At 44.1% G+C, this 57,671-nt stretch carries 46 protein-coding genes (1 of these 46 cut by a window edge); 19 read left to right on the forward strand and 27 right to left on the reverse strand.

Annotated elements, in window-relative coordinates; genetic code table 11:
* Positions 1 to 85: 85 nt before the first annotated feature.
* Together HYN46_RS08525 and HYN46_RS08530 are read right to left on the reverse strand one after the other, a co-directional pair.
* Complete coding sequence (locus HYN46_RS08525; protein WP_114898987.1) at positions 86 to 2,554, reverse strand: ABC transporter permease; 2,469 nt, start codon at positions 2,552 to 2,554, stop codon at positions 86 to 88.
* The gene (locus HYN46_RS08530) at positions 2,551 to 3,393 is read right to left on the reverse strand and encodes an ABC transporter ATP-binding protein (RefSeq protein ID WP_114898988.1); all 843 of its coding nucleotides are present in this window, start codon (positions 3,391 to 3,393) and stop codon (positions 2,551 to 2,553) included. Before HYN46_RS08530 ends, HYN46_RS08525 begins: the two co-directional genes overlap by 4 nt.
* 130 nt (positions 3,394 to 3,523) lie before the next feature.
* Here HYN46_RS08530 and HYN46_RS08535 point away from each other — a divergent pair, with 130 nt between their 5' ends.
* Entirely contained in the window at positions 3,524 to 4,111 is a 588-nt protein-coding gene (locus HYN46_RS08535) for an arylesterase (protein WP_228254779.1), read from the forward strand.
* A 31-nt stretch (positions 4,112 to 4,142) separates the two neighbouring features.
* On the opposite strand, the gene HYN46_RS08540 is transcribed toward HYN46_RS08535, so the two are convergent.
* From HYN46_RS08540 to serC, 3 genes are read right to left on the reverse strand one after another with little or no spacing between them, the layout of a single operon-like run.
* Complete coding sequence (locus HYN46_RS08540) at positions 4,143 to 4,547, reverse strand: GFA family protein (RefSeq protein WP_114898990.1); 405 nt, start codon at positions 4,545 to 4,547, stop codon at positions 4,143 to 4,145.
* 41 nt (positions 4,548 to 4,588) lie between these two features.
* Positions 4,589 to 5,119, reverse strand: a complete 531-nt coding sequence (locus HYN46_RS08545; protein ID WP_210009107.1) for a M15 family metallopeptidase — start codon at positions 5,117 to 5,119, stop codon at positions 4,589 to 4,591.
* Positions 5,120 to 5,131: 12 nt separating this feature from the next.
* Positions 5,132 to 6,208 (reverse strand): 3-phosphoserine/phosphohydroxythreonine transaminase, encoded by a 1,077-nt coding sequence (serC, locus tag HYN46_RS08550; RefSeq protein ID WP_114898991.1) that lies wholly within the window; start codon positions 6,206 to 6,208, stop codon positions 5,132 to 5,134.
* Between the two features lie 361 nt (positions 6,209 to 6,569).
* Between serC and HYN46_RS08555 the strand changes: the two genes are divergently transcribed.
* The 3 genes from HYN46_RS08555 (at position 6,570) to HYN46_RS08565 (ending at position 14,572) form a co-directional block, all read left to right on the forward strand.
* Positions 6,570 to 11,309, forward strand: coding sequence for a beta strand repeat-containing protein (locus HYN46_RS08555; RefSeq protein ID WP_114898992.1), 4,740 nt, complete (start codon positions 6,570 to 6,572; stop codon positions 11,307 to 11,309).
* 77 nt (positions 11,310 to 11,386) lie between these two features.
* Complete coding sequence (locus HYN46_RS08560) at positions 11,387 to 13,066, forward strand: ShlB/FhaC/HecB family hemolysin secretion/activation protein (RefSeq protein ID WP_114898993.1); 1,680 nt, start codon at positions 11,387 to 11,389, stop codon at positions 13,064 to 13,066.
* 339 nt (positions 13,067 to 13,405) lie between these two features.
* Entirely contained in the window at positions 13,406 to 14,572 is a 1,167-nt protein-coding gene (locus HYN46_RS08565) for a GGDEF domain-containing protein (RefSeq protein WP_114898994.1), read from the forward strand.
* Between the two features lie 64 nt (positions 14,573 to 14,636).
* On the opposite strand, the gene gyrA is transcribed toward HYN46_RS08565, so the two are convergent.
* The 9 genes from gyrA to ccmA all read right to left on the reverse strand — a co-directional run bounded on the left by gyrA (position 14,637) and on the right by ccmA (position 22,781).
* Positions 14,637 to 17,297: a DNA gyrase subunit A gene (gyrA, locus tag HYN46_RS08570; protein WP_114898995.1), complete on the reverse strand. Its 2,661-nt coding sequence runs from the start codon at positions 17,295 to 17,297 to the stop codon at positions 14,637 to 14,639.
* A 347-nt stretch (positions 17,298 to 17,644) separates the two neighbouring features.
* Positions 17,645 to 18,136, reverse strand: a complete 492-nt coding sequence (locus HYN46_RS08575; protein ID WP_114898996.1) for a peroxiredoxin — start codon at positions 18,134 to 18,136, stop codon at positions 17,645 to 17,647.
* 166 nt (positions 18,137 to 18,302) lie between these two features.
* Positions 18,303 to 18,707: a hypothetical protein gene (locus HYN46_RS08580; protein WP_114898997.1), complete on the reverse strand. Its 405-nt coding sequence runs from the start codon at positions 18,705 to 18,707 to the stop codon at positions 18,303 to 18,305.
* Between the two features lie 120 nt (positions 18,708 to 18,827).
* The gene (gene queC, locus HYN46_RS08585; protein ID WP_114898998.1) at positions 18,828 to 19,508 is read right to left on the reverse strand and encodes a 7-cyano-7-deazaguanine synthase QueC; all 681 of its coding nucleotides are present in this window, start codon (positions 19,506 to 19,508) and stop codon (positions 18,828 to 18,830) included.
* Between the two features lie 248 nt (positions 19,509 to 19,756).
* A complete protein-coding gene (gene ccmE, locus HYN46_RS08590) occupies positions 19,757 to 20,218 on the reverse strand; it encodes a cytochrome c maturation protein CcmE (protein ID WP_114898999.1) in 462 nt (153 codons plus the stop codon).
* Positions 20,219 to 20,222: 4 nt separating this feature from the next.
* A complete protein-coding gene (ccmD, locus tag HYN46_RS08595; RefSeq protein ID WP_114899000.1) occupies positions 20,223 to 20,450 on the reverse strand; it encodes a heme exporter protein CcmD in 228 nt (75 codons plus the stop codon).
* 10 nt (positions 20,451 to 20,460) lie between these two features.
* On the reverse strand, positions 20,461 to 21,288 hold the full coding sequence (ccmC, locus tag HYN46_RS08600) for a heme ABC transporter permease CcmC (RefSeq protein WP_114899001.1): 828 nt from the start codon (positions 21,286 to 21,288) through the stop codon (positions 20,461 to 20,463).
* Positions 21,289 to 21,363: 75 nt separating this feature from the next.
* On the reverse strand, positions 21,364 to 22,059 hold the full coding sequence (ccmB, locus tag HYN46_RS08605; RefSeq protein WP_114899002.1) for a heme exporter protein CcmB: 696 nt from the start codon (positions 22,057 to 22,059) through the stop codon (positions 21,364 to 21,366).
* Positions 22,059 to 22,781 carry a cytochrome c biogenesis heme-transporting ATPase CcmA gene (gene ccmA / locus HYN46_RS08610; protein ID WP_210009109.1) on the reverse strand — a complete coding sequence of 241 codons (723 nt, stop codon included), beginning with the start codon at positions 22,779 to 22,781 and terminating at the stop codon, positions 22,059 to 22,061. Before ccmA ends, ccmB begins: the two co-directional genes overlap by 1 nt.
* 227 nt (positions 22,782 to 23,008) lie before the next feature.
* Here ccmA and HYN46_RS08615 point away from each other — a divergent pair, with 227 nt between their 5' ends.
* From HYN46_RS08615 to HYN46_RS08630, 4 genes are all read left to right on the forward strand, one after another.
* Positions 23,009 to 23,647: a DedA family protein gene (locus tag HYN46_RS08615; RefSeq protein ID WP_114899003.1), complete on the forward strand. Its 639-nt coding sequence runs from the start codon at positions 23,009 to 23,011 to the stop codon at positions 23,645 to 23,647.
* Between the two features lie 289 nt (positions 23,648 to 23,936).
* A complete protein-coding gene (locus HYN46_RS08620; protein WP_114899004.1) occupies positions 23,937 to 24,950 on the forward strand; it encodes an alpha/beta fold hydrolase in 1,014 nt (337 codons plus the stop codon).
* Positions 24,951 to 25,069: 119 nt separating this feature from the next.
* Positions 25,070 to 26,080 (forward strand): hypothetical protein, encoded by a 1,011-nt coding sequence (locus HYN46_RS08625; RefSeq protein WP_114899005.1) that lies wholly within the window; start codon positions 25,070 to 25,072, stop codon positions 26,078 to 26,080.
* A 191-nt stretch (positions 26,081 to 26,271) separates the two neighbouring features.
* Complete coding sequence (locus HYN46_RS08630; protein ID WP_114899006.1) at positions 26,272 to 26,805, forward strand: YbjN domain-containing protein; 534 nt, start codon at positions 26,272 to 26,274, stop codon at positions 26,803 to 26,805.
* Positions 26,806 to 26,862: 57 nt separating this feature from the next.
* Here the strand turns inward: HYN46_RS08630 and HYN46_RS08635 are convergent, their stop codons facing one another.
* Together HYN46_RS08635 and HYN46_RS08640 are read right to left on the reverse strand one after the other, a co-directional pair.
* Positions 26,863 to 27,603, reverse strand: coding sequence for a UDP-2,3-diacylglucosamine diphosphatase (locus HYN46_RS08635; protein ID WP_114899007.1), 741 nt, complete (start codon positions 27,601 to 27,603; stop codon positions 26,863 to 26,865).
* Positions 27,604 to 27,744: 141 nt separating this feature from the next.
* Positions 27,745 to 28,254 (reverse strand): peptidylprolyl isomerase, encoded by a 510-nt coding sequence (locus tag HYN46_RS08640; RefSeq protein WP_114899008.1) that lies wholly within the window; start codon positions 28,252 to 28,254, stop codon positions 27,745 to 27,747.
* Positions 28,255 to 28,580: 326 nt separating this feature from the next.
* On the opposite strand from HYN46_RS08640, the gene HYN46_RS08645 reads away from it, so the two are divergent.
* On the forward strand, positions 28,581 to 30,335 hold the full coding sequence (locus HYN46_RS08645; protein ID WP_114899009.1) for a glutamine--tRNA ligase/YqeY domain fusion protein: 1,755 nt from the start codon (positions 28,581 to 28,583) through the stop codon (positions 30,333 to 30,335).
* An 83-nt stretch (positions 30,336 to 30,418) separates the two neighbouring features.
* Here the strand turns inward: HYN46_RS08645 and HYN46_RS08650 are convergent, their stop codons facing one another.
* The gene (locus tag HYN46_RS08650) at positions 30,419 to 31,549 is read right to left on the reverse strand and encodes a CaiB/BaiF CoA transferase family protein (RefSeq protein WP_114899010.1); all 1,131 of its coding nucleotides are present in this window, start codon (positions 31,547 to 31,549) and stop codon (positions 30,419 to 30,421) included.
* Positions 31,550 to 31,816: 267 nt separating this feature from the next.
* Between HYN46_RS08650 and HYN46_RS08655 the strand changes: the two genes are divergently transcribed.
* A complete protein-coding gene (locus HYN46_RS08655; RefSeq protein WP_114899011.1) occupies positions 31,817 to 32,824 on the forward strand; it encodes an AraC family transcriptional regulator in 1,008 nt (335 codons plus the stop codon).
* Between the two features lie 104 nt (positions 32,825 to 32,928).
* On the opposite strand, the gene HYN46_RS08660 is transcribed toward HYN46_RS08655, so the two are convergent.
* Entirely contained in the window at positions 32,929 to 33,372 is a 444-nt protein-coding gene (locus HYN46_RS08660; RefSeq protein ID WP_162818132.1) for a glycine-rich domain-containing protein, read from the reverse strand.
* 563 nt (positions 33,373 to 33,935) lie between these two features.
* Here HYN46_RS08660 and HYN46_RS08665 point away from each other — a divergent pair.
* Entirely contained in the window at positions 33,936 to 35,141 is a 1,206-nt protein-coding gene (locus HYN46_RS08665) for an acetyl-CoA C-acetyltransferase (RefSeq protein WP_114899013.1), read from the forward strand.
* A 13-nt stretch (positions 35,142 to 35,154) separates the two neighbouring features.
* Positions 35,155 to 37,293 (forward strand): 3-hydroxyacyl-CoA dehydrogenase NAD-binding domain-containing protein, encoded by a 2,139-nt coding sequence (locus tag HYN46_RS08670; protein ID WP_114899014.1) that lies wholly within the window; start codon positions 35,155 to 35,157, stop codon positions 37,291 to 37,293.
* A gap of 99 nt (positions 37,294 to 37,392) precedes the next feature.
* Here the strand turns inward: HYN46_RS08670 and HYN46_RS08675 are convergent, their stop codons facing one another.
* The 4 genes from HYN46_RS08675 to HYN46_RS08690 all read right to left on the reverse strand — a co-directional run bounded on the left by HYN46_RS08675 (position 37,393) and on the right by HYN46_RS08690 (position 40,508).
* Complete coding sequence (locus tag HYN46_RS08675; RefSeq protein WP_162818133.1) at positions 37,393 to 37,818, reverse strand: hypothetical protein; 426 nt, start codon at positions 37,816 to 37,818, stop codon at positions 37,393 to 37,395.
* A 122-nt stretch (positions 37,819 to 37,940) separates the two neighbouring features.
* Positions 37,941 to 38,543: a LysE/ArgO family amino acid transporter gene (locus tag HYN46_RS08680; RefSeq protein ID WP_114899016.1), complete on the reverse strand. Its 603-nt coding sequence runs from the start codon at positions 38,541 to 38,543 to the stop codon at positions 37,941 to 37,943.
* A gap of 42 nt (positions 38,544 to 38,585) precedes the next feature.
* Positions 38,586 to 39,035 (reverse strand): VOC family protein, encoded by a 450-nt coding sequence (locus tag HYN46_RS08685; protein WP_114899017.1) that lies wholly within the window; start codon positions 39,033 to 39,035, stop codon positions 38,586 to 38,588.
* Positions 39,036 to 39,068: 33 nt separating this feature from the next.
* Positions 39,069 to 40,508: an aldehyde dehydrogenase family protein gene (locus HYN46_RS08690; protein ID WP_114899018.1), complete on the reverse strand. Its 1,440-nt coding sequence runs from the start codon at positions 40,506 to 40,508 to the stop codon at positions 39,069 to 39,071.
* 216 nt (positions 40,509 to 40,724) lie between these two features.
* Here HYN46_RS08690 and HYN46_RS08695 point away from each other — a divergent pair, with 216 nt between their 5' ends.
* Both HYN46_RS08695 and HYN46_RS08700 read left to right on the forward strand, forming a co-directional pair.
* Positions 40,725 to 42,416: an arylsulfatase gene (locus HYN46_RS08695; protein ID WP_114899019.1), complete on the forward strand. Its 1,692-nt coding sequence runs from the start codon at positions 40,725 to 40,727 to the stop codon at positions 42,414 to 42,416.
* A gap of 3 nt (positions 42,417 to 42,419) precedes the next feature.
* Positions 42,420 to 43,484 (forward strand): formylglycine-generating enzyme family protein, encoded by a 1,065-nt coding sequence (locus HYN46_RS08700; RefSeq protein WP_228254781.1) that lies wholly within the window; start codon positions 42,420 to 42,422, stop codon positions 43,482 to 43,484.
* 76 nt (positions 43,485 to 43,560) lie between these two features.
* Here the strand turns inward: HYN46_RS08700 and HYN46_RS08705 are convergent, their stop codons facing one another.
* Positions 43,561 to 44,796: a spinster family MFS transporter gene (locus tag HYN46_RS08705; protein ID WP_114899020.1), complete on the reverse strand. Its 1,236-nt coding sequence runs from the start codon at positions 44,794 to 44,796 to the stop codon at positions 43,561 to 43,563.
* 232 nt (positions 44,797 to 45,028) lie between these two features.
* Between HYN46_RS08705 and HYN46_RS08710 the strand changes: the two genes are divergently transcribed.
* From HYN46_RS08710 to HYN46_RS08730, 5 genes are all read left to right on the forward strand, one after another.
* The gene (locus HYN46_RS08710) at positions 45,029 to 45,886 is read left to right on the forward strand and encodes a GNAT family N-acetyltransferase (RefSeq protein WP_114899021.1); all 858 of its coding nucleotides are present in this window, start codon (positions 45,029 to 45,031) and stop codon (positions 45,884 to 45,886) included.
* Positions 45,887 to 46,106: 220 nt separating this feature from the next.
* Positions 46,107 to 47,933, forward strand: coding sequence for a nitrite/sulfite reductase (locus tag HYN46_RS08715; RefSeq protein ID WP_114899022.1), 1,827 nt, complete (start codon positions 46,107 to 46,109; stop codon positions 47,931 to 47,933).
* Complete coding sequence (locus tag HYN46_RS08720; RefSeq protein WP_114899023.1) at positions 47,923 to 48,414, forward strand: DUF934 domain-containing protein; 492 nt, start codon at positions 47,923 to 47,925, stop codon at positions 48,412 to 48,414. Before HYN46_RS08715 ends, HYN46_RS08720 begins: the two co-directional genes overlap by 11 nt.
* Before the next feature lie 223 nt (positions 48,415 to 48,637).
* Positions 48,638 to 49,891, forward strand: coding sequence for a putative solute-binding protein (locus tag HYN46_RS08725; RefSeq protein WP_228254782.1), 1,254 nt, complete (start codon positions 48,638 to 48,640; stop codon positions 49,889 to 49,891).
* Positions 49,892 to 50,190: 299 nt separating this feature from the next.
* Positions 50,191 to 51,519: a putative solute-binding protein gene (locus tag HYN46_RS08730; RefSeq protein WP_114899025.1), complete on the forward strand. Its 1,329-nt coding sequence runs from the start codon at positions 50,191 to 50,193 to the stop codon at positions 51,517 to 51,519.
* A 63-nt stretch (positions 51,520 to 51,582) separates the two neighbouring features.
* On the opposite strand, the gene HYN46_RS08735 is transcribed toward HYN46_RS08730, so the two are convergent.
* From HYN46_RS08735 to nirB, 4 genes are all read right to left on the reverse strand, one after another.
* Complete coding sequence (locus tag HYN46_RS08735; RefSeq protein WP_114899026.1) at positions 51,583 to 53,337, reverse strand: bifunctional protein-serine/threonine kinase/phosphatase; 1,755 nt, start codon at positions 53,335 to 53,337, stop codon at positions 51,583 to 51,585.
* A gap of 147 nt (positions 53,338 to 53,484) precedes the next feature.
* Complete coding sequence (locus HYN46_RS08740) at positions 53,485 to 54,957, reverse strand: MFS transporter (RefSeq protein ID WP_114899027.1); 1,473 nt, start codon at positions 54,955 to 54,957, stop codon at positions 53,485 to 53,487.
* 105 nt (positions 54,958 to 55,062) lie between these two features.
* Positions 55,063 to 55,383: a nitrite reductase small subunit NirD gene (gene nirD, locus HYN46_RS08745; protein WP_114899028.1), complete on the reverse strand. Its 321-nt coding sequence runs from the start codon at positions 55,381 to 55,383 to the stop codon at positions 55,063 to 55,065.
* Between the two features lie 89 nt (positions 55,384 to 55,472).
* Positions 55,473 to 57,671: the 3' portion of a nitrite reductase large subunit NirB gene (gene nirB / locus HYN46_RS08750; protein ID WP_114899029.1), read on the reverse strand. 357 nt of this gene lie beyond the right edge of the window; only the last 2,199 of its 2,556 coding nucleotides appear in the window; the start codon falls outside the window, past its right edge; its stop codon occupies positions 55,473 to 55,475.

Genomic DNA, 57,671 nt, shown 5'->3' on the forward strand with positions numbered 1-57,671 from the left:
AATAGTTATTGCATTTTTATAGTTAATAAGCCTAATAAACTGGATTGTACAGAGAATTATGCTTTTTTCTAGTGTATTCATCAGACTAAACCCCTAGTTCGCGCAATATTAATGCAGGAGAGGTATTCCAGAGAGAACGTACTCGGCTTAATCCAACCACAACTGTTATTATCATCATGAATAGCGGTGCGACAACCCACCATGCGCCATGCAAACCTACCGCTAAATCAAATCGCCACGCCAAAACCAAACCGACCACTTCAGCAATCACTACTGCAAGCAATCCAGCAGAAAATCCTAAACTGGCAAGCTCTAGCATCAAACGTAAGCGCAATTGCGACTTTGAAGCACCTAAGGTTCGCAGTAAGGCGGCTTCGCGCTTCCGCTCATCCATCGTGGAGTGGATACTTGCAAGCAACACCAGAAGGCCAGATAAACCAACCAGGCTTGCAAGCAGAGTTAATGCTTGTCCTAGCATATCAAGCAAATGACGGATTTCTTGCAAAATCGCATCGATATCAATCAGCATCGTTGTTGGGAATTGTTGAATCACCGTGGCTAATTTTCGATGATCGCTTTCGGGTAAATAAAAACTACCGAGATAGCTTCCTGCATTGACATCCAAGGACCCTTTTGAATACATAAAAAAGAAATTGGGCTTAAAACTATCCCAGTCAACTGATCGTAAACTGACAACAGTGGCAACAAGCCGCCCTTCAGGCAAGCTCATTTCAATACGGTCCCCCAAATGAATTCCAAGTTTACCTGCCAATTTCGTCTCGACTGAAACTTGCATTGGAGCAGTAAATGGATGTCCAGCAACCAAAGCATTATCAGATGGAATTTGATCAGTCATCGTCAGATTGAGTTCACGTTCAAGTCTATTCTCTCGTCGAAGCTGACTACCCAATTCATGATCATTAATGCTTTTTAATCTCCCTTTAACACTGGGGTAAAGTGGCGTACTCACCCAATGATACTGAGCAATTGCTGCTGTAAATGCATCTTTTTGATCAGGAGGAAGCCCGTATACAAACTGATTCGGAGTACCTAGTGGCAGGCTGGTTTGCCAGCGGTTAAGCAAATCGCCGCGCAATAACAAGACAACGCCGATCAGGCCCAGCCCCATGGCTAAAGAAACAATTTGCAATGCAGTCGTTGCAGGTTGGCGTAATAAAGCCGACTCCACACGTCCACTGCGTTTCACAGCGATAATGACCAACCAAGCTATGGCAAAAATGACTAAGAAAACAACACTGATAGCGACAAGGATTATTAAACTAAACCATAGTTTTCCAGTTTGCAAAACCACAAAGCCCAGTAATGCAGCCCAAGCTAATCCAAAAATAAACAATGAAGACCAGACCCGTGAATGAACACCTAATACCGAAAACACACTTGTTCCCAAGTCTGTACGCAAAACTTTTAACGGTGAAACTCGGAGCATTTGTAATAACGCAGGCAAAGCAAAACCCAAAAGCGTCACTGTCGCCGTGAGCATCCCTGTAAGCAATGGTGCTTTGATAAACAGTAAAGGTTGAAAGTTAATTTCCAGTGACGGTAAGGTATCTCGCAACATTATTAACAAACCTTCTGCAAAAAATGCTCCAAGACCCAAACCCATCAGTACTGCAATCCCCCAAACCACCCAGAGCACGCCTAAATACGCAAACCAGATCTGTAGCCGTGTGGCACCGAGACAGCGAATTAAGGCGAGACCATCTATCTGCTTTGCTGCAAAACGTCTAGCTGACAACGCCACCGCAATACCGCATAAGACAACGGTCAGTAGTCCTGCGACTTGTGCGTAATCACTTAATAAACGAATCGGCTGATTTAATCGATTATTGTTCTGCACCGCTGTCCTTAATCGTTCCGCACTGGTTAATAGTCTTTGATTTTCCTTAATAAAACTACTCACCACATCAGGTGAACCTGCGAGTAACAATCGATACTCTAATCGACTCCCGGGTTGTATGATCTGCGCTTGAGCAATGTCATCCATACTCATGATAATAGACGGTGAAAAGCCAGTCATACCGAGCTCACGATTCGCATCTCGACGAATCACTCCAGCAATCCTTAGATTAGCCTCACCAATGCGGATAGACTGTCCTATCGCAACCTGTAATACATCCAATAACCGTGGTTCGACCCAAACTGTCCCTTTTAAAGGCGCATGACTCTGTCGTACCTCTCCACTCTGAAACTCTATCGATAAATCACCGCGTAGCGGAAAGTTGGCTTCTACGGCCTTTACGCTGGACAGGGCGAACTGTTCACCTGCTTGTGCCATCGAACTAAACGCCAAAACGTGGCTTTGTTTCAATGCAAAAGCACGTGTGTTCCAAGCAGATTGAATGGGTGACGTGCTGGTAACCGCAATATCCGCAGCCAATAACTGTCCTGCTTGCTGTTGTACCGCACTTAATAACGTACGGGTTGTAAACTGCAACATCGTCGTTGCTGTTACAGCTAAAATTAATGCCGTAATCAACAGCCCCAATGTACGACTACCTATACTTTGCCTGAGAAGCACGCTAAAAACACTCATGATCCCAAACCTACCCTCTCATCCAATACAGAAGCCAGAGATGGAATATTATGAGGTTGCTCATCAGCGTCCAAATAACCTGCAACCAAATGAAGCTGTCGATTACAACGACGAGCCAAGGTAAGATCGTGCGTTACGACAACCAATGTAGTCCCCTGCTCGCGATTTAGCTCAAATAATAAATCTTCGATATCATTTGCCGTTTGGCCATCTAAATTTCCAGTCGGCTCATCCGCAAAAATAATTTTTGGCTCATGGACCAATGCTCGGGCGATTGCAACGCGTTGTTGCTCGCCGCCGGATAACACTCTGGGGTGCTGAAGCTTTCTAGCTGAAAGTCCTACGCGATCCAGCATATTCCCGGCAAACTCACGGGCTTGTTTTGCCGGAATACGTCGAGCGAGTGTTAAGGGTAAAGCCACATTCTCTAGGGCACTTAAATGCGGCAATAACTGAAATGATTGAAAAACAAACCCGATATAATCTAAACGAATTCGAGCACGTTGATCTTCGTTTAAATCTTGCAGTGGCTCATCAAAGATACGGATTTTTCCTGAAGCAGCGGTATCTAGCCCCGCAAGCAAACCCAGCAATGTTGACTTTCCTGAACCAGATCGCCCCGTAATCGCAACTTGTTCGCCTTGACAAATCTGAAAAGAAATATCATTTAAGACCGTTAACAAACCCGCTTCAGTCTTGACGATTTGAGTGACATGTTCTACTTGAATCGCGACAAGCTTTTCTGGATGATGTTTTACGTCAGAGTTTAAACGTGGATCAATAATGCTTCTATTCTGCGCGGAGGTCTCTGACGGCTCCCCAACCAACAAATCCGACATAAAAGTACCCTTAAAGATTGATATCGCTTGAAACGAGAATGACATGCAAGATTTAAAACATTACAGATTACTATCAGCTTTATCTGACACGATAACTCGAAAACTGAAGACACCCAGTTGGATTTTGTTAATGGGAATGAGTGTTTTAGTCACTGCTGGTGCACATGCTAAGAGCGTGTTGATTGTTGGTGATAGTTTGAGTGCAGGTTACGGGATTGATCCCCAAAACGGCTGGGTCAACAAATTGCAAACGACCTTAGATCTTAAGAGAAAAGGACAGCATCAAATCATCAATGCCAGTGTCAGCGGCGAGACATCCAGCGGCGGACTCACTCGACTGCCAAAACTTCTAAAGACCTATAAGCCCGATATCGTCATTTTAGAACTTGGCGGCAATGATGGTTTACGAGGTCAGCCCCCAGCGATCCTACAAAGTAATTTGACGCATATGATCAAACTGAGTCAAGCCAATCATGCGAAGGTGATATTACTGGGAATGAGAATACCACCCAGCTATGGTAGCGCTTATACGACAGCCTTTAGCGATACATTTAAAACTGTTGCTAAAACCGAGAAAGTGACGTTTATTCCCTTCTTTTTAGAAGGCGTGGCAGGACATCCTGAATTAATACAAGCGGATGGTATCCACCCTAGAACGGAAGCCCAGACACGGTTACTGCAGAATGTATTGCCAACTATCGAGAAAATATTAAAATAATTTTTATTGTAATAAGATGCCACACATGTGATTAAGGCGTCACAATTCCCTCAGGATGTTTTGGCAAATCATCCTGAATATCCCACCAGCTAGACTTTGATGCCACATACGCATGTACAGATGGTCGTACCGTCAGTGGCTCATCCAGTAAGCCAGCACGAATACGCATTACACCCGGCAAATTTGAACGCGCACTATAGATGGGTGATCCACATCGGGAGCAAAAGAAACGTTTCTTTCCTGGTGATGATTCATACTGCGTTAATAATTCCAAACCAGTAATGAGTTCAAAATTTGACGTTAAGACTGGGGTGTTCGTTGCAAAAGGGCCACCTTGGGCTCTACGACACTGAGCACAATGACACACTTGGATGGGTTCTAGCGCTGCGTCGATTTTAAATTTAACCCCACCACAGAGACAGCTGCCAGTTATCATCAAAAAATCCTTCTAAGATCATGTCATAGTTATGCTAAATATTAACCTTGATAGTACCAGTGCCAAGGTTCGTATTGGTATCCGTAAATATTATTTCGTGGGAAAGACATGATAAAACCAAATTGCTTTGCATATTGAACTAACCATTGAAAACTCTCGGTCTGTTCAAATGCCTCTTCTAGCAATGCACAATTCTCAGTACCGATATCAATCGCACGCCCAGTATGGTGTTCGCTATATCCGGGAATTGCGCTGACAGCCAAAATTTGCTCAAGGGGCAAACCACTGAGTTTTTTCCGTTGTATGATTTCTACCTGACGATCGACACTGCGAAACGCTGAGACAACAAAAAAATCAATACCTTGTGCCTTTGCAGTCTCATGCATTTTAAACCATGCACCCGCGGCATGTGGCTCAAGATGATATTCACGGCCATCCTCATCCGCAGCAATCAAGACGAGATCTTTGGCCTCAGGCTGTAAAACTAACCCTCGCTCCAGAACGATCTCAGATGGAATCCCAAGCTCATGCAATATCGAAGCGATACGTTGACGATATCTTAAAGATTCCACCCGTTCTCTACCTTAGCCGTTACGCTTAGCAAAGTCTTGCATAAATGCAACCAAAGCCTGTACGGCTTCTAAAGGAACCGCATTATAAAGACTCGCACGCATTCCTCCGACAGAGCGGTGTCCGGCTAAATTCAATAGGCCCGCAGCAGTACTTTCAGCAAGGAAAGCTTTTTCAAGCGATGAGTCTGCCAAGGTAAAAGGCACATTCATTTTGGAGCGATTTGCAGGATTGATTGGATTGGCATAAAAACCACTTCGATCAATATAATCGTATAGTAATGTTGCTTTCTCTTGATTGAGTTTCTGCATGGCTGTTAATCCACCCTGCTCGATCAACCACTCAAATACCAATCCAGCCAAATACCAACCAAACGTTGGTGGTGTATTGATCATCGAACCACTGTTAGCCTGTTTAGCGTAGTCTAATAGACTTGGGATAGTGGATTGTGCTTTCCCAATCAAGTCCTCTCGGACAATAACCAAAGTCAGTCCTGCTGGACCAATATTTTTTTGTGCGCCCGCATAAATCAAACCAAATTTAGAAACATCAAGTGGTTCTGACAGGATTGAAGATGAAAAGTCTGCAACCAGTGGGGCTTCAACCTCAGGAATGAAATCATATTGCAATCCACCTATGGTTTCATTCGGTGTGTAATGTACATAGGCAGCATCAGGGGTCAAATTCCATGTCGACTGCGCTGGAACATGGTGATAATGATCAGCGCCACTTGTCGCTGCAATATTCACATTTCCGTAGCGCTGCGCCTCTTTGATTGCACCTTGAGCCCAAATACCAGTATCAATATAGTCGGCTGTTTGGCCTGCGCCAAGCAAGTTTAATGGCACAGCCGAAAATTGCAGCGTGGCGCCACCTTGCAAAAATAATACTTTGTAATTCGAAGGAATACCTAAAAGTGAGCGTAAATCGGCTTCCGCTTTGTCTGCTGCGCCAACGAAATCTTTACTGCGATGGCTCATTTCCATGATGGACATGCCTGTACTATGCCAGTCAGGAAGCTCAGATTGAGCACGATTGAGTACGGCAGTAGGCAGTGCGGCAGGACCTGCACAGAAGTTAAAAGCACGCATGAAAATATGTCCTTGCGAAGTAAAATAACAATGGAAAAAACAGTTCTAATTTAAGGCACATATTTAACCATATTTTTGAACCTGATAACGACGAGATTCATCTCGTTTATTCTTATGCCCCAGACAAACACATTTGTTGTGTAAATTAATTCATGCTATCGATTTGAAAAAAACTGCTAAATTTAGATTTAGTACTACTTGCGTATCTGTTTTACGTGTGTTTTGATATCTCCACTAATTATAGAGTGTTACTTTTTCCATTAAGTCTGTTGCCAAGGTCGGCACAGAGTTTTCTATCAATAAACAAAGGACTGTCATTGCGGTTTGCCCGTCAAAGACTCCAAAAAATGAGGGTTTTTATATGCGGGCATCGCTAAATCATGTCTATCGCCTTGTCTGGGATTTGACGCGTCAACTCTGGATACCAGTCGCTGAAACAAGCTCCTCTCATGGTAAATCAAGTCGATCAAGCAAAGCGGGTACTGTTGCTTTATTGAGTATCGGCGTACTTGGGCTAATCGGCAATCACGCCTCTGCCCTCCCAACTAACGCTCAAATCACATCGGGAAACGGCACCTTCAGTCAAAGTGGCACTGCGCTCACAATCACTCAACAAACTCAAAATCTGGCAACCAATTGGCAAAGCTTTGATATCGGTGCCAATGAAAAAGTCAACTTCATTCAACCCAATAGCAGTTCAATTGCCCTAAACCGAGTTTCCGGACAAAACGCTAGCCAAATTCTGGGGAGTTTAACAGCCAATGGACAAGTCTTTTTACTGAACCCAAATGGCATACTTTTCGGAGCTAATGCACAAGTCAATGTCGGCGGTCTAGTTGCCAGTACCTTGAACTTAAGTGATCAAGACTTCCTTCAAGGAAATTTTAAATTTAGTGGATCAAGCAATGCAGGCATAACGAATGCAGGCAGTATTAACACAACAGCAGGCGGATATATCGCACTCCTTGGTGCAAATATCAGTAATACTGGTAATTTAATTGCCTCTAAAGGCAACGTGTCTCTTGCTGCTGGTCAGCAAGTGACGCTCCAACTTGCTAATGGCAGCTTATTAGGACTCACTGTCGATCAAGGTGCCATCAATGCATTGGTTGAAAACAAAGGTGTGATTCAAGCTAATGGTGGGCAAATCTTTTTGAACGCACAAGCAGCTGATGCACTTACAAAAACAGTCGTGAACAATACCGGTATCATTGAAGCCAATAGCATCAGTGATATCGGGGGGATAGTACGTTTGGTCAGTGATGGCGGAGAAATTTCCAGCACGAATAGCATCACCGCAAGTACTCTAACAGCCCGCTCAACAAATGACACCATACTGAATGCAGGTAATGCAATTGCAACACTTGGAAAGACTGATGTTGGCGGCAACTTCGTTTTAAATAACACGCGCGCAATTACTCAATCTGATGCTTTAACCGTCGGAGGTACGTCCATGTTTAACGCGGGTGCTCATCAAATCACACTGGTCCACTCAGACAATAATTTGTCTGGAGCGGTTACGCTGAATAACAGCGGGACCAACGATGCCAGCATCAATAATGGCAAAAATACATTAACTCTTGCCGCCTCTAATATTGGTGGCAATCTCAATATTATTGGAAACAATCAACTTGTATTGAGTGGAAATATTACCACTGGGGGCACGCAGACTTACAATAATCCGATCACGTTAGCGAATGACATCACCATAACCAGCGATACGGGTAATGTCACTTTTGTTGGCAGCATCGATAATGCAACATTATTAGCTGCCAAAAGCTTAACTATTAATTCGCCAAAGGGTGCAGTGACTTTCGTCTCGCCTGTAGGCGGTCTTAACAATGCGATTCATAGCCTAAACATTAATAGTCTCACATTCAGTGCAGGCGGCTCGACCAACTCAAATATCCTTAATATTGGCCAAGGTGGGCTCCAAATATCTACAACAGCTGGGGGTATAGCACAAGGAGGAACGTTCACAGTAGCCGGAACATCAAGCTTTAGCGCGGGTGATGGTAATGCTATTTTACTGACGAATACAGGTAATCATTTTACTGGGGCTGTAACGGCTATTGGTTCGGGGATTACCATCAGTGATGCAGGTAATCTTAATATCGCATCACTGAAAAATAGTCCGAATCAGGCTGTTCGCTTAACCGCTGGCGGGACATTAAATCTTGCGGCGGGAGATATTAATACTGGCAGCGCGGACTTGACCCTCCAAGCCAATGGTGGAACCTTAGATATCAGTGCGAACTTAGGTGGTGCCAATATTTCCGTAGCAGGATCTCAGGGCATAACGATCAATAAGCACATCCATGCAACAAATAGCCTTACTCTCAATAGTGATAAGGGCTCAATCAATGAAGGCGTATCTGGTGTTATTACGACACCAATGCTCAATAGCTCATCAACTGGCGATACGTCCCTTAATCAAAAAAATAGTATTGAAACCCTGTATACAGCAACTGCTAAAAATTTCAGTTTGCTAAACGATATTAACTTAAGTATTGGTCATTCAATTGATGCTGAAACGGTGACTGTTCAAACATCGGCGAAGAAAAACTTGACGTTGAATGGGCAAATCACAACATCCAGTAGCGCGAGTAATGCGCTTGTCTTAGCAGTAGGGGGTGCCTTTACAAATAATACGCTTCAGGATGCATTAGTTACAAACAACGGCGGACACTGGCTAATCTGGTCACAAAGTCCAAGTTTTAATCATAGTGAAGGTCTCGGTAAACCTGAAGACTTTCTACAATATAATGCTGTTTATGGTCAGACGCCCATTCAAGGGACAGGTAATGGGCTTCTTTACACTCTTGCGCCCATTGCAGGTGCTGTTTTAATTGGTGAAACTGTCAAAAACTATGATGGCAATACAACGGCTCACTTATCTCCTTTAAATTACGTTGTTGAAGGTACAGTAAATGGTGATCTAATTACCTTAAGTACGCCAAATATTGGCACTTATGACAGCAAGAACGTCGGTGAAAAAATTAATGTCCGTGTTTCTGGGGTAGATATTGTCAGTGCAAAACATGGCGCAGCAATCGTATATGGCTATCAAGTCCGTACAAACGCAAATGGTTACATCGGCAAGATCAAACCAGCACCAGTTTCAATTACGGGCTTAAGCGGAACTGATCGTGTGTATAACGGCAGTGCACTGAACAACCTGAAAGGGACAGCAACCATTGTTGGATTAGTGGGTACAGAAACGCTTACGTTAAAAAACGCTACAACAGGAACGCTGGCAAGTCCAAATGCGGGTAGCCAAGCCATTTCCACTGAAATATCGTTGGAAGATGGGAGTGGGCTTGCCAGTAATTACATCCTAACCCAGCCTATCCTCCCCAATGTCAACATCAGTCCTGCCGCACTGACCGTGACAGGATTAAGTGGGACGGATAGAACCTATAACGGCAGTACGCTTAATGTCTTAAACGGAACTGGGGTTTTACATGGTTTAGTCGGAACTGAAACCTTACTTCTCAATAATACAACCACGGGTACGTTAAGTAGTGCCAATGTCGGCAGTCAGGAAATCAGCACTAACTTCACGCTGAGTAATGATACTGGCTTAGCCAGTAATTACTACGTGATTCAGCCAAGCTTGCCTAATGTCAACATCACACCTGCTCGTGTAATCGTAATAGGCTTAGGCGGGACAAATCGTGTTTATAACGGGACGTCCCAAATCAACCTGACTGGATCAGCCTCGCTCTTTGGTTTAATCGATGGAGAAACTTTAACACTCAATAACACTACCACTGGGATTTTAAACAATCCTAATGCTGGAAACCAAACTGCCTTGAGTACCGTAACACTCAGCAATGGCACCGGATTGGCAAGTAACTACACATTAACTCAAGCCACAATACAGAACATCATCATCAGTCCTGCCCCTTTAACAATATCGGGCTTAACGGGAACAAACCGTTCTTACAATGGTAGCGTCATAGACAACCTAACAGGTACAGCGACACTCAATGGATTAGTGGGTAATGAAACCCTGACCTTGAATAATACTGAGACAGGTATTTTGACCAGCGCCAATGCAGGAAACCAAGGGGTAACTACTATAGCAACGCTTGCAAATGGTTCTGGGCTTGCAAGCAATTATACCTTAACTCAAGCGACACTCCCCTCTGTCACGATTAGTCCTGCGCTATTGACTGTCAGTGGTCTAAGCGGAACAGACCGTCCCTATAACGGAAGTACACTTAATATCTTAAGTGGTACAGGCATCTTAAATGGTTTGGTAAACGGTGAGTCACTGGTTTTGAATAACACGACTACGGGTACATTAAGTAGCCCGAATGTCGGTAGTAGAACAATTACTACAACACTTAATCTGAGTAATGGTGCTGGAGGACTCGCAAGCAACTACACCTTGGTACAGCCGACATTGCCGAACGTAAATATTACGCCAGCGCCGCTTATTGTTACGGGTCTGGGTGGCACAGATCGCATTTACAATGGAACGACTATTGACCCCCTAAAAGGTACCGCCACCTTGTTTGGTTTAGTCAATGGTGAAACCCTAACCATGAATAATACATCGACCGGAACACTAGCAAGTGCAAATGTGGGTAGTCAGGGCGTCACCACAGCAATTACTTTAGGCAATGGCACAGGTCTGGCCAGTAATTATCAGTTGACTCAAGCGATATTACCGAATGTCACCATTAGTCCTGCACCTCTGACCATTACTGCGAATAATCTGCAGAAAAACGAAGGAACGCCTAACCCACCATTGACCACTACTGTACACGGGCTCGTTGATGGTGAGACATTGAACAACTTAAGTGGAACTTTACAGTTGAGCACGGATGCAACGCAAACATCTGGGCCTGGCAATTATGGCATTATCCCAGCAGGATTAACTTCAACGAATTATACCATTCAGTATGTTAATGGCACCTTAAGCATTGTCTCTAGTAATCATAGCCCTGGTTATGAGGGAACATTAGCTTCTTTGCTATTACCTCTACCCGAAGTCAATTTAAAAACACCGCCCGTAGTCATTCCAGGATTGGATCTACTACGCGTACAGGGAACAGGCATTAGCTTGCCTGACGGCGCACAGGATTTCTAACTTTATTTAACTCATTCAATAACGCCTCGTACAGTGCAATCGGATGTGCCTGTACGAATCGTACGAGAACCTAATCCATGTATTTTTCATCACCTAAACTTCGCTTTTTAACCGCCAGCCTGGGTCTAATTACAGGTAGTGCTTTTGCTCTGACTCCTCCAGATGCTGGGCAAACGCTCCAGCAGCTACAAGCACCACCTCCGCCAACCGCACAGACGAAATCAGCACCCGTCTTAACTAGCAACACAAAATTAAATGAGAACATAACTGGCGCAGAGAATCCAACTATACCCTTCTCGCGTTTACGCTATAGCGGTAATACACGCTATGATCAAGTCGTTCTCGACAAAATTGTAGGGCCATTGACTGGACCTCTTCGACTCAGTGACTTACGCAGTGCAGCTCAGCGTATTACGCTTCATTATCGCCAGCATGGATACCTCTTAGCCAGGGCTTATTTGCCGCCACAAGATATTACAAAGGGCGTAATCACGATTGCCATTTTGGAAGGCCGTTTAGATCATATCAACCTGACAAACTCCAGCCATTTATCGACGAAGCAAATCCAGTCACTCTTAGACAACCAGCAGCCGAGTAATCAACCTGTCCGTACAGATGATGCAAATCGCGCACTATTATTGACTCAAGCAATCCCAGGGGTTGGTACAGTACAAGGGAGCTTAAGACCGAGTGCAACTATTGGCAGCACGGAGTTAGATGTCACGGTGACTGAGGGTCCACAGGTAACCGGATATGTAGGATTGGATAACAGCGGTAATCGATATACAGGTGCTGAACGCTTAACAGGCGGGGTTTATTTCAACAATCTGACTAGTTTTGGTGATCAACTTAATCTCCAAGGTGTAGTCACCAATCAAGATCGCATGGATTATGGACGGATCGCATGGGATGCCCCTGTAGGGAGCAGCGGATTACGTTTAGGGGCTGCTTTTAGTAATTTACGCTATAGTCTTGGTGAGAGTTTTAAGATTTTAGACGCCCATGGCATTGCTCGCACCAAAGCGATCTATGGCAGCTTTCCAATATTGGCAACACCGACAAGTCATATCAATGCCAATCTCTCACTAGAACGTCGTGATCTCACCGATATTACAGGATTGGTAAATCTGGATAACAGAAGATCACTAGATACCGCAATCCTTACTTTGAGTGGTGACTTTAGAGATACGTTATTACTCACACCCGCAGTTAATGCATGGCGCGTAACTACGGCTGCAGGTAAGTTAGATCTCAAAACACAAAGTGTCTCCATCATTGATGACAAAACTGCCCAAACCGCAGGTCATTATGACAAAGTCACGGTTAGTTTTACTCGAGAGCAATTACTCCCCGCGAGTTTCAGTCTCTATCTGTCAGGTCTGGCTCAGCGCAGTAACAAAAATTTAGACTCTTCAGAACAGATTACTTTAGGGGGAGGAAATGGTATTCGAGCCTATCCTGAAGGTGAAGCTCCGGGAGACCAAGGTTGGATTGGTACAGCAGAGTTACGTTATCGTCTAAACTCAGAGCTTCAACTGACCAGTTTTTATGATGCTGGAACTATACAAGCGAACCACTTCCCCTATATCAATCAAAACAACAATCGACATCTTTCCGGATTCGGAGTCGGAGCGAATAGTAATTGGGGGCCTTTTAATCTCAAAGCCAATTTAGCTTGGCGAGGAAACAGCAGTACACCAACCAGCGATACCGATCGTAGTCCGCGTATATGGGTTCAAGGCAGTTACTTTTTTTAACCCCCAAAATAATCTTTCATGAAAGCTACTCGGTATATCATGACTGAGTAGTTCTATTTTTTTATAATATCTTATTACGCCATTTTAAATGGATAATGACTCCGAATCTCTGCATATTATTTATAATATATTATAGACTTTTCAATCATAATTTTTTATATCACCATTAAAAAGACCTCTTATCGCTATTTTTTACCTATAGTCTGATTTAACTAGAGAGATAACGAGTTTTCATCCCTAATTAGGCAGATTAGGACATTTCTAAAAATCGTTCATTTAGATGTATTATTACGTAACCCATGGTCGATCTAGAATTCTGTGATTAGATTACTCAATATATTGAAACATAAAGCATTACTTATCTTTCTATTGGTCATTACCGTCGTTTTCGGTATTTTTTTGACCGTAAAAGTCACTGAATATGCTAACGCTCAAGCGTATGACTTCTTTTTAACACAAGCTAAACTCGTCGCAGCCGCAGCAGACCCTGATGATATTCGTAGCTTTAGTGGAGACTCTTCAGAGTTAACTACACCCGCCTATAATCTGACTTTAGAACGTCTTACGCGAATTAAACAGAGCATGAAAGATGCTCGATTTGTTTATTTAATGCGTTTAGATCACAACCAAGTGCATTTCATATTTGACACGGAAGATACCCACTCCAAGGATTACTCGCCTCCAGGTGAGGTATTTAATAATCCATCCAAAGAGCTTAGAGATATATTCATAACAGGTCAGCCCTTTGTAGAAGGCCCCTTCCATGACCAGTGGGGAGATTGGGTTTCTGCACATGCACCTATTTACGACCCTCGTAGCGGAAAAATTATTGCAATATCGGGGATAGATATTAATGCTGCGACGTGGTCTAAACATGTAAAATTTTACAAATATGCCAGTGCTTTAATTTCTGCCCTTTTAGTCAGCTTTATGTTCGGCTGTATTTTTTTACATAATGCCGTTAAGCATTGGCAAGAAGCTGAAGACCAAGTCAACAAAATGGCACGCTTTGATGCCTTAACCGGTCTTCCCAATCGTTACTTAATCAATGAAATCCTCGAACGCGTCATTCTTGACGCCGAAAAAAATGAAAAGAAATTTGCCCTTTTATTTATGGATATCAATAATTTTAAGTGGGTTAACGATACCCTTGGGTACTCGACAGGTGATAAGTTATTACAAATCATCGCAAGCCGACTAAGGCAAGTTTTGCGCAGAGCGGATATCTTTGGACGCATTGGTGGCGATGAATTTGTTTTTATTCTTGAAAACTTAGTGGACACCCATGAAAACGCATTAACTATCGCTGAAAAAATTCAAAATACGCTCTCCATGCCTATAACAACTCATGGATTAGAAAATTTTTCCATACTTGCAAGTGTTGGTATAGCCATTTACCCCAAGCATGGCGAAACTGCTGAAAGATTAATGTCCAATGCAGACTATGCAATGTATCAAGCCAAGAAAAATCCATTTTCCCAGATTGTATTTTTTACACATGAATAAATCTTTGCACGATAAAAAGGACGCCAATGGCGTCCTTTTGTTTATCATGAATTAATTAAGAGGATTAATCTGCATCATTCGCAGTTGATGTGTCCTCTTGGGCTTCGGAAGTTTCAGTAGACGTATCAACAATCTCTTGATCATCACTACCTTCTGTTACCTCACCCTCAATCACATCATCATCAGCACAGACGCCATCCAAACAAACCACGCCGACCAATGTTTCACTATCGCCTAAACGAATCAGCATCACGCCTTGCGCGTTTCGACCCACAGAACGAATTTCGGCAACACGGGTACGAACTAACGTTCCGCCATCTGAAATCAGAAGAAGTTCATTACTGTCATTCACGGCGGTTGCTCGAACGAGCTCACCATTACGCTCACTCGTTTGCACCGCGATAACGCCTTGACCACCACGATGGCGAACAGGGAATGCATCAACCGTAGTACGCTTACCAAAGCCGTTCGCACATGCAGTCAGAACTTCACCCGACTCTGGTGCCACGACAAGTGAAACAATACGTGAAGCATCATCGATACGCATACCACGTACACCCATGGCTGTACGTCCCACAACGCGCACTTCATTTTCATCAAAACGAATTGCTTTACCTTCATTGCTAAATAGCATGATTTGTTGTGTACCATCCGTAATGGCAACACCAATCAAGGTATCATTTTCAGACAACTCAATAGCACGTAAACCGACACTGCGAGGACGACTAAACTGCTCTAATTCAACGCGTTTTACGGTACCGTCTGCAGTTGCCATAAACACATAATGTGACTCAGGGAAATCCATCAAAGGCAGAATTGCAGTGACGCTCTCACCGTCTTCTAGCGGCAATAAATTGACTATTGGGCGCCCTTTAGACCCACGACTTGCTTGCGGTACATCATACACTTTGAGCCAATAAACCTTGCCACTGCAGGTAAAGCACAATACAGTCGCATGATTTGAAGCAACAACTAAATGCTCAATATAATCATCTTCTTTCATGCTCGTCGCAGACTTACCACGACCACCACGACGCTGTGCAGCATAGTCATCCAGCGGTTGAGTTTTCGCATAACCTGATTTTGAAACAGTCAGTACAACTTGCTCTTCAGGAATCAAATCTGCACGTGAGAAATCGATACGTGATTCAACGATCGCAGTACGACGCGCATCACCATACTGTGCAAGAACTTGACGCAACTCACCACGGATAATTTCCATCAACTTGGTAAAGCTATCAAGAATAGATTGTAATTCAGCAATTTCACCCAAAATTTCAGTGTATTCAGCAAGTAACTTGTCTTGCTCCAAACCTGTCAAACGATGTAAACGAAGCTCTAGAATTGCACCGACTTGCGCAGGTGACATGCGGTATTGATCACCAGTCAAGCCAAAAGGACTCGCCGGATCTTCACCTTCGATATAGTCTGGACGAATGGAGCGATGACCTGATTTTTCAAGCAGTGCTAATACGCCACCCGCCTGCCATTGACCTTCAAGCAAACGTACGCGGGCTTCGCTGGGGTTAGCTGAAGTTTTGATGGTCTCAATAATGCCATCAATATTGGCCAAAGCAACGGCCAAACCTTCTAATAAATGTCCGCGTTCGCGTGCTTTGCGTAATTCAAATAAAGTACGGCGCGTTACAACTTCCTGACGATGGCGAATAAACGCAGCAATCAGATCTTTAAGGTTTTTAAGACCAGGCTGCCCATTCTCCAAAGCGACCATGTTGATGCTATACGATGTTTCAAGTGGCGTATTAATAAATAAATTATTAATAATGACCTCAGCATTTTCATTACGCTTGAGGTCAACAACGATCCGCATGCCGTCCTTATCAGACTCATCGCGCAATTCGCTAATGCCTTCCAGTTTCTTTTCTTTAACCAGCTCAGCGATGCGTTCAATCAGCTTTGCTTTATTGACCTGATAAGGAATTTCGGTATAAACAATACTGACCCGATTGGTTTTTTCATCTTCCTCAAGATGATATTTTCCACGGATATGTAGTCGTCCCTTACCTGTACGGTAGGCATCAACAATACCGCTTTTACCATAGATAATACCGCCCGTTGGAAAGTCTGGGCCAGAGATATGCTCCATCAAGCCTTCAACGGTAATATCACTATCATCGACATATGCCAAACAGGCGTTGAGTACTTCAGTAATATTGTGCGGCGCCATATTGGTCGCCATACCCACCGCAATCCCTGCCGATCCATTGATCAGCAGATTTGGGATGCGGGTTGGCATAACCTTGGGAATGCGTTCAGAACCATCATAGTTGTCTTCCCAATCGACGGTATCTTTTTCCAAATCGACAATGATGTCGTGAGCCAACTTGGTCATCCGGATCTCGGTATAACGCATCGCTGCTGGTTCATCCCCATCAACCGAACCGAAATTGCCCTGACCATCCACCAAAAGGTAACGCAAGCTAAATGGCTGTGCCATACGAACCAAAGTATGGTAAACCGCTGTATCACCGTGTGGGTGATACTTACCGATCACGTCGCCGACTACACGGGCTGATTTTTTGTAAGGCTTGTTATAATCATTCCCCAGTTCACGCATCGCGAAAAGTGCGCGACGATGAACAGGCTTAAATCCATCACGGACATCAGGCAACGCCCGTGACACGATGACGCTCATGGCGTAGTCCAGATACGACTGTTTGAGTTCATCCTCAATGGCAATCGGCAGGATTTCTGAATCGCTCATGTATGCTCCTTTGGGCGTAGAATCTGGCGTATTGCTGAATTTTTATTGATGTGAATTGCAAGCTTTAAAACGAATTAAATAAAACTACAAACGCGATCAAACCAGCACAACGACTTACAGAACAAAATCATCTAAAACAATAGGTTAAAAATAAATAAAACAATCCATTTTTCAAGGATTGTTTTATTTAAAGAGGAGCTGGAGTTTAACATAAATCGCGTGATTTTGGGAGTCAAAATACCCTTTTAGGGCAATGACTAGGCCTCTGATCGGTAAGTAACGATTTCATCCTAAAATTGAATTGATCAAGAGTAAAAATCCACTGTCCAGATCGGTCAGAAAACAACCTAAGCCAACAACTTTACTTTTCCAAGAAGCATTTCAGCATGCCCAGGAGGGCTAACCTTGCGCCAGCTTTCCACTAACTTTCCGTGCTTATCATATAAAAAAGTACTGCGTTGAATCCCGAGTACAACTTTGCCATACATATTTTTTTCTTTTATCACATCGTAGTAACGACACAGTATTTCATCTGGATCACTAATCAAAGGAAAAGGCAGACACTCATTCGCCGTAAATTTTTCATGAGCCTTCAAGGTATCACGAGAGATTCCAATAATACGCACGCCTAGTGCTGCAAATTCAGGCATTAAGTCACGAAAGTCTCGTGCTTGAGTCGTACACCCAGGCGTCGCGTCTTTTGGATAAAAATATAAAATTACCGGCTTTCCAATCAGCGTTGCCAAATTAACTTCCCCCTGTGTGGTGATCACACTGAGATTAGGCAAAGTAGAAAGGTCATGCTTGATTACAGCATCCGCAACAGGTTCTATCGTCATTCTACTGACTCCTTGTAGGTTATATTTTCTTTATAAAATAATCTGTATCACTGACAAAATCATCATACGATGCAATTGCAAAAAAAAGCAGACCTCGCTACACGAAAGTCTGCTTTTTTAAATGAATTTCACAAATGACCCACATAACGAAGTGAGTCAGTCGAATTTAAGGCTTTGCTGGAGCAGGTGCTGCATCTGCGGCAGGTGCTGTTGGTGTATTGAAGGTCACACCTTCACGGCATTTATCCAATTGCGGTTGAATACGTTGCAGTGCAGGTAGACTGCGTGGGTCTTTACCGCTCATCGCCAAACTTTGAATCGCCCAGAACTCACCAAGTTTCAAATTATTAGCCTGCACGCCAATGGTACATGAACATACTTTTTGGGCACTCTTCGCATCAGTAATTTTTGCTGAAGTTGCTTCACTGGTACAACGTTGGATCATGACAGTTTGAATATCTACAGGTCCAGCATCTTTAGCACCTGCATCTTTCTTAGGGGCAGCTTGTGCAGCAGTCATCAACAAACCCGACATTGCTGCAGCCATTGCAATCTTTGTAGTAGCAAGCATTACGTTTTTCATAGAGAAAGTATTCATAGTAAACCTAATAATTGATTGATTTTAAGCGATAGAGCGATAAAACTTCATAACAAAGCAAAACAAAACAAAACAGACTTGATCATGGAACAATCAAGACTGGTAGTGTGTTGGATCTGCAACTCCCGCATCGTCAAACCCCTGACGACGCAACCGACAACTATCGCATCGGCCACAAGCACGACCTTGTAAATCTGCTTGATAGCATGAAACCGTCAACGAGTAGTCTATGCCAAGTTCAGTACCTAAGCGTATGATATTCGCTTTGGATAAGTGTAATAGTGGCGTATCTATTGTAAGTGGATTACCTTCAACTCCCGCTTTGGTTGCCAGAGCCGCCATTCGTGCAAAGGCATCAATATACTCAGACCGACAATCAGGATACCCTGAATAATCCACGGCATTTACACCAATCACGATCGCCTGACTTTGTGTCACTTCAGCAACAGCCAGCGCGTAGGATAAGAAGATGGTATTGCGCGCAGGTACATAGGTAACAGGAATACCGCCGGGTTCATTCTCGGGTACATCAATTGAATCATCCGTTAATGCCGAGCCACCTAGGCTGCGTAGATCAATATTAATAATACGATGAGGTACACCCGCCTGTGCAGCTAATTTTTTAGCGGCGTCAAGTTCACTAGAATGACGTTGACCATAAGCAAAGCTCAGAGCTTCACATTGATAACGCTGCATAGCCCACGCCAAACATGTTGCCGAATCTAAACCGCCTGATAGCAGCACAATAGCGCGAGGAGAATGAGTAAAAGCCATCGTCAAACCAATCCTAAAACCAATCTACAAACCATACTACAAAATAAATTTGTACCGTTAAAAAAATAAAGCATCAAAACCAATTTGGGTACGGGTTTTAATAGAAAAATGGGAGCTTTCCAACTAAGAAAACAGCGGCGGATTATGCTGGAATTTTTAGTGACAAGCTACCAGATTCTCGTAGAGAAACAGTGACTGACACAGTAAAAATCAATGAATAAGTACTCATAGCACTTTTCAAATACTGCTTATTTATTTTGAGGTGTTGCTAGCTCGCCGTTGGACATTCGCCCTTGAGCTTTTAAAGCTGCAGTCACATCAGGCGGCATGTAATTTTCATCGTGCTTCGCTAAAATTTCGTCAGCAAAAAAGACGCCATCATGCATCTCTCCGGTTCCAACCACACCCGATCCCTCTTTAAACAAATCGGGTAAAATCCCTGTATACCGCACATCCACTGTCGACTTGAAGTCTGTGATTTGAAAACTCACGCTCAATGAATCGATTTGTTTTTTTAAACTGCCTTTAACAACCATGCCCCCGGCTTTAATTCGCTTGTTACTGGGAGCAGCACCACTTGCAATTTGGGCAGGTGTATAAAAATAATCGGTTTGTGCTCTTAGTGCATAGAGAATGAGCGCTATCGCGACGCAGAGACCAAACAAGGCAAAAATAACTATCATCAATCGTCGTTTACGTACTATGTTCATCGAATCACTCACTACGCTCGGATGGGTTTCGTTTGGAATTAACCAGCGAGGATTGGGGAATACCACGACGTAATCGAGCCTGTTCACGTTGATAAAAGCGCTGACGCGCAATTTTAGAGTAGAAAATCAGGAGTACTATCGAGACTATGCTAATCAGCCATGCACTCCATACATAGACACCATGGTGTCCCATCCAAATAAAATCATGAATATTTTCAAATGCGAAATTCATTCAACACCCCTCAAGATTTTGATGCGTTGAATGTAACGCGCTGCTCAATGTGTTGCCTCACCCATTTCTTTTGTCGCTCACGCTGTAAAATTAACGTACAGCTTCGATAAATGACTAACGCTGCAACGAAAAAATAAAAACCAACAAACATGAATAACAACGGTAAATACATCGACGCAGCCATTTTAGGTGCAGCCGTTAAGGTAAACGTAGAACCTTGATGTAAAGTATTCCACCATACGACCGAGTATTTAATGATCGGAATATTCACAGCACCTACGATCGATAGTATTGCGGCCGCCTTACCTTGATTTTCGGTGTGATCAAATGCATCAAACAATGCGACTACGCCTACATACAAAAATGCGAGCACCAGCATGCTTGTTAAACGTCCATCCCACACCCAGTAAGTTCCCCAAGTGGGTTTGCCCCAGATTGCACCGGTCACCAATGCGAGCACACATAAAACCAGTCCAACTGGCGCAGCTGCTTGAGCAACAATTGCGGCTGTCTTAATCTTCCAGACCAGATGAATCACACCCAAAACCGCAAGTCCGAAATATATGGACAATGCCAGACTTGCTACAGGAACATGAATAAAAATAATGCGATAGCTGTTGCCTTGCAAATAATCAGGGGGTGCTAAAGCAAGTCCCCAAACAGACCCAAGCAGAATGAGAATGGCTGCAACATAACTGAGCCACGGCACCCAGCGACTGAAGGTTTGGTAGAAATACTGAGTTCCTACTGTCTGCAAAAAACCACTCCATAAACGACCAAGAAAATGTGGCTGCTTACGAATAGCATCTACTTTGGGTGTCAAATCTGGATCTGGCATATAGGCTCGAACTTCCGATTATATCAAACAACAGTTTTGTTCATGTCTCTTGATCTTACAGACATCTGGTGACAGCTAAACAGATAATCTTAATGCACTCGCTATTGCAAACGGTAGAAATAGAACCGCTAAAATAAGTCCTGCGGCAAGCAGCGCTAAAATAGGAAGTACATCTCCCCCCGCGCGCAACACATCAACAGCACCCGTTGCAAAGATCAATATCGGTAACTGTAGAGGTAAGGAAATCAACGGTACAAGGATACTATTCGTACGTAACAATACTGTCAAAGCTGCTGCAACGCCTGCAAGCAAAGTTAAAACGGGTGTACCCAAAAATAGCGTTATTGCCAAAACGCTCGCCTCAGCCCCACTAAAGTCAAACAGGGGTATAGATAGCACGGATAAGATCACCAGTAAAAAGCCACCTGTTAACCAATGCACTATAACTTTGAATAGCACCCACAATGTCAATGAATGTCTGGCAATCACTATTTGTTCTAATGTGCCATCTTCGACATCATTGCGAAATAAGCTATCTACCCCAAGCAGCACAGACAAAAGTGCCGCAATCCATATTGCCGCGGCACCAATTTGATGAAGCAACTTTAAGCCTGCACCTGCAGCCAAAGGAAATAAAACCAAAACCATGATAAAAAAAACAATCGCATGCAACCAGACACTTGGATTTCTAAACCGAAGTATCAATTCACGATAAAATATTGCACGAACAAAACGTAGTGTGAGGGTCGGTAAAGGGTGCATAGAGGACATTAAATACGATCCTCATTCGATAAAAGCGAATCATCCTCTATGAATGCTGACGCAGAATATTCTGCTAAGTTCAGTATCTGACACGGTATCGTTAACGACTGGTGACTCGTCAAAATCACACGTCCACCTCTTTTTGTATGTGCTTGTAGCTGCTGGCATAGACGCTCGACCATCACTTGATCTAAAGCAGTCAACGGTTCATCTAGCAGCCACAGCTCACTTGAGAGAGATGTCAACCAAAGTCTGGCCAATGCAACCCTGCGTTTCTGACCTGATGACAACTGTGCTACAGGGGTATCTTCATAACCAACCAAACCAACCGCTTCAAGTGCACTAGGCAATTGAATCAACGTTTCTGAATTCAATGCATGTAAAAATTCTAAATTCTGTCGTACAGATAACGTACTATTGATTCCCATCCTATGCCCTATATAAAGCACGGGCCACGCACTGGGTTTTGCATCTGCCCACAATAAAGTTGATCCGCCTACCACAGGCAGTAAACCCGCGAGCATCATCAACAACGTTGTTTTCCCAGCACCGTTATGTCCTTGAACATGAAGAATCTGCCCAGATTCGACAGTAAAGTCTAACGGATCAGACAATAAGAGATCCCCCCTCACGATCTGCAAGTTTTTGGCGATCAGAGAATCAGATCGCCATGAATGATGAGGTTGCAGTTCAGAGGGTGAAAATTCAGTTGAAGAGATTAGATCTGTCAAAAAACACCATAATCAAGAATGAATGAAATATCAGCATATTGTCCTAATTATAGCCTAAGCCCTTTATGATAAAGTACAAGAAAGAAAGTGTGAAAAGATGATCTGTAATCTACAATACTTTTTTTACGCAGAACTCGTTTTTTTAGATTTTTATATTCTAATCAGAAACATTTAATCGTAAGACAGAGATATATCCGCTTATTTTTTCTTTTTGAGTAATTGCATTTATGCCCCTTATCGATTTTATCCTGCACATTGACCAGCATCTCAAAGAGTTTATCAATCAATACGGCACATGGGTTTATGCCGCTATTTTTTTGATTATTTTTTGCGAAACTGGGCTTGTCTTTATGCCCTTCTTGCCCGGCGATAACTTACTTTTTGCTGCGGGTGCTTTAGCTGCGATCGGTCAACTGGATCCTTGGCTCATTAGCGGTGTTTTAGGATCCGCAGCGATTATTGGAGACAGCACCAACTATTGGATCGGTCGTAAGTATGGGACACGTTTATTTAGTGAAACACGTAGATTCCCCAGTCGTAAACACCTCGCAACCGCTGAGGCCTTCTTCCAGAAGCATGGTGGAAAATCTGTTTTAATAGGTCGCTTTATGCCTTTTATTAGAACTTTTACGCCTTTTGTAGCAGGTATGAGTACCATGCCCTACCTGCGCTTTCTCGCATTTAGCGTTTCGGGCACTATTCTTTGGGTAGGAACTTTGGTTCCAGCAGGTTATTTTCTAGGACAACTCCCCTTTGTTAAAGAGAATTTAACATTAATTGTGTTGATTATTATTGGTTTATCCTTGCTTCCCCTGTTTATTCAAGGTGCTCGACATTATTTGGCAAAACGTCGCTCAAATACTTAAGTTCAACGCTCCATCTCACGCTACACCCTCTAAGGCAGGATGTAGCGTGTAAGAATAATAATCTATAGTCCTCGATTTCAGTAAAAACCTATTGCTGTAACCTATCCGCGCCCCTCTCAATTGACTCAGTTCGCAAGAAAAGCATTTCTACAGCCAATGAAAATGAATTGTTCTATGCTAATCTCCATCTATTAAGACTGAACAAGGATTGAGAATTCAGCTACTACAAATCTGATCCTCAAACCCATGTACTTATTTTCAATAATGATGACTAACGCGCTGATTCAGGATGAACTTCATGGCTCTTTCACTACGTAAACTTGCAATCTCAATCGCTTTTATCATTCCCGTCATGACGGCGACTCTCCCTGTCGTTCATGCAGCAACTGACTTTCAAAGTATCCTCAACGAAGAACGTGCTTGGGCAGGTTTCACATCAAAACGTGTTACTGCTGGAGATGTGGACTGGGCTTATTCTGAAGGCGGTGACCCTAGCAAACCTACGATCTTGTTGGTACATGGCTTGGGTGGTAGTCGTGATAACTGGAACCGGGTCGCCCATCATTTAACACCGTATTATCATGTGGTTGCCGTAGATCTCCCTGCGAGTGGCGAAACCAAAATTGCGGCGACTTATGACCTCCAGCCTGCGACGATGACAGAATCACTACGTCGTTTTGTCGAGACCATTCATATTGAGAAGAACCTTAATATCGCAGGTCACTCCATGGGCGGTTCCATCGCAGGTCTATACGCCAGCCTCTACTTTAGCGACACACAAAGCCTACTGTTAGTTGATACTGCCGGTGTGTATGCCACAACTAAAAGTCCATATTTGAAAGATCCATCCCTGCTGCGTAACTTTGTCGTTCGTAAGCCCGGCGATCTTAAAAACGTACTCAAAATAGCAATGCAAGATGCGCCATTCATTCCGAAAGATATTTTTGATGGTCAAGAAAAAGTTATGATTGGTCAGGCAGCGACGATGTCGATCCTTGTCGATAAACTAATTGAACTCAATAAATCCTATACACCTGACTCCTTTGCAACTGTAGTGAAGTCGATTGAAGCACCGACACTGGTCATTTGGGGCAAACAAGATCAGATCGTTGATGTTGGTGTCGTCCCTGAACTGATGAGCTCACTAAAAGACAAACGTCCCCCAGTGATTCTCGATAATGTTGGACACACGCCAATCTTGGAAGCAGAACAACTTGTGGTTCAAGCCTATCTGCCCTTTTTGGCCAAAGCCATTGCAACACCAAACAAATTTGCCGCTGCACCCGCACCAGCAGCAAAATAAGGTTGCGATCGAATCTATTCAAAGGCAGCCTTTCATAAGGCTGCCTTTGCGTTAGTATTCATGATTTGTTACTGTCAACCTCACCTATAATTTATAAATTTATCCAAGGAAAACATGCCATGACATCATCAAAGTTAAGTCCAAAAGCAGAAGCTCTTCTCAATGCACATGTGGAACATACGATTGCACAACTACAAAACTTTGATGTCATCCGTGCAGAAGTTGCCGCCCTCTTTGAGCAATTACTTGAAACTCCGCTTTCAACACTGGTCCCTTTAGACATTATTCAACGTATCGCTAAAGAGCGCGTACTTGATATTGCTCCCAGTAATCAACTCCGCACTGAAATCGCTAATATTGTTAAAGACGCCCTAAAAAATCCTGAAGGCAAAAATACACTAATCTCTGATTTGGTTCCTGATGCTACAGCTGAAGTCGTAATCAATCTGATTGCCAATGAAACAGACAAACGTAATCAACTGATTCATCAAATTTTTAGTAATCCTGCAACTGGCGAAATTTTATCAACGACGATTAGTCATGCGATTAAAGACTATATGGAGAACAACGTCGTCACAAAAAAAATACCGGGTGCATCCTCGCTGATGAAATTAGGCAAAGGGGTATTAGAAAGAGCGACTGATAGCAATCTGGATGACGCTCTGCAAAACTATCTTTCTCGTAACATTCGTAACATCATGAACATCAGTGAGAAAAAAACCAAGGAACAGCTAGGCAGTAAGCAAGTGCATCGTATCGCCGCGGAAGTCTGGTCAACCATTAAAAAGAAACCCGCTTCTATTGCGGGAAAATTTGTTGATGATCCAACCGTCGACGCAGCATCGCATTTGATTGTTGTCATCTGGAATCATATTCGCACCGGTAAATATGTACAATCCATCGTTGCTGAAGGCACTGCTGGCTGGTATGCACGTAATAGCAACCGCAGTATCGTTGAACTCTTATCCGATGTGAATGTCACACCAGACTTTATTGTTGCTGAACTTGAACCGTCTCTTAAAACAACCATCAAACACCTTGCCGATAATGGGTATCTGAAAACGCGCATTGAACCTTTATTACGCCTGTTTTATACCTCAACAGAAGCCCATGCCATTCTAAAAGACTAAGTCTTTATTGGTAGCCATCTCTGCCAAAGACTTTTATGACATCGAGTAGCCTAGTGTTACTCGATGTTTTATTTTGCATTTTGATTGTATTCTCCGCGTATAGACACAACATATCTCTCAGACTGGTTCATTTCACTTTATAATCGAAGCGAAATACACTGCCAATTTCAAACACTTCATGGAGTAGTTTTATGTCGTCTCTGGTTAATCAAGTTCGCGACTTACTCGCCGTTGAAAAACTTAATTTTGACGAACCAGATCTGCCAACACATCCTGATAGTGAACCCATTGCGACATTTCGTATGCCTGTCCGCGGTCTGCATGGTGAATGGATTTGTATTGTTCGTGTCTTTCCTGAAAGTCAGCGTTTATTAGTCTACAGCATACTGCCCGAAAGCGTTCCGCTTGAACAACGCCCTCGCCTTGCTGAACTGTTTGTGCGTATCAACTACGGCTTGGTTTTAGGTAACTTTGAAATGGACTGGGAAGATGGCGAAGTCCGCTATAAAACCAGCATGGATGTTGAAGGTCTGGAACCCACGCCAACTCTATTACGCAATCTTATTTTTAGTAACTTCTTTAGTACGGATCGTTATTTCGATGTGATTGGAGAATCAATCCATACCGACTTGAACTTAGCTGAATTACTTGCGGCAGCAGAAGATTCTGATGAGATTGAAGATGTCAGACGTGGTTTTGATTTGGTCGATGATTCCGTGCATTGAGAAATACTGTGTATGATTTTAATGTGGGCACACCCAACCACATTAAAATCATATGAATTAGAACTTAAACTCTTCTAACCTTAAACCGGCATCATCCAGCCAGCCAATCACGGCCACACCAGCTTGTGTCGTACTATTGACTCGCCAATCCCCCAACACATAACGACGCTTCGTCTGGCCATCCTCACCGACTAACTCATGTACCTCAGGGCGGTGGGTATGACCATGAATCATCCCATCTGCATCGCCAATAACACGGACCACTTCATTGGGTTCAACATCCACGATATTACTGGGATTATTGGCATGACTCATCTGGCTTCGCATACGAATCATCGCTGCCAATTGACGACGTGTATCAAGCGGCTGAGTGAGCATGCCTCTGAGCCAATCAGGATTACGACTCATCACTCGGAACTGCTGGTAAGCTACGTCGGTTGTGCAAAGCGCGTCGCCATGCTCGATACGCAGTGTTAAACCATGTTCAACGATAGTAATCCGTTCAGGTAATAACTGACCACCAAAACGATTTAAGAAATCCTGCCCTAACGCAAAATCTCGATTGCCATGCTGTACCCAAATCTGTACGCCGCGTGCAGTCAGAGGCTTTAGTGGTTCTGTAATTTGATTTAGCCAAGGATCATCATCATCATCACCGACCCATGATTCGAACCAATCACCCAAAATATATAACGCATCAATCTCTTGACCAAAACGAGCAATGAGCGCTAAAAAACCTTCGGTCAAACGAGGCTCGTCATTGGATAAATGCAGATCGGCGATAAACAGGGTCTTCATAGATTAAGTTTCATAAAAGAGAAAACGTTATAGCGATTTCTAGAGAAAGCGCCACATAAAACAAAGCAGCCCGAAGGCTGCCGTATTTTAGACTAACATACACATCAATAGTGCATATTGTTCAAGCAAATCGTTAAACGATTACGCTGGCAATACCGTTGCAGTTTTAATCACAACGTTTGTCAGTGGCACATCACCATGACCACCTTTATTACCGGTTTTAACCCCTTCGATCTGTTTGACGATATCCAGACCTGAAGTGACTTTACCAAATACGGCATAGCCCCAACCTTGTGAAGTTTTGCTTGAATGGTTCAAGAATGCATTATTTTTTGCATTGATAAAGAATTGTGCACTTGCTGAGTGTGGGTCGCTAGTACGCGCCATCGCAATTGTGCCTTCTTCATTTTTCAAACCATTGTCAGCTTCGTTATCAACAAGATGTGGCGCTGGTTTTTGGCTGAAGTTTTCATCAAAACCACCCCCCTGGATCATGAAGTCACGAATAACACGATGGAAAATAGTGCCATTATAATGACCATTGTTTACATATTTCAGGAAGTTAGCAACCGTATTCGGTGCCTTTTCTTGATTAAGTTCAACAACAATCTTACCAGCGGTTGTATCAAATTCGACTTGTGGGTTTGCCATGCTTTATTACTCCAAAAAGCAGTAGGGAAATTGGTTGAGGCTAGGGTAATCAAACGGTAGACTATGCAGCAAGCTAAACTTGCAATTATTTACAGCTATTTTATAGGTATTTTGCAGTTTTAGTGGGAGTTCACAGGATATAAGTATCGATTGACGATAAACTATACGTTTTATGTCATTGTTTGATTTATGCTGTTTTGCTCGCTGATCCTGATCGCCTCCTATCGACATCACCGAGCTTGAACTCCTATAGACCCACCCACATTATTTCCAAGAGAAGTTTGTGGATGGTTGTTTTTCTTTTTTAACCTTAAGTAATGAGTATTATGAATCCTTCTGATCTAGCTACACCCCGCGCACATGCCACTCCGTCTACACACTCGACTAATGCGAGCCAACAGACTCAAGTACAGCATGCCGGCGAGCAGCATGGAAAAGAAGGTAACAAAGAAGTGGGCTTAGATTTCATTCGCGCCATTGTTGCTGATGACCTTGCAACAGGTAAGCATGCTCAAATTGTGACCCGCTTCCCCCCTGAACCCAATGGATATTTACACTTGGGTCATGTGAAATCTATTTGTCTGAATTTTGGTATTGCTGCAGAAACCAACGGTTTATGTAACCTCCGTTTTGACGATACTAATCCCGCAGCAGAACTCCAAGAGTACATTGATAACATTGAAAAAGATGTGAAATGGCTTGGCTTCGACTGGAATGGGGATGTCCGTCATGCGTCAAGCTATTTCGGTCAACTCTACGACTGGGCGATCCAACTGATCAAGCAAGGCGATGCCTATGTCGATCTACAAAGCGTTGAAGAAATCCGCCTAAATCGCGGTGACTTCAACCAAGCGGGTACGGACTCTCCATTTCGCAATCATACCGTGGAAGAGAATCTCGCTTTATTTGCCAAAATGAAAAATGGTGAATTTGAAGCGGGTTCCGCAGTACTTCGTGCAAAAATTGACATGGCAAGTCCTAATGTTCACATGCGTGATCCCGTGTTGTATCGCATTCTGAACGTTGAACATCATCAAACCGGTGATGAATGGGTCATCTACCCAATGTATGACTATGCGCACCCTTTAGGTGATGCCATTGAAGAAATTACTCACTCCTTGTGCACCCTTGAGTTTGAAGATCATCGTCCGTTCTATGACTGGGTGATTGCCAAGGTGAATACACCCGCTAAACCACGTCAGATTGAGTTTTCACGCCTCAACGTGGACTACACGCTGACCAGTAAACGTAAGCTAAAAAAACTGGTTGATGACGGTGTCGTGAATGGTTGGGATGATCCCCGTATGCCAACCGTTGCAGGTATGCGCCGTCGTGGCTTTACACCCGAAGGTCTCCGTGATTTCTGTCATCGTGTTGGTGTGAGTAAAAACGATGGAATCGTCGATGTCGGATTACTTGAGTTCTGTATTCGCCAATCGATTGAAAATGTTGCACCGCGTGGCATGGCTGTTTTACGCCCATTGAAAGTCACCTTAACCAACCTTCCTCAAGCGATGACGCTCAAGCATGCACGTCATCCAAATGTGGATTTGGGTGAACGTGAAATTCCGCTAACGCAGGAAATTTACATCGATCGTGCAGACTTTGAAGAAGTTCCACCTAAAGGCTTTAAACGTCTCGTGCCAGAGGGTGAAGTTCGTCTGCGTCATGCTTATGTGATTCGCTGTGATGAAGTGATTAAGGATACTGCTGGAAACGTTATCGAACTGCAATGCTCTATTGACCCTGATACATTGGGCAAAAATCCCGAAGGTCGCAAGGTTAAAGGGGTGATTCAGTGGGTTTCAGCCAGTGCTGGAGTCCCTGCAGAAGTCCGAATCTATGATCGCTTATTTAATAATGCTGATCCTGAAGAGGGTGATGACTTTATGCAAAACGTCAACCCAAACTCACGGACCATTTTGCAGGCCATCATTGAGCCCTCCCTTGCAGAAGCACAGCCGGGTGATCGTTTCCAATTCGAGCGTGAAGGTTACTTCATCGCCGATGAAAAAGATCATACAACCGCTAAACCCGTGTTCAATCGAATCTTGGATTTGAAAGACAGCTGGAAAGGCTAAGCCTCTCAAATAAAAAACCCGACCTCTTGTCATTTGCAGAAGGTCGGGATTTTTTATGCTCTAAAGATAAAAAGTAAACAGGCCTAAACTTCATCCGCCCCAACTGCTCTACCCATGAAGCGATAAACAGGCTGACTACGCGAATACTTAATCGGATGCGCAAGCTGTTTTTGGGTCTGCGGCTGATCAGCGACTAGAGGTACATCAACCAACCATCCGCGTTCTGTCGCAAGTTGAGAATTCACTGCTTCCGCTAAACTTAAAACAGGCTCCACACAGACATCCAGCGCTGCGAAAAGTTGATTCCAATATTCAAAACTGTGCTCTGCAATGGCCTTTTGAATCATGGCACGAACACTTGCACGATCCTCTGGCTGTAATGACGATCCTAAGCTAAGGATCTCCGGCAATGCCAAAGCCTGTGCGAGCCCCATAAGAAATTGCGGCTCAAGCGAGCCAATAGAGATATGACGTCCATCCTGAGTTTGATAATAATCATAGAATGTTGCGCCATTCAGCATCCCTTGTTCGGGTCCCTGCTGCTCACCGCCCGCAACCTGCGCAGCCCCAGCCATAGTATTCAGGCTAAAAGCACAATCCGTCATCGAAATATCGACATGCTGCCCCTGTCCACTCGTTTGACGCTCAATCACCGCAGCCAAAATCCCAATTACTGCATGCAGTGATCCTCCAGCGACGTCTGCAATCTGGATGCCCATCGCAGGAGGGCGCTCATTAATACGTCCACTATGACCCGCAATGCCGGATAACGAAATATAATTAATATCATGTCCTGCACGATCTTTATAGCTGCCCGTCTGGCCATAGCCCGTGATTGAACAATAGATCAAACGCGGATTAATTTGACTTAGTGCCTCATAGTCCAGCCCTAAGCGAGCCATAACGTTAGGCCTGAACTGTTCAACAATGATGTCGTATTCAGACACAAGCTCTTTAATCTTTTGAATATTAGCAGGATCTTTAAGATCCATCGCAACAGATCGTTTGTTTCGATTCAAATAAGCATGTGCAGTCGCTTGTCCATCCGCATAGGGCGGCATGATACGGACAAGATCCATTCGGGATGGAGACTCTACATGAATCACATCTGCCCCCAGATCTGCAAGCATCAATGTCGCGAAAGGACCAGGTAATAGTGTGGAAAAATCAAGGATTTTTAACCCAGAAAGAGGTGGAAAAGACTGATTGACCATGTACTTATTTCCAGACTTAGTTTTGATGCGAGATGCTTTGCTTGCGAAGATAAAGCCAATATTGACTTTTATTATTGTCAGTACTGTTGTGCTTTGCACAAAAACTATAGACTATTACAATCACAAATACAGTCACAATGACCCTAAGCATCAGTGAAGCTGGCATAATTTAACAGGCCGACGTGTCAAATGTTCGATTATGGCTATGCAAAACCTGAATAGGTTTATAGACTTATTAATTTTCTTTTCTCTTGATCAGAGTAATATATGAATCGTGAGACCATTTCTATTCATTTTGTGAATGCCGCCCTGACGGGTGCGAAACGCCTCAATATGGATATTGAAAGTCTGGTCAGTCGTGCTGGAATTGACCCCTCACTTCTTCTGCAACCCAAGGCTCGTGTCTCACCAGAACAATACACTCGATTCGCACAAACGTTGTGGCTCGCCACTCAGGATGAGCATCTTGGTTTTGATAGCACGCCGCGCAGATTAGGTACTTTTGCAACCATGTGCCAGTTGATCATTCATGCTGGTACGCTAGGTCGTGCGCTTGAACGTGGTCAGCAGTTCTATAGTCTATTCGGCTCAGACTGGTCAATGAGCATCAGCCATGATTTGCATGAAGCACGTTTGCGCGTAAATATTCCTCGTGAGCGTGATGTCGATCATTTCATAACTGAAAGTATGCTGATGATTTGGCATGGTTTAGCCAGTTGGTTGATTGAACGTCGAATTCCTTTAGAACGCGTAAAATTCGGTTACCCCAAGCCAAAGCATGTTGAAGAATACGATGCACTGTTCTTTGCACCGACGATGATCTTTGATACGACGTATACAGAAATTAGTTTTGCTGCTGATTATTTAGCACTCCCTATTCGTCAGACGGAAGCAACACTCAATGAATTTTTAAAAACGGCACCCGCTAAACTGCTGATTAAATTTAAAAATACTAACTCTCTAACGTCTCGTATTCGCGAGCTCCTCAAAACGCATATCGGCACGGATATGCCGACACTTAACGACATAGCCGCTCAGCTTTATCTCTCTCCGCAAACACTTCGCCGACGACTAGCGACTGAAGGAAAAAGTTATCAAGGCGTGAAAGACGATCTACGACGAGATGCTGCAATTCACTTACTGGGTATGCCCCATCTGACGTTAGACGAGGTCGCAGAGCAAGTTGGTTTTAGTGAGACTAGTACTTTTCACCGTGCATTCAAGAAATGGACGGGGGTCACACCAGGACTGTATCGACAGATTCATGCGGAGTAGTCTCTAAATTGATATTTTTTAATACATCGCCTGAATTCCTATCACAAGGGGCAGTACTTTCTACTGCTCTTTTGGTTGTTACAAATGATAAGGGCAATCATCATCTAATCCCCACCACCCCCACATCCTCCACTACAGCCATCACTACCACTGCATCCGCTATCCGAATCTGAACTGGAACTACAAGAAGTCCCACAAGAACTATTTGCAAAATCACCCCCACAATAAATCCCAACGGTATTATTTGCCTGTGCCAAAGGGCGTTTACAATCAGGCACATAATGAAAACCGTTGGCAATATTAAGCTGTGCATCCAAGGCAAAGATCAGAGGCAACTTCAAAGCTGCATTTGGTGCAATATTCTCATCACGACAAGCATAGAACCATGCGCGTTTAAGGCCGGCATTACTCTTTTTTTGACTTGGGGTCATGACCACAGCTGGTGTATGGTGCAAGAATTGCCCAAATGCCTTATGGCAAAACGTCTGATAAGCTTTGGTATAGAGAATGAACTCATGCCATAAATCATCAACAACTTGAGAAGGCATAGAAATGCTCTTTCGCCCGCTTTTAAGATAAATAACAAAGAACTGACGTAAGCCATCAACAACTAACTGAAATTGTTCAGGAGTCAAATGAGGATGATGTTTACTTAATCGGCGATTTAGTCCCTGAGGGAATTTATAATGGCGTATATAAGATTCACGATTTCTGACGCGAAAGAACAAAAAGAAAAAAAGCCCAATGACCAAAACAATCAATATTGGAACCATATGTAATAAACTCATTATTATTCAAGCTTATTCCGAGCATATTTTTTTATCAGATGAATAGCAAGTGTTTAGAGCAATGCCTCCGCTTTTCAGAAAAAGTATCTTTCCTTAAAGTGATTAATTTGATGATCTGCGTCATGTTTTGCCATGTGATGATCAACTTCTTTAGCAATTCCCTCCAAATTCACTGACCATTCTCACCATTGTTCCCATAAAAATTAACGTTACACTCTTGTGCATCAAATGATTCACCCAACTAGTCCGTTAAGTTATTTCATTTAATTTTTAAGCTAGAAAAACCTCCAACACCTTTAACCGTTTCAGAAGGAGCCTGTCCCATGAGCGAAGCCTATATCTTTGATGCAGTCCGCACCCCACGCGGCAAAGGAAAAAAAGACGGAAGCCTCTACGAAGTTAAACCTATTTCACTCCTTGTGAATCTCATGCATGCACTTGAAGCACGCAATAACCTCGATACCAGCTTGGTTGAAGATGTCATCTTGGGTTGTGTCACGCCAATCGCCGATCAAGGTGGAGATATCGCTAAAGCCGCAGCACAAGCAGCGGGCTGGAGCGAAAATGTGTCTGGAGTACAAATCAACCGCTTCTGCGCATCAGGTCTTGAGGCTGTGAACCTTGCAGCACAAAAAGTACGCTCAGGCTGGGAAGATCTCATCGTGGCAGGTGGTGTGGAGTCTATGTCACGCATTGCCATGGGTTCTGATGGTGGTCCTTGGGCCCTTGATCCAGAAACCAATTTGAAATCAGGTTTTATACCACAAGGTGTTGGGGCTGACTTGATCGCGACATTAGATGGCTATAGCCGTACAGATGTCGACAACTTCGCGGCTCAATCGCAAGCAAAGGCTGCAGCGGCTCAAGCAGCTGGAAATTTTGATAAATCGATCATTGCCGTAAAAGACAATGCGGGTGTGACCATATTAGATAAAGATGAATTTATCCGTGCTGGCACGACTGCTGAAAAACTGGCAGGGCTATCACCCAGTTTTGAAATGATGGGCAATATGGGCTTTGATGCGGTCGCACTGCAAAAATATCCTGAAGCCGAAAAAATCAATCACGTCCATCACGCTGGTAACTCATCAGGTATCGTCGATGGTGCTGCGCTTGTCCTCATTGGTTCTGAAAGTGCCGGTAAAAAACTCGGCATCAAACCTCGTGCAAAAATCATCGCAACTGCTCTCGTTGGTACAGACCCGACCATCATGCTGACAGGTCCTGCACCTGCTGCACGCAAAGCACTGGAGAAAGCGGGACTGACGATCGACGATATCGATCTCTTCGAAGTCAACGAAGCTTTTGCTGCGGTGGTGATGCGTTTCATCTCTGAGCTTAAAGTGCCTGCGGAAAAAGTGAACGTCAATGGTGGTGCGATTGCAATGGGTCATCCACTCGGTGCAACGGGTGCAATGATCATCGGCACCCTACTGGATGAGTTAGAGCGACAAGGTAAAAAACGCGGTCTGGCGACTTTATGCGTTGGCGGCGGCATGGGCATCGCTACGATCATTGAAGTCGTTTAAGGAGAAAATACACATGAGCGCAATTAAGTACAATAAAGACCAAGATAACATCGTCACACTGACTCTAGATTCTACAGGTCAATCCGCAAACACCATGAATGCTGAGTTTCGCGTCAGCCTGCATGAAGTCGCTACAAAACTCAAAGCTGAAACTGACCTCGCTGGTGTCATCATTACTTCTGCGAAAAAAACCTTTTTTGCTGGCGGTGACTTGGATGAACTCATTCTGGTTAAACGTTCAGATGCGACTGAATTCTTTAAGATGATCGAATCGCTTAAAGCGGATATGCGTGCTATTGAGACTTTGGGCAAACCTGTAGTTGCGGCACTCAACGGCACAGCACTCGGCGGTGGCTGGGAAATAGCTTTGGCAACCCATCATCGTATCGCCCTGAATGATCCTAAAACCAAATTTGGTTTACCTGAAGTTACTTTGGGCTTACTGCCTGGTGGTGGTGGTATCGTACGTATGGTGCGCTTGCTCGGCCTGCAAAATGCTTTCCCATTCTTAATGGAAGGCAAACAGTTTGATGTGAAAAAAGCAGTGTCTCTCGGACTGGTTCACGATACTGGCGAAACCATAGACGAAGTTTTGGCAAAAGCACATGCGTGGATCAAAGCAAATCCAAAATCACAACAACCCTTTGATGTGAAAGGCTATAAAATTCCAGGTGGTGATCCGCGCACACCAGCAGTCGCTCAAATACTGGCAATCGCTCCAGCAATGCTGCGTGACAAAACCAAAGGTTGCTACCCTGCACCTGAAGCGATCATGAGTGCAGCTGCGGAAGGTGCTTCCGTGGATGTCGATACCGCTCTTCGTATCGAATCTCGTTACTTCGCTCAAATCACAACAGGTCAAGTTGCCAAAAACATGATTGGTACCTTCTGGTTCCAATTGAATGCCATTAAAGCCGGTCATAGCCGTCCTGATGGCATTGCGCCATGGAAAGCAACCAAAGTGGGCGTACTGGGTGCAGGCATGATGGGTAGCGGTATCGCTTACGCGACAGCCATCAAAGGCGTGCCTGTCGTACTCAAAGATGTTTCAGCGGAAGCTGCGGAAAAAGGTAAAAGCTACAGTCAAAAACTACTTGAAAAACGTGTTTCTCGCGGCAGTTTAACCGCTGACAAGAAAGATGCGATTTTAGCTAATATCACCGCAACTGCTGATGCCAAAGATTTGGCAGGTTGTGACCTAATCATTGAAGCCGTATTTGAAAATCGTGAATTGAAAGCTAAAGTGACCCAAGAGGCTGAGGCACAATTGGTTGCTGGCGGTATCATGGCATCCAATACATCAACTTTGCCCATCACGGGTTTATCGCAAGCCAGCAAAGACGCAACCCACTATATCGGCCTCCACTTCTTTAGCCCAGTCGACAAAATGCAACTGGTTGAAATCATAAAAGGTAAAGATACCAGTCCCGAGACTCTGGCACGTGCATTTGATTATGTTCAACAAATTGGCAAAACACCGATTGTGGTCAATGATAGTCGTGGATTCTTCACTAGCCGTGTATTTGGTACCTTCATTCAAGAGGGCATGTCATTGGTTGCTGAAGGCATCCACCCTGCACGTGTTGAAATGGCGGCATTAAAAGCAGGTATGCCTGTTGGTCCATTGGCCATTCAAGATGAAGTTAGTCTTAGTCTGACTGAACACATCACCGAGCAAACACGTAAAGACCTACAAGCAGAAGGTAAAGATCTGCCTGTACAAGCGACTGAGGCACTGGTCAAAGCCATGATCCACGATCACAACCGTAAAGGAAAAGCTGCAGGCGCAGGTTTCTATGAATACCCTGTTGGCGGCAAAAAACACTTATGGTCGGGTCTATCAACGTGGCTGAAACCGGAAGTCACTATCAGTGAACAGGAAATGATTGATCGCATCCTGTTTGTTCAAGCCTTGGATACGATCCGCTGCTTGGAAGAAGGTGTACTTGAGTCTGTTCAAGATGCCAATATCGGTTCTATTTTCGGTATCGGTTTTGCACCATGGACAGGTGGTGCGATTCAGTTCATCAACCAGTATGGTTTGGACAAGGCGGTTAAGCGCGCTGAAGAGCTAACAGCAAAATACGGCCAACGCTTTACCCCACCGCAATTATTAAAAGATAAAGCGGCGAAAGGTGAATTGTTTGTCTAAGAATTGAATCTTTTCATTAAAAAAAACCGCCATCTCATGTTTGATGTGGCGGTTTTTTATTGTTTACAAGATGAGATTCTTTACATTCAGATTAATGATTTACCAATTTCTAGACTTACAATCATTCCCTTCAAAAGTAGATGATTTTATAACCCCATCTCGCACAATGAACTTAGTCATACAGCTTTGATGTAGAGTTGCAGGTGATGTGCCTGTTGAGACGGCTGGAGTCGCGATCAACCCTACACTGCTATCACTACTAATTGCATAATTCGGTGTTCCAGGTACCAGAATATCCCTTGAACGAATATAGGCAATAACTTCATCACCATTTTCCCGCTCAAACCGTGCAGTTGGAGTGCCCCACTTTGCGATTAACACTTCTGGAGACTGCCCAACAAAAGCGGTAAGCTGACTTTGATATTGCGAAGTTGTTGCACAACCTAATAAACCTAACCCACTAAAAATAGCAATGAACAATAAATTTATTTTCATTAAAAAAACCAAATGAGTATTTCTAAACAACTCTGATCTGCTTCAGAAGCACATCAAAACCAGAATGCCCAGTTTGACATTTTTTCATGTTTACTCAAAGTGATAACATGATTTGAAAAGCATATTTTAATGATGAACGAAGAATAAATGTTTTAGATATCCCACAGTAACAATACCGCCAGCACCCACATAAAGGCACCGATCACCATATCCAGAATTTTCCAAGAAATAGGTTTACTAAATATAGGCCGCAGGAGTGACGCGCCATACCCTAAAGAAAAGAAAAATACAAAAGAAGCTGCCACAGCGCCTACTGTAAATTCTAGTTTCTGCCCAATAAATTGAGTCGAGATTGATCCGATCAGGAAAACGGTATCAAGGTAGACATGAGGATTCAGCCACGTTAAAGCCAGTGCAATTGCGATATTTCGACTTAATGATGTTATAGACTTCTCATCATCCAAAATCATGGCACTAGACTTGAATGCCGCCCAAAAGCTTTTTAGTCCGTAAGCAAACAGAAAAAGTGCGCCCAAATATTTAATAATGACCATGAGCGATGGGATTTTCTGAATGACGACCGAGAATCCAAGCACGCCCATCACGATTAATAATAAATCAGATAGCGAGCAGACCAAACAAATCCAGAACACATGCTCTTTTTTGAGCCCTTGTCTCAAAATGAATGAATTCTGTGCACCAATCGCAAAGATAATTGATAAGGTTAAACCAAACCCTGAAAGTAACGCATTCATAGATACAACATCTCTCAATAACAAGGCGTTACGCTTAAAATCCTAAGTCTCAATGTTGTCCCAATATAAAGCGCGCTCTAAGCGCTCTTTACGATAGTTCGTGACTTCTAATCGAATACCATCGGGATCTTCAAAAAAAACGGCATAGTAGTCTTCTGCATATTCAGGATATCTCTTGGGCTCACTACAGTGGATACCCATATCCGCAAAACGCTTTGCCACACCAATAACATCATCCACACTCTGTACACGGAAGCATAGGTGATGCAAACCCGTATGGTAGGAATTATGAGTAGGTGTATCTTCGTTTGCTGGACGCAAGACATAGCCAAACTGACGGTTGTAGTATTGGATATGTCCTGCATGATTGAGGACAAATGAATTCTTTCGAAAACCAAGCTCGGTCATGACCAAATCATAAAAAACTTCGGAACGGGCCATGTCACTGACTGCAATATAGATATGATCAATACCAATGACTTCAGTGACCATACTCTATCCCGTTGTTCATTTAAAATGATGCGATCACTGTTTTATAACCAGAACGCGCTCTTCAGTCATATCAGCAATCGCAAAGCGGATGCCTTCACGCCCCAACCCGCTGTCTTTGACCCCGCCATAAGGCATATTATCAACTCGGAAGGTCGGTACATCATTGATAATCACACCGCCTACATGAAGTTCATCCCATGCTTTCAACATCTTATTTAGATTTTGAGTATATAAACCAGCTTGTAAACCAAAACGGCTCTGATTGACCAACTCCAATGCTTCCTCGAAGCTAGAATATTTCTCTAAAATCACAACAGGACCAAACGCCTCATTCTGATAGACATCCGCTGAGTCAGGAACATTTTCAAGCACGGTGGCTTCAAGTAGCACACCATTTAAATGCCCACCTGCTAGCACTGAGGCTCCTTGTTGTACGGCATCATCAATCCAGCCTTTAAGGCGCTCTGCCTCTTTTTCCTTAATCATTGGACCGATAACAGTCGATGCAAAATGTGGGTCTGCTGGAGTCAGTAACTTGGCACGTGCGACGAATTTAGTTTTGAGTTCATCATAGATGTCCTGATGAGCCAATATCCGTTGTACGCTGATACACACCTGACCAGATTGAATAAAGGCGCCTGTAATCAAACGATCCAATGCAGCATCAATATCGGTATCGGGCTCGACAATCACCGCTGCATTACCGCCCAATTCCAACACTACCTTTTTACGACCCGCACGCGCTTTCATATCCCAGCCCACTTTATCCGACCCTGTAAAGCTCAGCAGTTTGAAGCGGTCATCAGTTACAAATAAGTCTGCGCCTTCTCTATGGCAAGGCAAGATAGAAAACGCACCTATGGGCAAGTCTGTCTCAGCTAAAACTTCCGCCATAATCAGGGCACTGACAGGGGTCAGGCTCGCAGGTTTAAGCACAAATGGACAGCCTGCCGCAATCGCAGGTGCGATTTTATGGGCCGTCAGATTTAAGGGGAAATTAAACGGGCTGATCAGTGATACTGCGCCAACTGGCACACGTTGCGTCATCCCCCTATAGCGCCCTGCGGTTTCGGTGACATCCAAAGGCATCACTGCCCCTTTATCCAGTTGTGTCACCGCATCCGCTGCCAATTGAAACGTACTAATCAAACGCAGAACTTCTGCTTTGGCTGAAGTCAGAGACTTCCCACCTTCAACGACCAATACCTCAGTTAACTCATCAAATCGCTCTGTGAATCGACGTACGCAATGCAACAAGATGGCTTGCTTCTGAAAAGCTTTCAGTTGTGCCATCGGCTTTTCAGCCTTCACTGCCGCATCAATCGCTTGGTTGATGATCGTATTGTCTGCTAAAGCAACTTGAGTCACTTTTTTTAGACTAAACTTGTCGGTCACATCAAGCCATTCGTTTGAGATCACAGGGCGATTGGCGAGATACAGTGGATACTGGTTTGGAAATGTGAATGTAGACATGGCGGCTTGTTTTTTAATTAAATAAGTACTTTATCCTAACGGATATTAGACTGCTTAGTAAGCCGCTGGACGTAGTGTTTTTGATAAGAAAGCAAGATCGCGGCGTCTGCCAATTATCTTTTTATAATATATTCTTATGATTTATATGCAATAAAATCTAATAAGAAGATTGCTACCCTAACTCAAACGATTTCTACTTTGATTTAGGTCATTTCCATGTCTCGCACCCCGCTTCGCCTTTCTCTTTTAATGATAAGCATTGTTAGTATAACGCTCCTTAGTGGTTGTAATAGTCAAGATGATTCACCCGTTCCACTCGTTTCAAAAAGACCCAACATTTTATTCATCCTTGCGGATGATTTAGGGTACTCAGACATTGGGGCATTCGGTGGCGAAATCAAAACACCGAATCTTGATGCGCTTGCCTCTGAAGGTCGCTTATTAACGGATTATCATACTGCACCAACATGCTCTCCAACTCGCTCACAACTGCTCTCTGGAACGGACCATCATTTAGCTGGACTTGGTGCAATGGCTGAACTGCTTGCACCTCAGCAAGTTGGACATCCCGGTTATGAAGGCTATCTCAATCAAAAGTCGCTTTCACTGCCAGAACTCCTCAAAGATAATGGTTACGATACCTACATGGCCGGAAAGTGGCACTTAGGACTGACGGAGGCACTGAGTCCTAAAGCGCGAGGTTTTGAGAAGTCCTTTGTCCTGCTTCAAGGGGGTGACCTGCATTTTGGGACTGCTCCTACGGGTTATAACCGAGGGACTTATCGTGAGGATGGCGTTCTGGTCAATGTCCCTAATAATTTCTATTCATCTGATTTTTATACGGACAAACTGATTTCTTATATCGGTCAATCCAAGACTCTCGATAAACCCTTCTTTGCTTATGCGGCCTATACTGCTCCACACTGGCCATTACAAGCACCGTCTGAATATATTGATCGTTATAAAGGCAAGTACGATGCAGGTTATGATGCGATTCGTCTGGCTCGTATTGAACGTCAAAAAAAATCAGGGGTGATTCCAACTGACTTTCAGCCGAGTACCGTCTTACCAGAATCAAATATTCGCCCCAAATGGCAGTCTCTTACTCTTGAACAACGCCAAATTGAATCACGTAAAATGGAAGTCTATGCTGCCATGGTGGAAAACCTTGACCACAATATCGGTCGTTTAATCCAGCATCTGAAAGACATCGGTGAGTACGATAATACTTTGATCTTTTTTGCATCGGACAATGGCGCTGAAGGATTTGTCCGCGGAGCACCTAAGGGGTTTGATAATAGTCTCAGTAATATTGGTCATGACAACTCGTACACCTATATCGGCCCACGTTGGGCTGAGGTCAGTGCAGCTCCTTTTCATCTCTGGAAAGACACGACAGGTGAAGGCGGTGTGGTCGCTCCTGCTCTCGTCAAGCTCCCGAAACAATTTAGATCTGAGGCCAATCTCACACAGTTTACCTCGGTGATTGATGTATTACCCACACTCCTTGATATCAGCAAAACCCCTAATCCAGGGACTCAATATCATGGCCGAGAAGTGAATCCAACAACTGGATTTTCACTCCTTCCTCTTCTTGAAAACAAAACAAAAACACCTGTCCGAGGTGAAAATTTTGTCTTTGCTGATGAGTTACACGGCAATAGCTATGTGCGTAAGGGTCAATGGAAACTCGAACTTCAAGTTGGAGGTGCAGTCTCCAGCATGACTTGGGAACTCTATGATCTGTCAACAGATCGTGGGGAGAATCATAACGTCGCTGATCAGCACCCCGATATCGTGGCGGATCTCAAGCGTGAATATGATAACTATTCGACACGCGTTGGATTGATTCCCTATTACTTAACACCGCCTTCACCAGACAAGTTCGCATTGGGTAACCCTGAGTAATCCATGCAAATGAGTAAAAAAACATTCTATACATTCGCGCTTGTAACTCTCATCGGCGGACTAGGTGCGTTCATTGTGTGGCATTGGTATACACCAAAGCCACACCCTAACGCACAAAATACATTAGGCGACCTTCAGCATTGTAAGCTGTATTCAGGGACACCCTCGGAATGGCCACAGGATAAGCAAGCGGGTATGGTCAAGATTCATGGCGGTGAATTTCAATTCGGATCGACGCATGGTTACCCCGATGAAAAACCTTTTGGCAAAACCACTGTCAAAGGATTTTGGATCGATCAGACTGAAGTGACCAATGCTCAATTTCAAGCCTTTGTTAAAGCAACGGGCTATGTAACTGAGGTAGAACAAGAAGGCGGTGGAGCAATTTTTATTACCCCCACTGAAAAAGAGCTTACTGAACGTCCAAATGCTTGGTGGAAATATGTCAAAGGTGCCTCTTGGCATACTCCAGAAGGCTTGAATAGTACGATTAGCACGCGCCTCAATGAGCCCGTAGTTCTGGTCACACAACGTGATGCCGAAACGTATGCGGCGTGGCTGGGACATGAATTACCCACGGAACAAGAATGGGAATACGCCGCTAAAGCAAATGTCGAAGAAGATGATGATTTTACACATGCTGACCTAGAGCATCATCATGATATGCATCATCAACCCGAAGATGCACAAGGGCTACCTACCGCTAACTTCTGGCAGGGCGACTTCCCCTTGCGCAATGAAAACACAGATCACTTTGCAGGTCGTGCACCCGTCGGATGCTTTAAGCCTAACCCGTGGGGTTTATACGACATGATTGGCAATGTTTGGGAGTGGACACGCGATGCCTATCGAGGTGGTCATCAGCCACATGGCAACGGCGACCCGCTGGCAAGTTTAAAAGCTGAGCATACCGCTCTCTTCCCACAAGCTCAAATGGTCGTGAAAGGTGGCTCTTATCTCTGTGCAGCGAATTATTGCTCTCGATATCGTGCCAGTGCACGGCAGCCACAGGAAGCAAACCTAGGTACGGGCCACGTCGGGTTTAGAACCGTTTGGCATGAGCCTTAACGATGACAATGATTGCATAATCACTCTAAAACAAAGGGAGGTAATCGTATGGATTGCCTCCCTTTTACATCAGACTTTAAGCAGGTTCGACTACTCGCTCCGGCAATGTCCGCCATGTATACAACCAAATCAATGCGCCGATCCCCATTGCAATTGGAACCAACTGAATCGCACTTTGTAGCCCGATATAATCCGATGCTAAACCCACGATCGTTGGACTGATTGCATCTCCCAACAAATGAATCAACAAAATTGTGAAGGCAAATGCCCGTACACGAAGTGCGCTGGGTACGCAATTGGTCAGCATTGCATTTACAGGACCATTATAAAACCATAAGAAAAACTGGGCTAAAAACAGCATCGTTACCGCACCCATGGCATTTTGCAAGGTCAAAGCAAAAAAGCCAAAGATGGTTGCAAGCAACATCGACCAACCTGACAAGGCCATATAAGACTGGCGTGTCCATGCTTTTAATTTATCAGCAAGAAATCCACCTATAATGGTTCCAAGCAATCCACCCACGACAGCAGATAACCCGACATAGTGTCCAGATGCTTCAATAGACATACCACGATGACGCTGTAAGAATGTCGGGAACCAATCAGCAAGAGCACCCGCAGCAAACGTCACCACGGTATAACCGGCAACAACCAGCATATACTCACGATTGCGCAGTAGTAGACCGATTGCTTGTACCCACTTCGGGGGGATGACATCCGCATCAAGGTCAAAACGTCCACGACCTGGGTCACGAATCCACAGGGCAAGTAATGCCATGGCAATACCCGGTAAACCACAAATCAAAAATGCTGCGCGCCAGCCATACATCTCACCAAACATTCCGCCCAAGATGAAACCCATGGCAGAACCTACAGGAATGGCGACATAAAAAATCGTCAGTATCCGGTTACGGCGCTCGGGTGGAAAAAAATCACTCAGCAACGCAGGTGCAAGTGTTGCATAGGCTGCTTCACCCACACCGACTAACGCACGAGCAAGCATAAAAGTCCAAAAGCCTGTGGCAAAAGCAGCTAATGCTGTCGCCAGTGACCATAGAGCGACGCCCGCAGCAATCAATATTTTGCGAGGAAAGCGATCCGCCAAGGCACCAAACATCATGCTCGACAGCATATAGACGATTACAAAGCCGGTGATGGGTAAGCTGGTTTGAAAATCAGTGAGTTTTAAATCATGCTTAAATAGATCTTTCACCACACTCGGCACATATCGATCTAAATAATTGAGCAAGTTCATCATGGTCAGAATGAATATTGCGTATCCAGCGCCGCGCGTGGTGCTATTCAACAGCATGGCTAATCCTTGTTGTTCATTTTAAGTCATTGGGAATTAAAGGTGATCTTACATCGAATCTTATGAAATTGTGATATCAATCCAAAACACATACTCAGTTTTATTTAGCAAGCACCAAAATTCGCATCACTTACATGGAATGAGGTTTTAGATGAATGGTGATGGCCATCTCTAAATTGTCATAATTAAACTGTAATATTTGCTTAATTACTCTAAATAGAAGCCTTAAACTATGAATCAACCCTCATTTCGCTCATTACCAATTCTACGTTCCATGCCCCCGTTTCCAAAGCGTGTCCCCAAAAACACACCAAAACGCGGGCCTAATTTAGAATGCGAAATTGCTGAAGATTCAAAAACAATTCTCGAAATTCAGCGTTTTCGCGCTCAAGTATTCGGCGGTGCATACAACATTTACTTTGATGATGGCATCGATAACGATCAATACGACCAATACAGCATTCACGTACTTGTACGTGATACAGCAACCAAAAAAATTATCGCTTGTACCCGCGTCATTACGCCGAAAGCAAAAGAAAAGTTAGGTCAGTATTATTCAGAATCTGAATTTAACTTGGATGAATATTTGAAAGATAAAAAGCAAGTTTATGAAATTGGCCGTACGTGTGTCGATGAGGCTTATCGTGGTGGTAAAGCACTTGCGGTATTGTGGATGGGAATGGTGCCTCTCATTTTGAATCAGCTTAAAGCAGAATACTTGATTGGTACAGTGAGCGTGAACCTAACCTCTTCACATAAAAAAATCATTGCTACCGAAGGTTATTTACATAAAAAAGCAAAGCTTAAAGACTTTACCAGCCGAGTTCCTTTTGACTTGGAACACTATTTAACCAAAGAAGATGATTTCTTTAGTTTTGCTGAACATAGCCAACTGAAATATCATAAAAAAGACGTCCCTTCCCTGTTTAAAAAGTATCGCCGCGTTGGCGCATCATTCTCTAAAGAGGGCTACTTTGATGCTGACTTCAACTGCGTGGATTACTTTGTTTCCATCAAGGTGAATAAGCGCCTACTGTTTAAACTCAATGTTGTTTGTAAAATCATTGAAATGAAAAAGAAAAAGTCATAATAAACAATACTTTTAAATAAACTTACTCTCCAAGGTTGAATATGATCAATATTCAACCTTGGTTAAGCTACAATGATCACACATCATAGCTATTTCTGATTTTCAACTTTGCATATCACCAAATCTAACTAACATTATCGAGAAAAAACGTTTTTCAGATAAAGGCGAAACTGTTACATTTGCACATTATTTTTTGACCTACGAGCCAAGTAAGACAGCCATGTACGTCTACACTGAATTTGACCAAGCTTTGGTCGACGAACGCGTCGCACAATTCCGCGACCAAACCCAACGTTTCCTTTCAGGAACGCTCAGCGAAGATGAGTTTCGCCCATTGCGTTTGCAGAACGGTTTATATGTTCAACGCTACGCCCCGATGCTGCGTATCGCCGTACCTTATGGCGTACTGAACAGCAAGCAAATCCGTAAAATTGCGTCGATTAGCCAAACCTATGATCGTGGCTACGCCCATATTTCCACTCGTCAAAACATCCAGTTGAATTGGCCTGCACTTGAAAATGTGCCGGATATTCTTGCTGAACTGGCGACGGTACAAATGCATGCGATCCAAACCAGTGGCAATTGTATTCGTAATACCACCACCGACCAATTTGCTGGACGTATTCAAGGCGAAGTTGCTGATCCACGCCCGACCTGTGAAATTATTCGTCAGTGGTCAACCTTTCATCCCGAGTTCGCATTCCTACCGCGTAAATTCAAAATTGCGGTGAGTGCATTAAATGAAATCGACCGTGCGGCTACCGCATTTCATGATATCGGCGTGTATCTGGTTAAAAAAACCGATGTGGTTAAACGTATTGCCGACTATAAAATCCGCTTAGAGGCCGCAAAACAGGCTTTGGCATCTGCTGATGTGAATGGGGATCAAGAAGAACAGCAAGCACAATATGATGCTGTACTGCACTCCTTCCTCAATGTGGATCTGGTTGAGCAAGCACTGAATGATGAACCCTCAGAATGGGGCTATCAAATCATGGCCGGTGGTGGTCTTGGCCGTACACCGATCATTGGATCAATCATTCGTGAATTCTTGCCCCGTGAAGATCTAATCGCTTACTTAGAAGCAGTATTACGTGTCTACAATCTGCATGGTCGTCGTGATAACAAATACAAAGCGCGGATTAAGATTCTCGTGAAGGCACTGACGCCTGCTGTATTTGCTTCGAAAGCCGAAGCTGAATTCAATCAAATCCGTGCCGAACTTAAGGTTCCAAGTGATCTGTATGCCAAAATGGAAAAGAATTTTTCATTGCCAGCATACCAAGCATTGCCTGATCTTGATTTCACTGAAACCTTAAAAGCTAATCCAGTTTTTGCAAACTGGTATCGCATCAATACCCATCCAAACAAAACCCCGGGTTACCGCATCGTTAACATCTCGCTTAAACGTGCAGGTATTGCGCCAGGTGATGCAACTTCTGAAGAACTGGATCTGATTGCAGATTTGGCAGATAAATACAGCTTCGGTGAATTACGCTCTACCCATGAACAAAACATCGTGCTTGCGGATGTTGAGCAATCCAAGTTGTTTGAGCTATGGGAAACACTCACTCAATATAATTTAGCACGTGCACATATCGGCTTTTTAACCGACATCATTTGCTGCCCTGGCGGTGATTTCTGCTCATTGGCCAATGCAAAATCAATTCCGATTTCTGAAGCCATCAGCCGTCGCTATGAAGATCTGGATACCGTCTATAACCTCGGTCATCTTGACCTGAATATCTCTGGCTGTATGAACGCCTGTGGTCATCATCATGTCGGCCATATCGGTATTCTTGGCGTTGATAAAAAAGGCGATGAGTTCTATCAAATTTCCTTAGGCGGTAATGCTGGACACGATTCCAGTTTGGGTGACATTCTTGGACCATCCTTTGGTGCTGATGAAGTTGCCGATATTGTTGAAGAAATTCTCAATACCTATCTCGACAATCGTCAAACCATTAATGATGAAACAGAACGCTTCATCGATACCTATCGTCGTATTGGCTTAGCGCCATTCAAGGAGCGCGTCTATGCCAAATAATCAAACCTCAAATCTGGTATTAAACGTCGCAGGTGACTCGGCATTGAATACCTTTCAGCGTATTGCTGAAGATGGCACATTACCTACTGGTGATGTGACCTTAACCCTTGCGCAAATTGAGCGCTTGACTGAAATCAGTGGAAAAAAGGGCTTGGTTCTGACTGAGAAAGATTCACCAGAAACCACCACTTTGCCTTTAGCTGAGCTAGACCTGATTGAAATCCACTTCCCTGCCTTTGCAGATGGTCGAGGTTACTCATTTGCTACGCTGCTTCGTCGCCAAGGTTTTAAAGGCGAACTGCGTGCAACGGGTGATGTCTTTAAGGATGTATTGTTTTACTTAAAGCGTGTCGGCTTCGACAGCTTTATATTAAAGCAAGGCAAAGACATCGATGAAGCAAAAGGGGGTCTGCATGATTTTACCGCAGGTTATCAAGCATCGACTGCTGAACCTCAGGCACACTACCAAGCGGGTCGCTAATTGATTTTTTATTAGACTGTGAAAATAAAAAAACCGCTCATTGCGGTTTTTTTATTGCAAAGACTTGACCATAAAATCAGTGAAAGGTCAGAAATGGGTCATACATTCTTTTTCTTGCCCACGCTAGACTTCTTTTCAGAGTACTGATTCACCAATGCATTGCTGATACAAGCTGAATAAATAACTTTCGACAATAAATCATCACTGACTCAATGGAATGTCTATGAAAAATAATCGCTTGCTTTCCTCTATCCTGAGCCTATCCATGCTCTGTGCCATGCCACTGACCTCATATGCGCTACCAGATGGCTCCCAACCCCTCGGTGCAAACGGCCCCAATGTGGATGAGTTAGAAAAATACTCCGACATTTTCGCTCGCGCAAAGAAGATGATGGATGATCCTAAAACGTGGAATAAGATCCCGCCTAAAGTGACACTCTGTGTTTTCTCGCCAGAAGGTGCCAAAGGTAAAGGCTATGACTTTGCCATGAGCTATCTCAAACAGCTCCCCAAATATACGCAAATTGCAAAAAACATGGGCGTGGATCTTAAAGTCACGATGACATCGCCTATGGATATGCATATCGACATGGCCTCATCCATTGCCAAGCGTAAAGCCAGTACGGACGTCAAATTCCGCGTCTATACCAACGAAAAAATCGCTTCTGAAGATTTTAAAGCGGGTCAATGCGATGGCGTTGCGATGAGTAACCTACGCGCCAAAGAGTTTAATGGCTTCATCGGCAGCCTAGATGCTATCGGTGCAATCCCCTCTTATAAGCACCTCACTGAAGCAATTCAGTTACTGGCAAAGCCTGAAGCAGCTAAATATATGGTCAATCAAGACTATGAGATTGTTTCGATCATTCCCATGGGCGCTGCTTATATCATGGTCAATGACCGTAAGATCAATACACTGGCCAAAGCTGCAGGTAAGAAAATTGCTGTCTTGGACTTTGATAAATCACAAGCCAAGATGGTTCAACAAATCGGCGCTCAACCGGTTTCCGTTGACTTAACCACTATCTCGGGTAAATTCAATAATGGCCAAGTCGACATCATGGCAGGTCCAGCGTTGATTTTTAAACCGCTTGAACTCTATAAAGGCATGACCGCAGCTGATGGCTCAACAGTCAAAGGTGCCATCGTGCGTTTTCCTATCGTGCAGATCACCGGTGTGATGATGATGCATCGGGGTAAATTCCCTGATGGCGTTGGTCAACTGATGCGTGAGTTTGCATCGATGCAAATTCCTATGGCTTACTCATTCATTGACGAAACTGAAAAATCGATTGATGCTAAATACTGGATGGACGTCCCCGCTGCGGATAAGCCTGGTTATATGAAGCTGATGCGTGAGTCTCGCATTGAAATGACCAAAGAGGGTTTTTACGATAAGCGCATGATGAGCTTTCTCAAAAAAATCCGCTGTCAATTTGATGCAACGAACTATGAATGCAGCTTGACTGACGAATAAAGACAGAGCCAATATAACGATAAAACGGGTTTGTATTAGCCCGTTTTTCGTTTCCGTGAATCCATTTTCAGTATCCCTACATATTGTTTTAAATCGATAAATTTAAACTTGTAAGATGATTCACTCTGCCAAACCAAACTTGACCATAATATTGTAAAAACATGCTGCATAAGCCATATGATCTTTAATACACGATCGATAGACTCAAATCATGATATTGATGATCTGGTTTCACTTGGCTGAAAATAAAGTGAAGGAATCTATCGATAATAAATGATAACTTTCTACAAGGAATAGGTATGAAACACATTCAATCCCTGAAGGCCGTAGTCTGCACGTCACTACTGACCTTCATTCCATTATTAGCAGTTGCTGCTCCTGATGCCCCGCCTGCCGCAGATCAAAAGCAGATTGCGGATGCTGTGGTGCAGATTAAAAGCTTAATCAATGCCTCTGCACCAGACGGTGCAAAAATTGATACAGCTCCCCCTACACCTGAAGAAATCAAAAAATATACGGATATGTTTGGCCGTGCGAAGAAACTGATCGATGATCCAAAGACTTGGAATAAAATCCCGGCAAACATCACGTTATGTGTATTCTCTCCTGAGGGCACTAAAGGTAAAGGTTTTGACTTTGCCATGAAAGCAGTCAAAGATTTGCCAAAATTTACTCAGGTCGCAAAAAACTTAGGCGTTGACCTAAATGTCAAAATGACATCACCACTCGATATGCACATCGATATGGCTTCAGCAAAGGCCAAACGTAAAGCCAGCACAGATGTAAAAATCCGTGTCTATACCAACGAGAAAATTGCCTCAGAAGACTTTAAAGCGGGTCAATGTGACGGCGTGGCGATGAGTAATCTACGCGCTAAAGAATACAATGACTTTATCGGCAGTCTAGACGCGATTGGTGCAATTCCTTCCTATAAGCATTTAACTGAAGCGATTCAATTATTGTCTAAGCCTGAAGCCGCAAAATATATGGTCAATAAAGACTATGAGGTTGTTGCAATCATTCCCGTTGGCGCAGCATATATCATGGTCAATGATCGTAAGATCAATACCCTCGCCAAAGCAGCGGGTAAAAAGATTGCTGTCCTCGACTTTGACAAAACACAAGCAAAAATGGTGCAAAGAATTGGTGCACAACCTGTGTCCGTGGACTTCACAACCCTGTCCGGCAAGTTTAATAATGGTCAGGTGGATATCATGGCAGGGCCTGCTTTGATCTTTAAACCGCTTGAACTTTATAAAGGCATGACCGCACCAGACGGCACCGTAAAAGGCGCTATCGTCCGTTTCCCGCTGATACAAATCACAGGTGTCATGATGATGCATCGCGGTAAATTCCCTGATGGTGTGGGGCAATTAGTGCGTGAATTCTCAGCCATGCAAACTCCTATGGCCTACCCCTTTATCACGGAAACAGAGCAAGCCATTGAACCAAAATACTGGATGGACGTGCCCTCAGCTGATAAAGCAGGTTATATCAAGCTCATGCGCGAGTCGCGAATTTCTCTAACTAAAGAAGGTCTCTACGACAAAAACATGATGAGTTTTCTCAAAAAAATTCGCTGTCAATTTGACCCTTCTAACTATGAGTGCAGCATGACGGATGAATAATGGTTTAACTTGATATGCTAAAACGGGCTTTTATAAAGCCCGTTTTTTATGAAAAATACAATGTCATTTAAACCAAGCAACCAACCAGAAAATATTGGCAACAAAAAGTAATGCCGCAACGGTCTGCCAAAACTGCACAGGATGACTCTCCATCAGGGGCATACGTGGTCTGGTTAGCGTGTAATTCGGTCGTTCAAGATCTGCTTGCCACTCCCCCAAATCTTCATAGCGCTGTTCCACATCCAGACTACATGCACGCATTAAGGCCGCATCCATCCATGCTGGAACGTGAGGATTGTATTTTGATGCAGGGATATAACTTAATTTGGCAAAGTCAGCAGCAGACTGTGCAGATAGATAGTGGCTCCCATAAGGAAGCTCACCCGTAAGAATCTCATAAAATGTCACGGCAAGTGCAAACTGATCCGCCCGCGCATCAATATTCTGATCAAGCGCATACTCGGGTGCTGCGTATTCAAGCGCTCCAGGACGAACCCGTCGCTCTGTCACACTGCCCACTTGCGCACTACCGAAGTCAATCAGCTTTAAATGCTCATGGCCTTGGTCGTCACGCCAGACCATGAAGTTGTCCGGTTTGACATCTTGATGGAGAGTTTCACGGCGATGAAGCGCCCGTAATGCCCGAACAGCAGGGCGCACAAAACGAATTACGGTTTCAACCGGTGCATTGGGATTTGCCTCTCGCCATCTGCGTAGCGTACATCCGGACAGATACTCTTGAACCAGATATAAGAATTGCCGAGGCTGCTCAGGCGCTAAGGTCTGGACTATATCAGGATGCTCAATACGCTGACCAATCCAGTCTTCTTGAACAAAAGCATGAAGTGTCGCAACATTATCACTAAATTGCTGAGATGGTGCTTTTAGAATGACATGCTTCTGATTACTCAACAGCACTGCGTGATAAATGCTGCTGCGGCTATTTGCGTGTAGCTCACCAACGATCTCATATCCATCGACCTTGTAGCCCGGCTTTAGATTGTCGGGTAAAAGCGGTGGAAAGCTTGCCAAATCAGGTGGATGATTATGGGAAACTTCAAGCGTCTGGATATGGATGAGTTGGCAAGATTGATTATCAGAGCTGCCCGAATTTTGTGCGAGTGTTGCCATCTGCTTGACGCAGCGCTCTAAATGATCTGTTGAGAATTGGCCCAGATTAGTGTTTTCCTGAATCAAATCCGATAAAGTCTGTGCAGACAATACGCCGTGAATACCATCAGTCGTGAGTAAGAAGTAATCTCCAACTTGGACATCAACCTCCAAGTAATCGACCTCAACACGCCAATCCATGCCCAATGCACGAATAAGTTGCTCAGAGCTCCCTGTTTGAATCGTATGATCTTTGGTCAGGCACTCCAATGACTGTTTGATAGGATGATCACGCCCTTGTTGAGCGGGTCTAAATCGCCAGACGCGAGAGTCTCCCACATGAAAGATATGCGCCGACTGCTCATAAATAATGACCGCACTAAATGTGGTGAGATGCGTACTATAGCGGTGGTTATAATGCTGCCCCTGACCATGCAGCCACCGGTTAATCGCGGTTAACACCCGATAACCCGCTGTTTTGATCGACCAATTCAAATCTGTAGCCAGAAAGTCGCTACAAAAATTACGCGTTGCAATCATCGCTGCTGGACCACCCGATTCGGCTGAACTCACACCATCAGCAATAGCCGCAATCATCATATGTGCGCTACGTCCAAACCCTTCGGGTAAGTGCATAACCAATGCATCATCATTAGCGGCTTTTGGGCCTTTATCACTATATTGAGCCGCGGTAACAACGAGTGGCATGGCTGCTTATCACCTTATCCATTTTGATCATTTATTGTTTATTGATTCTGCTTTGATCATAACTTAAAAATAAAACGGGATGATCAAAGTCCTCTGACCATCCCAGCCTATCCGCTCACTTTAAAATGAGCGCATCGCATCGGTTATTTACTCAACAGCTATTTTCTCAATACGACCATCAGGGTGAACTTCGATCATATGACCACGAGGCTCAGAAATGAAGAATGACCCTATAAATGCGAGGGCAGCAGTTCCCGCCAACACATAAAAAAAGCCAGTCGGTGATACCATTGAAAATACGGTTAAGAACAAAACACCGCCCACATTGCCATATGCGCCAGCCATACCCGCAATTTGACCTGTCATACGGCGCTGAATCAAGGGAACAATCGAGTACACCGCACCACAAGCACCTTGCACAAAAATTGATGTTGCCAAAACCACACCAACGGCCATCGCTAGTGTCCAGCCACTATTGCCCATTTGCGACATAAGCGCATAGCCCAGCGTTTGACCCAGCAAGCAAATCATGAGTACTCGGCGGCGTCCTTTAGCATCTGACAGGTAGCCACCACCTGGTCGTGCAAACAAGTTCATCACCGCAAAGCATCCCGCTGTTAAGCCCGCCAAACTTTTGGACACCTCAAAATGATCGATAAAGAACTGCGGTAACATCGAGACCACCGCAAGCTCAGAACCGAAACAAGCCATATATGCAAGATTCAAAATTGCCACTTGTTTGAACTGATAACGCGGGGGCACAGGTGCATTAGCCACGAATAAATGCTTATTCACATGCCAAATTTTATAATATTGATAGACCGTTAAAAGCAAAATAGCCAGATAAGCGATTTGCGTCTCACCCGCGCTGAGGAGTTTTAATCCAGCGGGTGACAAACGCCATGCGAGTAACACCAAAGCAAGGTACAAAGGAGCTGTCATAAAGGCATAGAAAACAAAATCCCCTTTCGTCGTGACCTCTAAACCGCCAGCTTTCATCGGACGGAAATAGGTTGAACCTTCAGGCGTATCTCTTACACCGCGATAAAACACATAACTGTAAAGAATCGCAATAATCCCCGTAGTTGCTACTGCTGCGCGCCAGCCATCAGCTCCACCGAATACATGGAAGGCAAGAAAAGGCATAGACATAGAAGCCACTGCTGCTCCGAAGTTACCCCAGCCACCGTAGATGCCTTCGGCAATGCCCACTTCACGTGCTGGGAACCACTCTGAAATCAGTCGAATGCCGATCACAAATCCGGCACCCACAAACCCGAGCAAGAAACGCATCACCGCAAGCTGGTTATAGGTTTGTGCAGTTGCAAAGAGCAAGCACAGGATGCCGCTGATTAGCAGTAAAGCACTATAAGACTTCCGAGGGCCTATCTTATCGACCAACACACCAATCAAAACCCGTGCTGGAATCGTCAATGCAACGTTAAGCATCAATAAGGCTTTCACCTGTGCATCGCTCATGCCGAAATACACTTTCAGTGTAGGCATGAGTGAGGCATGTGCGAACCAAATCAAAAAGGTAATAAAAAATGCTAACCATGAATAATGCAAGATACGAATGCGTGGCACAGCAAAATTAAACAACGGGATACGATTAGCCAAAACAAGACACTCCCAAACAGCGCATGAATTTCAAAAAGTGCTTAATACTGAGCAAGGATAACCCCCATCCGAGTCAAACATTAAACCTGATAAATATTTACTTAATTAATGATGTGCAATCAGTACATTATCACCATCAACAGTGACTTGGTATGTCTTAAGTGACACGGTTTCATCTTCTAAGCACAGACCTGTTTTTAAATCAAAATGCTGCTTGTAGATTGGCGATGCCACCACATCATAGCCTTTTAAATTACCAGTGATTCCACGCGCGATCACATTCGCTTGACTAAAGGGATCGTAGTTGGACACGGCATAGACATTGCCATCTTTTAAACGGAAGATCGCAACTTGTTCGCCTTGAACAAGAGCTGGAACGCCAACAAGGGGTGTTAGGTCAGTCAATGTGCATATTTTCTCTAACATGACGATTCTCTTAAAATTTAATTAAACAGTTAAATAAACCAATCTTAAAAAAACTTCCTTCCACAATAGAAGGAAGTGGGATAAAACGTTTATGCCATCTCAACGATCGTAATACGCCCAGCTTTTTCTGCTGGTGTCGCAGGACGAATCTGTCCACGCTCTTCAACGAAGACAATGTTGTCATCAGGCTGATTAGAGTTAACAAAAGGTTGAAAACGTTTGAGGATTTCGGGATCGTTGACTGCAGTTTTCCATTCACATTGGAACGTATCCACCACATATTGCATTTGCGCTTCGAGTTCAGCAGCCAGACCCAAGGAATCGTTAATCACTACATCCTTAAGGTAATCCAGTCCGCCTTCCATGTTGTCGCGCCAAACACTTGTGCGCTGTAAACGATCCGCAGTTTTGACATAGAACATCAAGAAGCGATCAACATACTTTATGAGAGTTTCACTATCCAAATCAGATGCGAGTAGTTCAGCATGGCGGGGTTTCATACCACCATTACCACAGACATAAAGATTCCAGCCATTTTCGGTCGCGATCACGCCAACATCCTTGCTTTGTGCTTCAGCACACTCACGTGTACAGCCAGACACGGCAAACTTGATTTTGTGTGGGGAACGTAAACCGCGATAGCGATTTTCAAGTTGAATAGCAAAGCCAACAGAATCCAGCATACCGTAACGACACCACGTTGAACCTACGCAAGATTTAACCGTGCGCAATGACTTGCCATACGCATGACCGGACTCAAATCCTGCATCGATCAGTTCTTTCCAGATCAGCGGAAGTTGCTCTAAACGTGCACCAAACAAGTCGATACGCTGACCACCGGTCACTTTGGTATACAGCTTATATTTCTTAGCAACCGAGCCTACAGCAATTAAGCCGTCTGGCGTAACTTCCCCACCAGCCATGCGCGGCACGACAGAGTAAGTGCCGTCTTTTTGCAGGTTGGCCATGTAGTAGTCATTGGTATCCTGTAGACCTGCAAGTGGTTTTTTCAGCACATGCTCATTCCAAAGCGATGCAAATATACTTGCAGCCGTCGGTTTACAGATATCACAGCCGTCATGCTGACCATTACCATGTTTATCGAGTAAAGCATCAAACGATTTAATTTCACCGACTTTGCACAGATGGAAGAGTTCTTGACGAGAATAAGCAAAGTGTTCGCAGATGTCTTTCTTGACCTCGACACCCATTTTTTCAAGTTCAGCATTCATGACCTGTTTCACAAGTGCAGCACAGCCACCACACGATGTTGCTGCCTTCGTTCCAGACTTGATGGCATCATAATCCATGCAGCCCTTTGCCACTGCATCGCAGATTTCACCTTTGCTTACGTTGTTACAAGAGCAAATCGTTGCGGTCATGGGTAATGCATCAGCGCCTAAAGCAGGCTTCGCAGATCCGTCAAAACTAGGCAGAATCAAGGCTTGGGCATTGTCGGGCAAATCCATATTATTGAGCATGAGTTGCAGTAAGCCGCCATAAGCTTCAACATCACCAATCAACACTGCACCCAATAACTTTTTGCCATCCGCAGAAACAACCAGCTTTTTATAAATCTCGTTAGGTTCATCCACATAGACAAAGCTTTGTGCGCCCGCAGTTGCACCATGCGCATCACCAATCGATGCCACATCCACGCCCATCAGCTTCAGCTTGGTGGACATGTCTGCACCCACGAATTCTTTTTTCTTTTCATGGGCAATAATGGAATGTGCAGCCGTTTCAGCCATTTGATAACCCGGTGCGACTAAGCCATAAATCCGCCCTTCCCACAGCGCACACTCACCGATTGCATACACATCAGGGTCATTGGTTAAGCATTCATTGCCAATGGCAATACCACCTCGGGGGCCAACATCGAGACCCGCCTGGCGTGCGAGCTCATCGCGTGGACGAATACCGGCAGAAAATAAGATCATGTCCGTTTCGAGATGCGAACCATCGGCAAAATTCATACGGTGACGGCATGTTTCGCCATCAACAATTTCGGTTGTGTTCTTGCCCAAATGGATACCCACACCAAGCGCTGCAATCTTGTTGCGCAGCACTTTACCGGCACCATCATCAATCTGTACCGCCATTAGACGCGGTGCAAACTCAACCACATGTGTCTCTAGACCTAAATCACGCAGCGCTTTCGCAGCTTCCAGCCCCAATAATCCACCACCCACAACTACACCCACTTTGGAGCGTTTTGCACTCACTTTCATGGCTTCAAGGTCTTCAATCGTGCGATAAACCAAGCAGTCTTGACGATCTTTACCGGG

Source organism: Aquirhabdus parva (assembly GCF_003351745.1).
In the GTDB taxonomy this organism is placed as follows: domain Bacteria; phylum Pseudomonadota; class Gammaproteobacteria; order Pseudomonadales; family Moraxellaceae; genus Aquirhabdus; species Aquirhabdus parva.

What these genes read in the sequence shown, in the direction of transcription:
- HYN46_RS08620 (WP_114899004.1), top strand. Translation starts at nt 23,937, where the DNA reads ATGAACTTCATGGCTCTTTCACTACGTAAACTTGCAATCTCAATCGCT.
- HYN46_RS08725 (WP_228254782.1), top strand. Translation starts at nt 48,638, where the DNA reads ATGAAAAATAATCGCTTGCTTTCCTCTATCCTGAGCCTATCCATGCTC.
- ccmE (WP_114898999.1), bottom strand. Translation starts at nt 20,218, where the DNA reads ATGAACATAGTACGTAAACGACGATTGATGATAGTTATTTTTGCCTTG.
- HYN46_RS08645 (WP_114899009.1), top strand. Translation starts at nt 28,581, where the DNA reads ATGAATCCTTCTGATCTAGCTACACCCCGCGCACATGCCACTCCGTCT.
- HYN46_RS08655 (WP_114899011.1), top strand. Translation starts at nt 31,817, where the DNA reads ATGAATCGTGAGACCATTTCTATTCATTTTGTGAATGCCGCCCTGACG.
- HYN46_RS08730 (WP_114899025.1), top strand. Translation starts at nt 50,191, where the DNA reads ATGAAACACATTCAATCCCTGAAGGCCGTAGTCTGCACGTCACTACTG.
- serC (WP_114898991.1), bottom strand. Translation starts at nt 6,208, where the DNA reads ATGCGTGCTTTTAACTTCTGTGCAGGTCCTGCCGCACTGCCTACTGCC.
- ccmB (WP_114899002.1), bottom strand. Translation starts at nt 22,059, where the DNA reads ATGTCCTCTATGCACCCTTTACCGACCCTCACACTACGTTTTGTTCGT.
- HYN46_RS08560 (WP_114898993.1), top strand. Translation starts at nt 11,387, where the DNA reads ATGTATTTTTCATCACCTAAACTTCGCTTTTTAACCGCCAGCCTGGGT.
- HYN46_RS08720 (WP_114899023.1), top strand. Translation starts at nt 47,923, where the DNA reads ATGCCAAATAATCAAACCTCAAATCTGGTATTAAACGTCGCAGGTGAC.
- HYN46_RS08535 (WP_228254779.1), top strand. Translation starts at nt 3,524, where the DNA reads ATGGGAATGAGTGTTTTAGTCACTGCTGGTGCACATGCTAAGAGCGTG.
- ccmC (WP_114899001.1), bottom strand. Translation starts at nt 21,288, where the DNA reads ATGCCAGATCCAGATTTGACACCCAAAGTAGATGCTATTCGTAAGCAG.
- ccmD (WP_114899000.1), bottom strand. Translation starts at nt 20,450, where the DNA reads ATGAATTTCGCATTTGAAAATATTCATGATTTTATTTGGATGGGACAC.
- HYN46_RS08690 (WP_114899018.1), bottom strand. Translation starts at nt 40,508, where the DNA reads ATGTCTACATTCACATTTCCAAACCAGTATCCACTGTATCTCGCCAAT.
- gyrA (WP_114898995.1), bottom strand. Translation starts at nt 17,297, where the DNA reads ATGAGCGATTCAGAAATCCTGCCGATTGCCATTGAGGATGAACTCAAA.
- queC (WP_114898998.1), bottom strand. Translation starts at nt 19,508, where the DNA reads ATGGCTTTTACTCATTCTCCTCGCGCTATTGTGCTGCTATCAGGCGGT.
- HYN46_RS08685 (WP_114899017.1), bottom strand. Translation starts at nt 39,035, where the DNA reads ATGGTCACTGAAGTCATTGGTATTGATCATATCTATATTGCAGTCAGT.
- HYN46_RS08525 (WP_114898987.1), bottom strand. Translation starts at nt 2,554, where the DNA reads ATGAGTGTTTTTAGCGTGCTTCTCAGGCAAAGTATAGGTAGTCGTACA.
- nirD (WP_114899028.1), bottom strand. Translation starts at nt 55,383, where the DNA reads ATGTTAGAGAAAATATGCACATTGACTGACCTAACACCCCTTGTTGGC.
- HYN46_RS08680 (WP_114899016.1), bottom strand. Translation starts at nt 38,543, where the DNA reads ATGAATGCGTTACTTTCAGGGTTTGGTTTAACCTTATCAATTATCTTT.
- HYN46_RS08635 (WP_114899007.1), bottom strand. Translation starts at nt 27,603, where the DNA reads ATGAAGACCCTGTTTATCGCCGATCTGCATTTATCCAATGACGAGCCT.
- HYN46_RS08575 (WP_114898996.1), bottom strand. Translation starts at nt 18,136, where the DNA reads ATGACGATAGAACCTGTTGCGGATGCTGTAATCAAGCATGACCTTTCT.
- HYN46_RS08630 (WP_114899006.1), top strand. Translation starts at nt 26,272, where the DNA reads ATGTCGTCTCTGGTTAATCAAGTTCGCGACTTACTCGCCGTTGAAAAA.
- HYN46_RS08735 (WP_114899026.1), bottom strand. Translation starts at nt 53,337, where the DNA reads ATGCCACTCGTTGTTACCGCGGCTCAATATAGTGATAAAGGCCCAAAA.
- HYN46_RS08670 (WP_114899014.1), top strand. Translation starts at nt 35,155, where the DNA reads ATGAGCGCAATTAAGTACAATAAAGACCAAGATAACATCGTCACACTG.
- HYN46_RS08695 (WP_114899019.1), top strand. Translation starts at nt 40,725, where the DNA reads ATGTCTCGCACCCCGCTTCGCCTTTCTCTTTTAATGATAAGCATTGTT.
- HYN46_RS08540 (WP_114898990.1), bottom strand. Translation starts at nt 4,547, where the DNA reads ATGATAACTGGCAGCTGTCTCTGTGGTGGGGTTAAATTTAAAATCGAC.
- HYN46_RS08625 (WP_114899005.1), top strand. Translation starts at nt 25,070, where the DNA reads ATGACATCATCAAAGTTAAGTCCAAAAGCAGAAGCTCTTCTCAATGCA.
- HYN46_RS08705 (WP_114899020.1), bottom strand. Translation starts at nt 44,796, where the DNA reads ATGCTGTTGAATAGCACCACGCGCGGCGCTGGATACGCAATATTCATT.
- HYN46_RS08650 (WP_114899010.1), bottom strand. Translation starts at nt 31,549, where the DNA reads ATGGTCAATCAGTCTTTTCCACCTCTTTCTGGGTTAAAAATCCTTGAT.
- HYN46_RS08665 (WP_114899013.1), top strand. Translation starts at nt 33,936, where the DNA reads ATGAGCGAAGCCTATATCTTTGATGCAGTCCGCACCCCACGCGGCAAA.
- HYN46_RS08555 (WP_114898992.1), top strand. Translation starts at nt 6,570, where the DNA reads ATGCGGGCATCGCTAAATCATGTCTATCGCCTTGTCTGGGATTTGACG.
- HYN46_RS08530 (WP_114898988.1), bottom strand. Translation starts at nt 3,393, where the DNA reads ATGTCGGATTTGTTGGTTGGGGAGCCGTCAGAGACCTCCGCGCAGAAT.
- HYN46_RS08715 (WP_114899022.1), top strand. Translation starts at nt 46,107, where the DNA reads ATGTACGTCTACACTGAATTTGACCAAGCTTTGGTCGACGAACGCGTC.
- HYN46_RS08580 (WP_114898997.1), bottom strand. Translation starts at nt 18,707, where the DNA reads ATGCTTGCTACTACAAAGATTGCAATGGCTGCAGCAATGTCGGGTTTG.
- HYN46_RS08700 (WP_228254781.1), top strand. Translation starts at nt 42,420, where the DNA reads ATGCAAATGAGTAAAAAAACATTCTATACATTCGCGCTTGTAACTCTC.
- HYN46_RS08660 (WP_162818132.1), bottom strand. Translation starts at nt 33,372, where the DNA reads ATGCCTTCTCAAGTTGTTGATGATTTATGGCATGAGTTCATTCTCTAT.
- HYN46_RS08640 (WP_114899008.1), bottom strand. Translation starts at nt 28,254, where the DNA reads ATGGCAAACCCACAAGTCGAATTTGATACAACCGCTGGTAAGATTGTT.
- HYN46_RS08615 (WP_114899003.1), top strand. Translation starts at nt 23,009, where the DNA reads ATGCCCCTTATCGATTTTATCCTGCACATTGACCAGCATCTCAAAGAG.
- HYN46_RS08710 (WP_114899021.1), top strand. Translation starts at nt 45,029, where the DNA reads ATGAATCAACCCTCATTTCGCTCATTACCAATTCTACGTTCCATGCCC.